Raw genomic sequence first — 57,671 nt, 5'->3', positions numbered from 1 at the left:
AGCGCCTTGTCGATCGCGCCGCCCTTCAAATAGTGGCTGATGAACTCCATCCCCTCGGGCAGGAGCACCACGAAAGCGGTGCCCATCAGCGTGCCCATGATCGAGCCGGTGCCGCCGATGATGATCATGGCGAGGAACAGGATCGAGCGCTCGATGCCGAAGCCCTCCTGCGACACCACAAGCTGGTAGTGCGCGTAAAGGGCGCCGGCGATGCCGGCGAAAAAGGCGGCGAGTCCGAACGACAGCGTGCGGTATTTCGTCAGGTTGATGCCCATGATCTCGGCGGAGAGATAATGGTCGCGGATCGCCACCAGCGCGCGGCCGTCGCGGGTGCGCATCAGATTGGTGACGAGGATGTAGCTCGCCAGCACATAGGCCAGCACGACGTAGAAATACTGTTTGTCGCCGCGCAGCGTGTAGCCGAAGATCGAGAACGGGTTTGCGCTCGCCGGCACCGAGCCGCCGGAGAACCATTCGGCACGGGAGAAAAAGTCGAGCAGGATGTATTGCGCGGCGAGCGTTGCGATGACGAGGTAAAGCCCCTTCAGCCGCGCCGCCGGGATGCCGAAGATCAGGCCGACCAGCGCGGTGACGATGCCCGCGAGCGGGATTGCGAAGAACACCGGGATCGGCGCGTTGTTGGAGATGTAGGCCGAGGTGAAGGCGCCGAGCAGGAAGAAGGCCGCGTGCCCGATCGAGATCTGACCGGTGAAGCCGACGAGGATATTCAGCCCGAGTGCCGCGATCGAGAAGATGCCGATCTGGATCAGGATGCTGAGCCAGTAGCCGCTGAAGAATTGTGGCGCGAGGCACAGCAGCAGCACGCCCGCGATGGCGAAGTTGCGGCTGGTGGTGGTCGGGAAGATCGTGGTGTCCGCCGCGTACGAGGTGCGGAAATCACCAGCAGGAATGAGGGCAGGGCCGGCCATGGGTCAGATCCGCTCGATGTCATGGGTGCCGAACAGCCCGTAGGGCTTGATCATCAGCACGATGATGAGGACGTAGAACGGCGCGATCTCGTAGAGATTGCCCCAGTGCAGGTATTCGCTGTCGATATATTGCGCGACGTTCTCGAGCAGGCCGATGATGATGCCGCCGAGCACGGCACCGCCGACTGAATCGAGCCCGCCGAGGATCGCCGCCGGAAACACCTTGATGCCGTAACCGGCAAGGCCCGAGGACACGCCGTTCACGACCGCGACGACGACGCCTGCAACCGCCGACACCGTCGCCGAGATCGCCCAGGCCATGGCGAACACGCTCTTCACGGAGATGCCGAGCGACTGCGCCACCTGCTGGTTGAACGCGGTGGCGCGCATCGCAAGACCATATTTGGATGCGCGGAAGAACCAGGCCATGCCGATCATCATCGCGACCGACACCACGAGGCTCATGACATAGACGGTCTGGATCTGGAGGCCGAACAGGCTGACCGACTGGCTCTCGAACACGCGCGGGAACGGCTGCGGATTGACGCCGAACATCCATTTCAGCGTCGCCTGGAGCACGGTGGAGAGGCCGATCGTCACCATGATCACCGAGATGATCGGCTCGCCGATCATCGGCCGCAGGATGAGGACCTGGACCGCAATGCCGAACACGAACATGAACACCAGCGTCATCGGCATGCCGATCCAGAACGGCACCTGGTATTTCGCCAGCAGGGCCCAGCACACCCAGGCGCCGACCAGCAGCAATTCACCTTGCGCGAAATTGACGACCTGCGTCGCCTTGTAGATCAGCACGAACGACATCGCGACCACGCCATAGAGCGTGCCGACCACGAGGCCGTTGACCAGGAGCTGGATGAGGAAGGCGGTGTTCATGTGATGCTCGCGGACAAATGCGGCGCGCTCTCCTCTCCCCATGTGGGAAAGGGTGGCTTCGCGAACCGAAGACGGGTGAGGGGTTGTTTCGGCAGTGAACGTGCGGAGAGACGACCCCTCACCCGAGTGAGGTTGTGGTTGATAGCGGAGAGGCCCTCTCCCACAAGGGGAGAGGGCACAGTAACGCGCATCACACTCGTTGCCGACGCAAACATCACTCCGCAGCCTCCGCCATATGGCCATGCACTCCCAGATCCACCACGCGCAGTGTCGTGCGCACCCGCTGCGTGGTGCCATCCTGGAAGCGGATTACGGTATCGACGGGGATGTCGGCATCGCCCCGGTAGATGGCGTCGATGATGCCGGCGTATTTCTCGTTGATGACGCTGCGGCGCACCTTTCTTGTGCGGGTGAGCTCGCCGTCGTCCGCGTCGAGCTCCTTGTGGAGCAGCAGGAAGCGCGAGATGCGCTGGGCCGGCGGCAGCGTGGCGTTGACGGTCTCGACCTCCTTCTGGAGCAGCGCATAGACTTCCGGCCGCGAGGCGAGATCGCTGTAGGTGGTGAAGGAGAGGCGGCTCTTCTCCGCCCATTTGGAGATAATGGAGTAGCGGATGCAGATCATCGCCGCGAGCGCATCGCGGCCTGCGCCGAGCACCACGGCTTCGGCGATATAGGGCGAAAATTTCAGCTTGTTCTCGATGAACTGCGGCGAGAAGCGCTCGCCGCGCGAGGTCTCGGCGAGATCCTTGATGCGGTCGATGACGACGAGCTGCTGGTTGGCGTTGAAATAGCCGGCATCGCCCGACAACATCCAGCCGTCCCTGATGTCGGCGACGCTGGCCTCGGGATTCTTGTAATAGCCGAGAAACATGTTGGGGTGCCGCACCACGATCTCACCGACGCCATGGACGTCGGCATTGTCGATCCGGATCTCGACGTCGTCTGACATCGGCACGCCGGTGGTGTCGGGATCGACCTTGCCCTCGGGATGCAGCGTGTAGGCCCCCAGCAGCTCGGTCTGGCCGTACAGGGTGCGCAGCGGCACGCCCATGGCCTGGAAAAACTTGAAGGTCTCAGGGCCGAGCGCCGCGCCGCCGGTTGCAGCCGAGCGCAGCCGGGTGAAACCGAGGCGGTCGCGTAGCGCGCGGAACAGGATCGCGTCGGCGAGGCCCGAGCGCTTGCCGTGTTCGAGCGCGGCAAGCCCCGACTTCATGCCGACGTCGAACAGGCGCTGCTTGAAGGGCGTCGCATCCATCACCTTGGCGCGGACGTCGGCGGCAATGGACTCCCAGACGCGGGGCGCGAACAGCACGAACGTCGGCGCGATCTCGCGCAGATCGTTCATCATGGTATCGGGCTCTTCGACGAAGTTGATCTTCATCCGGCACAACAGGCCTTTGCCGAGCACGTAGACCTGCTCCATGATCCACGGCAGCGGCAGCACCGAGACGTATTCGTCGTCCGGGCCCTTGGGGTCGAAGGCAAGATAGGTCGCGCAATGGCCGAGCACGCGGCCGGCGGCGAGCATGGCAAGCTTGGGATGAGAGGTGGTGCCCGACGTCGTGCAGAGGATCGCGACGTCCTCGCCCTTGGTGGCATCGACCAGTCTGTCGTAAAGCTCCGGCTCCCGCGCGGCACGTGCCCGGCCGAGCTCGGCAAACGCTTCCGCCGACATCAGCCGCGGGTCGTCGTATTTCCGCATTCCACGCGGATCGGAATAGATGATGTGCTTCAGCTTCGGCGCGCGTTCGGCGAGGGTGAGCAGCTTGTCGACCTGCTCCTCGTCCTCGGCGAAGACGAGCTGCGCCTCGCCATAGTTGAGGAGGTAGGAGGCCTCCTCGTCCAGCACGTCGCGGTAAAGTCCGAGGCTTAGGCCGCCGATGGCGTGCGTCGCCACTTCCGCCGCGACCCAGTCCGGCCGGTTGTCGCCGATGATGCCGATGACGTCGCCGCGGCCAAGGCCCACTTCGAGAAGACCGAGCGCAAAGTCGCGTACGCGGGTCTGATAGTCGTTCCAGGTGAACAGCCGCCAGAGCCCGAGATCCTTCTCGCGCAATGCGATTTCGTTGCCGTGCTCCTTGGCGTTGAGCCGGAGCATTTTCGGATAGGTGTCGGCCTGCGCGACTCGGCCTGCGTAATCCATCATGCCGCGCTCTCCTGCGCTGGCGAAGCATCGTCGGGATCGACCAGCACCTCGTCCTCCTCGCCGAGATAGGCGCGCCTGACGTGGGGATCGGCCAGCACGGTCGCCGGATCGCCTTCGGCGATCTTCTTGCCGAAATCGAGCACCATGACGCGATGGGAGATGTCCATCACCACGCCCATGTCGTGCTCGATCATCACCACCGTCATCCCGAACTCCTCGTTGAGGTCGACGATGTAGCGGGCCATGTCCTCCTTCTCCTCGAAGTTCATGCCGGCCATCGGCTCGTCGAGGAGGATGAGGCGCGGCTCCAGCGCCATGGCGCGGGCGAGCTCCACGCGCTTGCGCAGGCCGTAGGAGAGGGTGCCGGCGGTGGCTTTTCGCACCGACTGGAGATCGAGGAAGTCGATGATCTCCTCGACCTTGCGGCGGTGCTCGAGCTCCTCCTTGCGCGCGCCGGTGAGCCAGTACAGCGAGCCCGTGAGGAAATTGTTCTTCAGAAGGTGATGACGCCCGACCATGATGTTGTCGAGCACGCTCATGTGGTGGAACAGCGCCAGGTTCTGGAAGGTGCGGCCGATGCCGAGCGAGGCGCGGGCATTCGGGGTCAAACCGGTGATGTCGCGGCCCTGGTAGAACAGCTGGCCCTCGGTCGGCTTGTAGCGGCCGGAAATACAGTTCACGATCGAGGTCTTGCCGGCGCCGTTGGGGCCGATGATCGAGAACAGCTCGCCCTCCCTGATGGCGAAGCCGACGTCGGTTAGCGCTCGGACGCCGCCGAATCGCAGGGACACGCCGCGCACTTCAAGACTGGTAGCCACCAAACCAAACCCTCCCGGTGATGGCGCTTTTTAGCGGCGCTCTTCGTCCGTTCCTGCCCGGCGATCCTAGTACGGTGGTGCCGGTGAGGCCATGCAGCAGATGGTCTCGACCGGACCGCGCCACTCCCGTTCCCGTTTGGGATCAAAAGCCGCATCGCCCGATGTGGTCCTCAATAGGGGAAAGCGCTATTTTGAAATGTCTCGCGGCTGACAATTCTGCGACAAAGTTTGCCGGGCGGCAGTGGCCTTCATCTTTCGTCGGATGGCGGTCGAAATCATCATGCTGCATTGCAGCAGAAGGCGGAGCGACGAAACGGTGCGGCTGGCGGCGAGATCATGATTTCAGAAGATCATCTGAAGCGCGTCGCCGCCTGGTCGCGCGAGCTCACGCAAGCGGAGATTGACGTCGCGCGTGCCGGAATCACCGAGCGCTCCTACGGCACCGGCGAGACCGTGTTCATGCGCGGCGATATTTTTGCCTATTGGGCCGGCATGGTGGGCGGCCTTGCCCGCATGGGCGGGGTCTCGCGGGACGGCAAGGAGACCAGCCTTGCCGGGCTGACGGCAGGGGCCTGGTTCGGCGAGGGCAGCGTGCTCAAGAACGAGCCGCGCCGCTATGACGTGGTCGCGCTGCGCGACAGCCGCGTCGCCCTGATGGAACGCAGCGCCTTCATGTGGCTGTTCGAGAACAGCGTCGGGTTCAACCGCTTTCTGGTGCGCCAGCTCAACGAACGGCTCGGCCAGTTCATCGGCATGCTCGAGGTCAACCGCACTCTGGACGCCACCGCGCGCCTCGCCCGCAGCATTGCTTCGCTGTACAACCCGATCCTCTATCCGGAATCGACCGCGCACCTGGAGATCACCCAGGAGGAGATCGGCGCGCTCTCCGGCATGTCCCGCCAGAACGCCAATCGCGCGCTGAATCGGCTGGAGAAGGAGGGGCTGCTGCGGCTGGAATATGGCGGCGTCACCATCCTCGATATCGAGCGACTGCGCGGGTATGGGGACTAGCGCGCATTGGCGGGTGCGTGCACCGGCCAGAGATCAGCGCGCCAGCGGATCGCGATCGCCAGCATCGCGATGATCCCCGAGGCGGCATAAAGCGAGCCCGTTGCGGAATAGCCGATGATGTCGATCAGGCTGCCGGCGGCCAGCAGTCCGAGCGGCAGGCCATAGATCACCATCATGCGGACGCCCATCACGCGGCCGCGCAGATGCGCACTCGCCGTTCGCATCAGGATCACGGCCGCCGAGATCATCGACATACTCTGCGCGATGCCGGCGAGAACGAGGCAGGCCATTGCGACCGGCATGGTCCTGAGCTCCACGAATACCAGCAGCATGGCGTACCAGGCCAGCGTTGCGCCGATCAGGAGCCGGGCAATGCGCAGTCCGCTGACGAGGCTCAGCGTGATGGAGCCGATCAGTGAGCCGACGGCGAAGCTCGCGGAGAGATAGCCGAGGCCGGTCTGGTCGGTCTGAAAGATCTCCCGCGCGATGTAAGGGAGTAGTCCGCCGGTGAAAGGAAAAGCGGTGAGATTGGCCAGAAAGGCGACGCAGAGCGCCGCGCGCATTCCCGGGCCGTTCCAGGCGTAGACGATCCCCTCCTTGAGGTCGCCGAACAATCGCGAAATGGCGCGGCTGTCCGCGGGAAGATCGCTCGTGGTGACGATCCTTTTCGGCCGGGTCAGGCAGAGCATGAGAAGCGCGGCCGCGAAGTAGAGGCACGCGATCGCCACATAGACGAGGCCGATGCCGAGGAGCGCAAACAGCCCGGCGCCCGTCAACGCTCCAGCGATGCGGGCGCTGTCTTGGGTCGTGCGCGCAACGCTGATGGCGCCCACCAGCTGCTCGGCCGGCATGATCTCGGCGAGCAGCGCGCCCCGGACGCCGAGATCGGAGGGACGAATCAGGCCCATGATCGCGACGATGATCATGACGCTTAGCGGCGACAGATGACCGGTCAGCGCCAGAACCATGATGGTCGACGACAGCACCGTATAGGCAAGACGCATCACGACCAGGAGATCGCGATGGCCCATGCGGTCGCCGATCATGCCGAACACCGGGGCGACCAATGTCCCGACGAATTGGAGCGAGGCAAGCACGGTCAGCAGGAGCACCGAGCCGGTCTCGACCAGGATGTACCAGCCGAGCACCAGCGTCTCGACCTCGAACGCCCAGGAGGTGAGCAGGTCGGACGGCCACTGGAAGCGATAATTGCGAATGCGAAATGGCGCGAGTGCCGACGGCCGCGCGGCTGCGCTCAAGACGCGATGACGCGTGTCACGGCGATTCCTTTGCCTTGTTTTTTCTTCTGCGCGAGAACCTAGCGCCGGTGATGCCGGTGTCAATCGAAGCTGCCGCATGCCGCCATGCGCGACGACCCGCCCCCCGAGGGCTCCCGGTTGCCCCTTCCGCCGACGTATGACGCGGTCACATAGTTTTCATCTTGCTGTGGCCCTAAGAGCTGGCGGGCTCGGGGGAGCGGAGCGATCACAGCATGTGGGTACGTTGGCAGACGTTTGCCGCACGGCTTCTGGGTTCCCTGATTCTCATGAGCGTCCTCGTGTTGCCCTGCCGGGCTGGACCACAGGACATGCTGACGCTGATGCAGCGCATCACGTCGCTGGCCAAGGAAGGCCGTTATGGCGAGGCGGTCGGGCTGGCACGAAAGCTCGTCGCCGAGTCCGAGAAGAGCTCGGGCCGACAGTCGCCGCTGACGGCAACCACGCTGGTGGTGCTGGGCCAGTCGCTCCAGGCGCAAGGCGAGACGACCGAGGCCGAAGCCGTGCTGCGGCGGGCACTTGCGATTCGCGAGAAGAGCCTCGGACCCAATCATCCCGAGGTCGCCGCCGTGCTCGGCACGCTCGGCCAGATCGAGCTCGGCCTCAACCGGCTGAGCGAGGCCGAGCGGGATATGTCACGCGCCATCGCCATCGACGAGAGCGTGCTGGGCTCGGACCACCTCACGACGGCAATGGCGCGCATGCAGCTCGGCAATCTCCGTCACCGTCAGATGAAGGAGACCGAGGCGCTCGACATGTTCAGTCGCGCCCTTGCGGTGTTCAGGAAGTCGCCGGGACAGGCCGATATCATGATCCCGGTAACCCTGAACAACATCGCGGAGGTCAATCGTGCGCAAGGCCGGTTGCACGAGGCCGAAGCGAACTTTGCCGAAGCGCTCGCTCTCCAGGAAAAGCAGCATGGCCCTAACAGCATCTATCTGACGGCGGCGCTGAGCAATTTCGGCGAGCTCCGGCGCGCGCAGGGCCGGCTTCAGGACGCCGAGCAGCTGGCCCGGCGAGCCCTGGCCATCAGGGAGAAGGCGCTGGGACCCGATCATCCTGACGTCGCCGCGAGCTTGAACAATCTCGCCTTGGTGTTTTCACGCGAGGGCCGGGACGCGGAGGCCGAGGGGCTGCTGACACGGGCGCTCGCCATTCAGGAAAAGAGTTTTGGAGCGGCGCATCCGAACGTAGCGACGGCGCTGAACAATCTCGCGGAGGCCTGGACCCATCTCAATCGCAAGCAGGAGGCCGAGCAGCTCTTGCGCAAATCGCTCGTCATTCGCGAGAAAGCCCTCGGTCCTGGCCATCTCGACGTCGCCATCGCTCTCGACAACCTGGTGACGCTGATGGGCGACGGCGATCGGTACGCCGAGGCCGAACCGTTCGCGCGCCGCTCGCTTGCGCTGCGCGAAGCCGTCCTCGGCGCCTCCCATCCGCTTGTCGCCAACAGCCTGAACAATCTGGCCGTCATCCTGGACAGCACCGGCCGGGCGCAGGAGGCCGAGCCGCTCCTGAAACGCGCGCCGGATATTCGCCTGCGCGCTCTCGGCGAGATGCATCCTGATATCGCCAACAGTTTTGCCAATCTCGGCGCCCATCATATCGATTTGAAGGATTGGCAACAGGCCCGCGATGCGTTCGCGCACGCGGTGGCGATCCAGAACGGCCGCCGTGCCGCGGAGTTCGGGGAGGAGGGCCGCGGCGATCTCAGGGCCCATGAAGACACCAATCCATATCCGGGCCTGATCGTTGCCGCCTACAACCTCGCGCGCGGCGCCACTGACGAGCAGAAGGGCGCGTTGCGGTCGCAGGCGTTCGAGGCGGCACAGTGGATCGGTGACGAGCAGGCAGCGCGCGCGATCGCGGGGATGTCGGCCCGGGTCGCGGATGGCAGCGGGGATCTCGCGGCGCGCGTTCGAGAACGGCAGGATCTCGGCGCGCAAGCGGTCGCGACCGACAAGATGCTGGTGGCGGCGATCTCGCAAGCCAATGCCGCGCGCAATGCCGCCGCCGAACAAGCGCTCCGCGCCCGTGCCTCGGCCATCGCAAATCAAATCCGGGAATTGGATCGCACGATCGCCGCCCAGTTTCCGGACTATGCGGCGCTGGTGACCAAGACGCCGATCGCGATCGAGGATGTCCAGAAGCAGCTTCGTCCCAACGAGGCGATGGTGCTGTTCGCGACGACGTCGCGTACCACTTTTGTCTGGACGGTGACGCGCTCGGATGTGCGTTGGCATGCGGCCGATCTCGGTGAAAGGCAGGTCAACGAGGCCGTCGGCGCGCTGCGTTGCGGTCTCGACGCGGAGGCATGGCTGGACAAGGCATCGACGTGCCCTCAGAAGCTCGGCCGCAAGACTCCGCTGGGCGCAGACGAACCGCTGCCGTTCGATCAGGAGCGCGCCTTTGCGCTCTACCAGGCCCTGCTTGGTCCGGTCGCGCGCGAGATCGATGGCAAGGAGCTGATCCTGGTGCCGTCGGGCCCACTGGCGACGCTGCCTTTCCAGGTTTTGCTGACGGACAAGCCCACGGCAGGTGGAGACCTCACGAGGGCGCCCTGGCTGGTCAGGCGATTTGCGACCACCGTCTTGCCCTCCGTCTCCAGCCTCAAGGCGCTACGCCAGGTTGGGCGCAGGAGCGCGGCGTCGAAACCGTTTCTTGGCGTCGGCAATCCGACGCTCGACGGCGATGGCCGCAGCGATCTTTCGATCTCACGCGCCAAGCTGGCGCGCCAGATCCAGACCTGCGCGGCCATCCCGACGCAGGCGAGCCAGGTCGCGCAAAGAAGCTTGCGTGCCGTCGACGCGCTGTCGGGCGGCGCGGCGGACATTGCGCAACTCAGGCGCCAGATGCCGCTGCCGGAAACCGCGCTCGAATTGTGCGCGGTGGCTGGCACCTTCGCGCCCGTCAAAGGCGATGTCCTGCTCGCCAATGATGCGTCCGAGACGAAGATGAAGACGTTCAGCCAGAGCGGCGATCTCGCAAAATATCGCATCCTGCATTTCGCGACGCATGGCGCGCTTGCGGGGCAGGTGCGCGGCTCGATCGAACCCGGCTTGATCCTGAGTCCGCCAATGGCCGCGACGCAAGCCGATGACGGCTATCTCTCGTCGTCGGAGATTTCGGGCCTCAAGCTCGATGCCGAATGGGTGATCCTGTCGGCCTGCAACACCGCCGGTGGCCAGGCGGCCAATTCGGAGGCCTTCTCAGGTCTCGCGCGCGCCTTCTTCTATGCAGGTACGCGCGCGCTGCTCGTGTCGCACTGGGCGGTCAACTCCGATGCGGCGGTGATCATCACGACCGGCACGATCGATGCCCTCAACGCACATCCCGACATCGGCCGCGCCGAGGCGCTGCGTCGCTCGATCTCGGCCCTGATTGCGAAGGGTGGCGCGAATGCGCAGCCCGGCATCTGGGCGCCGTTCGTGCTGGTGGGGAACGGCGCCATGTAGCGCTATGCATATCAATGCGCCGCCGCGCACGAACCGGCTGGAGAAGGAGGGGGTGTTGCGGCCGGCGTATGGCGAGGTCACTGTCCCCGACATTGAAGACTGCGCAGTTGCGGCGAGGAGTGAAGCCGCGACCACGTCCGTTAACCAACCACCGCTTGCTCTTCCCATGCAACGAGCCCATGCTCGCCGGGTTCCTGGCTCCATCCGGTAGTCCAGTAGATCGTGCCGTCGCGGCTTTCGCGGGGTCTTGACCCATGAACTGCTCTTGCTGCGGTTCCGAGGTTCAGAGCGGCTTTGCCTTCTGCCCGAAGTGCGGCACGAAGCAGCCCAACGCGTGCCCCGGCTGCGGCTATGCATGCGCACCAGATTTCGCCTATTGCCCGAAATGCGGCGCCCTGGTCGGTGAGGCCCTCAAAGACGGGGGAGAGGCGCGGCCGAGCCGGCCGACAGCGCCGATCAGGGCCTCCTCGCCGCCGCTGGCACCGCTGGCCGACCCGCAACAAGCATGTCGCCCGCAGTCTGACAGGATCGACAGCGAAGCAAACCGCCGCACCATCACCGTGCTGTTTGCCGACCTCAGCGGCTTCACTGCGATGAGCGAGCGGCTCGACCCCGAGGTCATGCAGACGCTTCAGAACCAATTGTTCGAGGAACTGACGGCCGCGGTGCAGAGCTTTGGCGGCTTCGTGGACAAATTCATCGGCGATGCGCTGCTCGCGCTGTTTGGTGCGCCGGCCGCGCACGAGGACGATCCCGAGCGGGCGGTCCGCGCTGCCCTCGACATGATCAGCCGGACGGCGCGCCTCAGCGAGCGCGCAAAAGCCTATGCCGGTTCACCGCTGCTGCTCCATGTCGGCATCAACACCGGCCACGTCGTCGCGGGCGGGTTAGGTGTGGGCGTTGCCAAATCCTTTTCGGTGACCGGCGATACCGTGAATACCGCGCAGCGGTTGCAGTCGATGGCGGCGCCGGGCGAGGTGCTGGTCGGGCCGCTGACCCACCGTCTGACGCGGCATGCGTTCTCCTATGACTCGCTTGGCGAGGTCTCGCTCAAGGGCAAGATGGGCAGCGTTCTGGTCCATCGCCTGAAGGGACCGCTCGATACGCCCCGCGCGGCACGCGGCCTCGACACGCTGGGCCTTGATGCACCGCTGGTCGGGCGCGACGCCGAGCTTGCGCGCGTGATCGGCAGCCTTGATCGCGCGCGCGACGGCGCGGCTCAACTGGTGCGGCTGATTGGCGAAGCGGGCATTGGGAAAACGCGGCTGGTCGACGAATTCCTCGCCCGTATCCGTGATGAGGATCGCTTCGCAGACTTGGCGGTCCGGCGGGCGGTCTGCTCGCCGCTCGGCGAACAGTCTTACGGCGCACTCGCCGCCGTGCTGCGTAGCGCTTATGGCATCGCACAGAAGGCCTGCGCTGCAGAGGCGGAGGCGAAGGTCGCGGAAGCGCTGTCGGAGCTTGGCCTCGCGACTGACGAAGCCGCCCGCCTGATGCCCCTCTATCTGCACGTACTCGGCATCGGCGACCCCAACGCCCTGCTCAGGCATGTCGAGCCCGAACAGCTACGCCGGCAGATATTCTTCGCGATTCGAACCATCTTCGAACGCCGCCTGGCACTGTCGCCGCTGCTGATCATCGTCGAGGATCTGCACTGGGCCGATGCGGTCTCACTTGAAGCGTTGCGGTTCCTGATGGACCGACTTGAGCGGACGCGGCTGATGCTGCTGTTTACGCATCGGCCGACGCTGGAACTGGAGCAGCTCGGTTCGAGCAGGATCAGTCACACGACCCTTCGGCTGCCTCCGCTTGGCGATGCTGACGGACAGAGGCTGCTCGCGGCCTACTTCAGGCACGGTTGGCGTGAACCGCCGGGACGTCTGTTCAGTCGGATCCTCGATCGCGCCGGCGGCAATCCGCTTTTCCTCGAGGAGATCATACGCGGCCTCATCGAGGCCGGCACCCTGGAACGCGACGGCGCGCAGTGGCGGGTGAAGTCGGATGAAGCCGCGGCCGATATTCCGGCAAGCATTCAGGCTTTGTTGCTGGCGCGCCTCGACCGGTTGCCGCACCAGGTCCGCCTCCTGGCGCAGGAGGCCGCGGTGATCGGCCCGCGTCTTGATGCGGGTGTGCTTGGTGCGGCGGCAACCGAGCCAGCGAGGGTTGAAGTAGGGCTCGAACTTCTATGCGACGCGGAGATCATCGAGGAGATCGCGGGTTCGAACTCGATTTCGCTGCGCACCTACCGTTTTACGCAAACCATGCTTCAGGACGTGATCTATCAAAACCTGCTTCTGCAGCGCCGGATCGAGCTTCACGGACGGATTGGTGCCGCGCTGGAGCGGCTCTATGGCAATGAGCCCGAGCGCCTCGAGGATCTCATACTGCTCGGACATCACTTCAGTCTGAGCGCGAGCAAGCCGAAGGGCGCGCGCTATCTGCGCGCGGCCGGCGACCGCGCACGCGCGAGCTATGCCAATGACGATGCCATCCGTCTCTACCGACAGGCCCTCGCCGTGCTATTGGCCAGCGGCGAACGGGAGCCGGACCGTCTGGTCCTGTACGAGCGGATTGCGGACCTTTGTGGTGCGGCTGGCCGGCGGAATACGGCCGAGGAGCACTATCAAAGCGCGTTGGAGGGGTACCGCGCCGCGGAGGACCGGATCGGCGAAGCGCGGATTCTCCGCAAGCTTGGCCGATTGCTGTGGGACGCCGGCAAGCGGATCAAGGCGGAGACGCATTACGCCGAGGCTGCCAAACTGCTTGGAGGGATCGACGCGCCCATCGAGTGGGCGCATCTCTTGCAGGAGCGCGGCCGTCTCGCGTTTCGCACCGGCGATCACGTGGCCGCCGCGAGCTGGGCAGAGGAGGCGCTCGGCTATGCGCGATCCGTGCCTGCCGACGCCGACAAGCACGCCGTGCTCGAGGCGGCGCGCGCCATTGCGGAGGCTCTCAATACCAAGGGAGTTGCACTGGCGCGGGTTGGACGACACCAGGAGGCGGTGCGCGAGGTAGAGCAAAGTGTCGCAGCCGCCGAAGCCGCCGGCCTTCTTAACGTCGCCTGCCGCGGCTACACCAATCTCGGTGTGCTCTACACGATTGTCGACCCGGCGAAAGCCGTGGAGGTCTGCCGGCGTGGACTGGATGTCGCGTGTCGGATCGGGGATCTCGGCTTCCAGGCGCGTCTTCTCGCCAATTTTGCCGTTGCTTGTTGCACCTTCACGGACAGATGTACCGAGGAGGGGGTGCCGGCTGCGGAGAAGGCGATCGAAATCGACCGTGCGCTCGATCAGCGGGAACATCTCTCCGTGCCCTTGATCGTGCTCGGGCAAATTCATCAATGCCATTTCCGCCCCGATCTGGCCGCCCTCTGCTACAATGAGGCAATCGAGGTGGCGAACGAAACCGGCGAACCGCAGCAGCTCTTTCCGTGCTATGATGGTCTCGCGACACTGAGCCTTGATCGAGGCGACATGCCCGAGGCCGACCGATATTTCGCGCTGGCCCACGATGTCTGCGCCCGCCACGGGCTTGATCCCGCCGGGCTGATCGTGCTGCCATTTCTTGACTAGGTCATATGAAGGAGTTCAACCATGCCGGAACTTCATGTCAACGGACCGCTTCAACCGGGCGATCCTGCACCGAACGTCGAGCTGGATGCCATCACACGCGATGGAAAGATCGCGCTCCAGGATTTTCGCGGGCATAGTCCGATATTGATCGGCTTGTTTCGAGGTCTGCACTGCCCGTTCTGCCGGCGCCATATCGCGGCACAGGCGCAACTAGACGCAGCTCTGCGCGACAAGGGGGTCGAAAGTCTCACCATCGTGAATACGCCCATCGAGCGCGCGCGGCTCTACTTCCGCTATCATCCATTGCCCAATCTGCTCGCCGCGTCCGACCCCGAGCGGGTCTCGCACCGCGCGTTCGGCCTGCCCAATCTCGAGTTCACGGAGAAGGAAACCGAGTGGCCGCGCAAGGTGGGCATGGATGTGGTCATGAGCATGCAAGTGGACATTCCCGGAGAATTGCCGGGGCCGATGAATCGTTTGGCGGCCGCCGAGCAGCTCAACAAGAAGGATGGCTACGAGATGCTGGAGGCCGATCAACGCATGGCAGCGACCGGCCAGGGCCAGCTGTTCGGCCAGTTCCTGCTCGATCGGGAGGGGGTCGTGCGCTGGACTTTTACCGAGGTTCCTGAAGGCGGCCAGCGCATGTTCGGGATGCCGAGCCCTCAGGAATTGATGTCGGCCGCCTCGCAAGTGGCAAGCTAAGCATCGTCGCTTGGTCGGCGGTTCGAATACTTCGCTCAACGCGCTGCGAAATCTGCCTCTCGGAAGCGCTTTATTCGGCGCCGGGCGTCAGCGGTCTCTTCGCGGATCACGCCATCTTTGAGTTTGATGCACCTCTCCGCGGCATCGAAGGCATTGCGTGCGTGTATCGTGTCGTGCGTGGATAGGATCCTGCTCCGGCAAGTCCTTGCTGTACATTTCACTTCACCGGCGCTTTCGGCTTCTTCGCCGCCAGCCCGATGGCCATCGCCGAGATCAGCGGACGCATGAAATAGGCGTCTTCCGCCGGCGAGATGTCCGTGCGCAGGCCGTGCGCGGCGAGCTCGCCCGAGACCGCCGGGCCGACCGACGCAATCAGCGTCTGTTCGAGGCCGGCGCGCAGCTTGGCCTCACTGCCATGTGCCTTCGCGGCCTCGATCAGGCGGCGGACCTGGCCGAGATTGGTCAGCGCGAGGGCATCGATCCGCCCCGCGGCCAGGTCGTCGATCGCCGTGACGATGCTGGCGTCCGCTGCCCTGGAATCGTAGACATAGGGGAGCACGGTATCGACCGCGGCGCCTTGCGCGGCCAGCGCACCGGTCAGCTCGCTGTGGTCCTTGTCCGGATAAAGCTGGAGGCCGAGGCGCCGGCCCCTGAGGTCGAGCTTGCCCAGCATCTCGATCACGCCCTCGGTGGTCGGTTTCTCCGTGGTGTGCTGCGCGTCCAGGCCGACCTCGCGCAACGCCTTGCCGGGCTTCGGGCCGCGGGTGAATTTCCGCGCTTTGGCAAGCGCCGCGACAAGGGACTGGTCGAGTCCGCGGGCGTGCGCGAGCTTCAGGATTCGCCGCAGGCCTTCGCCGGTCATTAGCACGAGGTCATCAAGGGGCTTCTCAATGGCGCGGCGGATCCAGGCCTCAACCGGGGCCGGGTCCGGCGCATCGTGAATGGTGAACATCGGGCACTGCACGACCTCGGCGCCTTGCTCGGCCAGAAGTTTTGAGAACTGAGCCTCCTCGCGGGTTTCCAGGATCAGGATGCGGGTGCCGTTCAAGCGGTCGGCCATGGGCGAACTCCGGTCATTAAATCGCAATCGTCCGTTCATCCTGACTCTTCGTCCGGGATTGGCGCAAGGCTGGGGTCGGTGCTAGAGCAGGGCGCAAATCGCGGGTTGTTCCGCACCCGTTGCACAAACCTTCATCAAGAGCCATGCCCGACCATCAATATGTCCTGACCCTGTCCTGTCCGGATCGTCCCGGCATCGTCTCGGCGGTGTCGACGTTCCTCGCGCATAACGGACAGAACATCCTCGACGCCCAGCAGTTCGACGACGTCGAGACCAAGAAGTTCTTCATGCGGGTGGTGTTCACCGCGGCCGATCTTGCCGTGGAACTGTCGGCGCTGCAGACCGGCTTTGCCGCGATCGCCGAGCGTTTCGGCATGGAATGGCAGATGCGCGACCGGGCCGCGCATCGCAAGGTGATGCTGCTGGTGTCGAAGTCGGATCATTGTCTGGTCGACATCCTTTATCGCTGGCGCACCGGCGAGCTGCCGATGACGCTTGCCGCCATCGTCTCCAACCATCCGCGCGAGGTCTATTCCGGGCTCGATTTCGGCGGCATCCCGTTCCACCATTTGCCCGTGACCAAGGAAACCAAGCGCGAGCAGGAGGGCCAGATCATGGACCTCGTCGGCAACACCAAGACCGATCTCGTCGTGCTTGCCCGCTACATGCAGATCCTGTCGGATGATCTGTCGGCGAAGCTGTCGGGGCGCTGCATCAACATCCACCACTCGTTTCTGCCGGGCTTCAAGGGCGCAAAACCCTATCACCAGGCCCATGAGCGCGGCGTCAAGCTGATCGGCGCGACCGCGCATTACGTCACGCGCGACCTCGACGAGGGCCCGATCATCGACCAGGACGTCGAGCGCATCAGCCATCGCGATACGCCGGAAGATCTCGTCCGCAAGGGCCGCGACATCGAGCGCCGCGTGCTCGCCCGCGCGATCCGCTACCATCTCGACGACCGCGTCATTCTCAACGGCCGCAAGACCGTGGTGTTCGTGGATTAGCGAATAGCGAGTGGCGAGTAGCGCATGGAATGGGGGCGGCCTTCTACTCGCTACTCCCTATTCGCCATTCGCCCCTTACCGCACCGCGTTGCCCGACGTCGTCCCCGTCGCGCCCTTCTGCGCCTGCTCTTCCTTCTCGCGATCCGCCGCGGGCAGCAACCGCTTGCGTTCGCGTTCCCGCATGTAGGCGTCGTATTGCGGCGTGCCCGCGCGCGGCGGGGCATCGGCCGGCAGGCCGCCGGCCCATTGCGGGACGTAATCGCCCATGCCGGCGGAGAGTTTTTCGTTGACCGTTCCGCAGCCTGCAAGGTTGGAAGCGAGCAGGGCGACTGCGGCGATCGAAAGCGAACGGGGGCGCATGGACATCTTCTAGGTCGTGCCCGATCGGGCGTGGATGAGGGGCGCCGGATGGGCGTCAGCGGTGAACCATAGCTCTCAACATGTAAAATTGGCCTATTCGACGGTCGGAAGGATTGTATACATAAAAGGTATTATAGTAGGAATAATTCGCGCTTGTGGCGCCAATTTTAGCTGATACGGTATACATTGCGTATTCTCGGTCATGCTCGTTCGGTGCGCATGACGAGTGGGCTTCACGGCGGAGCAGGGAGATGTCCAGATTCTGCAAGTGAGAGGCGGAATCCTCCATCCACGGCCTCGTGCGGCCTTCCTACACTGCGCAATCAATGAGCCCTCGCCCAACCCGTCCGTGCCACGAGAGGCTTTTTTGTTGACAGGACCATTTTATTTGTACAATCGTACAAATCTCTCTCTCCGACGGATCACGCGGCTTGCGCCGAATGGTCGCCCAACGTCCGATTGACAACGGGGTTGCAGAGGACGCCATGTGGCCGCACGGCATGGCTTGTCCGAGAGTGAAGCGCGGCAAGGACCGGGCACTCGGTCCGGCTCACAAGAAGTCAGGAATCAAGGGGAGGGACATCTGATGTTCGAACGCAAAATTCTTTTACGCGCCGCAGTAGCGGCTGCCATCGCAAGCCTCGCTGCCGTCGCTCCTGCCAAGGCCGAGGACAGCGTCAAAGTCGGCCTGATCCTGCCGATGACCGGCGGCCAGGCCTCGACCGGCAAGCAGATCGAGAACGCGATCAAGCTGTACATGCAGCAGAAGGGCGACACCGTCGCCGGCAAGAAGATCGAGATCATCCTAAAGGACGACGCCGCGATCCCGGACAAGACCAAGACCGCCGCGCAGGAACTGATCGTCAACGACAAGGTCAACTTCATCGCAGGCTTCGGTGTGACGCCGGCCGCGCTCGCAGCCGCGCCGCTAGCGACGCAAGCCAAGATCCCGGAAGTCGTGATGGCGGCCGGCACCTCCATCATCACCGAGCGCTCGCCCTATATCGTGCGCACCAGCTTCACGCTGGCGCAATCCTCGACCATCATCGGCGACTGGGCGGTCAAGAACGGCATCAAGAAGGTGGCGACGTTGACATCCGACTATGCGCCGGGCAATGACGCGCTGAACTTCTTCAAGCAGAACTTCACCGCGGGCGGCGGCGAGGTGGTCGAGGAAGTCAAGACGCCGCTCGCCAATCCCGATTTCGCGCCGTTCCTGCAGCGCATGAAGGACGCCAAGCCCGACGCGATCTTCGTGTTCGTGCCGGCCGGCCAGGGCGGCAACTTCATGAAGCAATATGCCGAGCGCGGCCTCGACAAGGCCGGCATCAAGGTGATCGGGCCGGGCGACGTGACCGACGACGACCTGCTCAACAACATGGGCGACGCCGTGCTCGGTACTGTCACCGCGCATCTCTACTCCGCGGCGCACCCCTCGCAAATGAACAAGGATTTCGTCGCGGCCTACAAGAAGGCGTTCGGCAACCGTCCGGGCTTCATGGCAGTGAGCGGGTATGACGGCATCCACCTCATCTACGAGGCGCTGAAGAAGACCAATGGCGACACCGACGGCACCAAGCTGGTCGAAGCCATGAAGGGCCAGAAGTGGGAGAGCCCGCGCGGCCCGATCTCGATCGACCCCGAGACCCGCGACATCGTGCAGAACATCTACATCCGCAAGGTCGAGAAGGTCGACGGCGAACTCTACAACGTCGAGTTCGCGACCTTCGAGGCCGTCAAGGATCTCGGCAAGACCAAGAAGTGACGCGCGAAAGCGCGTCATCCCTGGGCTCGCATGAGCGCGAACCCGGGATCTCGCGTACCGCTCCAGCGTCATGCCCGGGTTTGACCCGGGCATCCACGCGAGGGGCCGGACAAGAACGTGGATGGCCGGGACAAGCCCGGCCATGACGCCCCAACCAAGCTGAGACGATGACCTCAATCCTCACCAACCTGTTCGATGGCGTTGCCTACGGCATGCTGCTGTTCGTGCTCGCTTGCGGGCTCGCGGTCACGCTCGGATTGATGAACTTCGTCAATCTCGCCCATGGCGCCTTCGCCATGGCCGGCGGCTATGTCTGCATGGTGCTGGTCAACCGGTTGGGCTGGCCGTTCTTCGCAGCGCTGCCGCTCGCTTTCGTCTCCTCCGCCGCGATCGGCATCGTGCTCGAACGCACCCTCTACCGCCACCTCTATACGCGCAGCCATCTCGATCAGGTGCTGTTCACCATCGGCCTGACCTTTATGTCGGTCGCAGCGGTCGACTACATCCAGGGCTCCTCGCGCGTCTTCATCAACTTGCCGGCTGCGCTACAGGGCCAGTTCGACGTGTTCGGCGTCGGCATCGGCCGCTACCGGCTGATGATCATCGTGATCTGCGGCCTGCTCACCATCGGCCTCCAGATGGTGCTGGCCAAGACGCGTTTCGGCAGCCGGCTGCGCGCCGCGGTCGATGATCCGCGCGCGGCGAGCGGCCTCGGCATCAACGTGCCGCAGGTGTTCGCCTTCACCTTTGCCTTTGGTTGCGGACTCGCAGGTCTCGGCGGCGCGCTGAGCGCCGAGATCCTCGGCCTCGATCCGTATTTTCCGCTGAAGTTCATGATCTACTTCCTGATCGTGGTCACCGTCGGCGGTTCCTCCTCGATAACGGGCCCGTTCCTGGCTTCGCTCCTGCTCGGCATCGGTGACGTCGCCGGCAAATACTACGTGCCGAAGATGGGACCCTTCGTGATCTACACCATGATGATCGTGATCCTGATCTGGCGTCCGAACGGCCTGTTCGGCCGCACGGCCGCGCGTTGAGTTCGCCGATGAGCGCCGCTTCCGACGTCGGTCATCACGCCCAGCGCCAAGCGCGCTGGCACTACGGCGAAATCGCCTTCTGGCTGATCGTGCTGGCCTGCGGCTTTGCCTTTCCCACGCGCTATCTGATCATGACCGACATCCTGCGGCTGGCGCTGTTTACGATGTCGCTGGATCTCATCCTCGGCTATGCCGGCATCGTCTCGCTCGGTCATGCCGCTTTCTTCGGCGTCGGCGCCTATGCCGCGGGGCTTCTCGCGCTGCACGGGATCGTCAAGGAGCCGGTGCTGGCGCTGATCGTCGCCGGCCTTGCCGCGATGGTGCTCGGCTTTGCCACCAGCTTCCTGGTGATCCGCGGCGTCGACCTGACGCGCTTGATGGTGACGCTCGGCATCGCCCTGCTGCTGGAAGCGCTCGCCGAACGCTTCTCCAACATCACCGGCGGTACCGACGGCTTGCAGGGCATCGAGATGCAGCCGATCTTCGGCGAGATCCCGTTCGACATGTTCGGCAAGGCCGGCTTCTTCTATTCGCTGGCCGTGCTGTTCCTCCTCTTCCTGTTCGCCCGTCGCGTGGTGCACTCGCCGTTCGGCCTGTCGCTGCGCGCGATCAAGAACAATCCGCTGCGCGCCGCCGCGATCGGCATCCCCGTTAACCGCCGCCTGATCGCGATCTACACGCTCGCGGCGTTTTACGCCGGAGTCGCAGGCGCGCTGTTCACCCAGACCACGGCAATCGCCTCGCTCGACGTGTTCGCCTTCGAACGCTCCGCGGATCTGATGCTGGTGCTCGTCATCGGTGGCACCGGTTACCTGTATGGCGGACTGGTTGGCGCGGTGATCTTCCGCATGCTCCAGGAAGTGTTCTCCACCATCACCCCGCAGTACTGGCAGTTCTGGATCGGCCTCGTGCTGGTCGTGATCGTGCTGGTCGGCCGCCAGCGTCTGCACCGCTGGGTGCTCTACGTGCCCAACCTGGTCATCAAACAAATCGCCGGGCGCAAGGCCGTCGTCGCCGTTCCGGAAAGCGACGCATGACCATCGTGCTCGAAACCCAAAATCTCGAGAAACAGTTTGGCGGCCTGCGCGTCACCCGCGATCTGTCCTTGAAGATCGAGCAGGGCGCCCGCCACGCGCTGATCGGCCCGAACGGCGCCGGCAAGACCACGGTCATCAACCAGCTCACCGGCGTGCTGAAGCCGAATTCGGGCCGCATCCTGCTCGAAGGACAGGACATCACCGATCTGCCCGTGCACAAGCGGGTCCTGCGCGGCCTGTCGCGCACCTTCCAGATCAACCAGCTCTACCCCGATCTCACACCGCTCGAGACCATCGGCCTTGCGGTGTCCGAGCGCCTCGGCCATGGCGGCGATTGGTGGCGGCGGATGGGCACGCGCAGCGACGTCAATGGCGAGATCGCCGATCTGCTCTCGCGCTTCCATCTGCTCGACGTCATGAACGAGCAGACCGTGACGCTGCCCTACGGCAAGCAGCGCCTGCTCGAGATCGCGGTCGCGATCGCCGCCAAGCCGCGCGTGCTCCTGCTGGATGAGCCCGCCGCCGGCGTACCCGAGAGCGAGCGCCACGACATCCTCGCCGTCGTAGGCAGCCTGCCGCGCGACGTCACGGTGCTCCTGATCGAGCACGACATGGATCTCGTGTTCTCCTTCGCCGACCGCATTTCGGTGCTGGTCTCCGGCGCGCTGCTCACCGAGGGGCCGCCGGAGCAGGTCGCACGCGATCCGCAGGTCAAGGCGGTCTATCTCGGCGAGGAGGCGGTCAATGTCTGACCTGCTCGCCATCGATTCACTTCGTGCCGGCTATGGCGAGGCGGTGGTCCTGCCCAACATGTCCTTGCGCCTGGCCGAGGGGCAGGTGCTGGCGCTGCTGGGCCGCAACGGCACCGGCAAGACCACGCTGATCAATTCCATCGTCGGCGTCACCCGCCGCTTCGCAGGTATCGTCACGCTCGCCGGCACGGATGTCACCTCGCTCCGGCCCGATCAGCGGGCGCGCGCCGGCATTGGCTGGGTGCCGCAGGAGCGCAACATCTTCCGCTCGCTTACGGTCGAGGAGAACATGACCGCGGTGGCGCAGCCCGGTCCCTGGACGGTGGAGAAGGTCTACGAGATGTTCCCGCGACTGAAGGAGCGGCGGAGCAATTTCGGCAACCAGCTCTCCGGCGGCGAGCAGCAGATGCTGGCGATCGGCCGCGCGCTCACCCTCAACCCGAAAGTGCTGCTGCTGGACGAGCCGACCGAGGGCCTCGCCCCCATCATCGTCGAGGAGCTGCTCAAGGCGATCGGCACCATCACCCGGGCGGGCGGCATCTGCTCGATCATCGTCGAGCAGAATGCCCAAAAGATTCTGGGGCTCGCTGACCGCGTTGTGATATTGGAGCGCGGAACGATCGTCCACGATGCCCCGAGCGCCGCGCTGAAAGCTGACCCCTCGGTCCTGGAACGCCATCTCGGCGTCGCCGGGGCGGCGGCCCACTAATTAAAATGTCCAGGGAGTAAGACATGCAGCGAACCAAAGCCCCCTTCCGTGCCGACGAGGTCGGCAGCCTCCTGCGTCCGGCCAAGATCAAGGAAGCCCGCAGCCGTTTGGAGAAGGGCGAGATCTCGGCCGACGATCTGCGCAAGGTCGAGGACATGGAGATCGAGAAGGTCGTGCACAAGCAGGCCTCGGTCGGCCTGAAGCTTGCGACCGACGGCGAATTCCGCCGCTCCTGGTGGCATTTCGACTTCCTAGCCAAGCTCACCGGCTGCGAGCTGTTTCATCCGGACGCCGGTATCCAGTTCGCAGGCGTGCAGACCCGGCACGACGCGGTGCGGGTGATCGACAAGCTCGACTTTCCCGACGATCACCCGATGCTGGACCATTTCCGTTTCCTGAAGAAGGTCGCCGACCAGGCCCATGTCACCGCCAAGATGACGATTCCGTCGCCCGCGGTGCTGCACTTCCGCGGCGGCCGCAAGTCGATCTCCAAGGACATCTATCCCGATCTCGAGGCCTTCTACGAAGACCTCGGCAAGACCTATCGGAAAGCCGTGAAGGCCTTCTACGACGCCGGCTGCCGCTATCTCCAGTTCGACGACACCGTGTGGGCCTATCTCTGTTCGCAGGAAGAATTGCAGAAGGCGCGCGAGCGCGGCGACAATCCGGACGGCCTCCAGCAGATCTATGCGCGCATCATCAACTACGCGCTGGCCGAAAAGCCCGCCGACATGGTGGTGACGACGCATGTCTGCCGCGGCAATTTTCGCTCGACCTGGATTTCGTCGGGCGGCTATGAGCCCGTTGCCGAAACCATGCTCGCCGGCACCAATTACGACGGCTACTTCCTCGAATACGACAGCGACCGTGCCGGCGGCTTCGAGCCGCTGCGTTTCCTGCCCAAGGGCAACAAGGTCGTCGTGGTCGGCGTCATCACCTCGAAGTTCGGTGAGCTCGAGAAGAAGGACGACATCAAGCGTCGCCTGGAAGAGGCCGCCAAGTTCGCGCCGCTGGAGCAGCTCGCACTCTCCCCGCAATGCGGATTTGCTTCGACGGAAGAAGGCAACATCCTTTCCGAGGAAGAGCAGTGGGCGAAGCTGAGCCTCGCGGTCGAGATCGCAAAGGAAGTGTGGGGGATTGAGCCTCGCACTGTGTGAGCGACGGCGAGGCCTCACCACATGCACGGTGTCATTCCCCGCGAAAGCGGGGAATCCATTACGCCGCGGCTTCTCGGTGAATCACTGACATCTCTGGAATACTGGGTCGCCCGGTCAAGCCGGGCGACGACAGCGAGCATGGGGCACGCTGTGCTCATAAGCAGCGCGCAAATCCCGTCTCACTTCTCCGCCAGGTAAACCTCGCCCAGCAGCGACGAGTTCGACCACGGCACTTGCTCATTCTTCGTGGCCGACACCACCTCAGCCCGCACCCGCGTCATCATCTGCTGAACCTCCCGACCTCGCGCGCCGCATGGCGCGGGAGAGTGGCGGAGCTCGCGCCTCCGTCGTCGAGCGCAACTTGGTCGAGCGCTACCTGGCCGGCGCGGTCCCGTCGGCAAAGCGGATAGGGACCACGGCGCGACGGGCCCCGATCCGCTATTCCCAGAGTGGGCAGAATTTGCTAGGGGAGCGTGTCCCAATCTTCCTGCCCACCGCGTCCCACTCCATGAAGAACGACGAAATCCTGAGCCAGATCACGGAGTTCTGCCGCCAGGCGGACATGGCGGAATCGACGTTCGGCCGGCGCGCGGTGAACGATGGGAAGCTGGTGCAGCGTCTGCGCGAGGGAAAGCGCATCACCATCGATACGCTGGAACGGATCCAGGCCTATATGGCGGCATCGATGGCTGGCGGGGTGCCGCCGCCGCGGGGTCTTCAGGTGCCGCCCGAAAAGCGCGACCCGCGCGGTAATTTCCGCTTCTTCGAGAACCGACAGAAATACCTGCTGTTCGTCCACACCTGCAGCGAGAAGCGGGTGGTCGCCGACAGGGTCGCGCTGGAGCTTGCCTCGATCCATCCGCGTCCGCCGGCCCTGCGCATGTTCGACGCCGGCGTTGGCGACGGTACGGTGCTGGCGCGGGTGCTGCGTGCGACGCACCAGCGCTTTCCCCACATGCCGTTCTACGTCGCCGGCAAGGAGCTCAGCCTCGAGGACCTGCGCCTGACACTGGAGAAGGTGCCGGATCGCATTTTCGAGCATCCGGCGTCGGTGTTCGTCTTCACCAACATGTTTTACTCGGAGGCGCCCTGGCTCACGCCGGCATCGCCCGCGGCGGCGGCTGCAACGGTCTGGCACGAGGTCCCGCTGCGGGGCGCCTCATCCGGCGAGTTCGAGCAGCAGATCGCAGAGCTGAGGCCGTTCCTGGAGCAGAACTGGCGCGCCGCGATCAGCCCGCGCACCGCCATGCCGCTGTATGAACGGCCCGTCGTCCTGGTGCTGTATCGCGAGGACCACAGGTTTTTGCTTGATTCGACCATTCCGCGGCCGGGCCAGACCGAAGCCAATTTCGACCTCGTCATCGCCTCCCAGCCCTACCGGGCCCTGTCCTCGGTCAATTTCCGGGCCAAGCGGATCATCGCACCCCTGGCGCGGGCGCTTCGGCCGGGCGGGCGGCTGATCGGTATCCACTCCCATGGCCAGGATCCGGGCATGGAAATGATCCAGGCGATCTGGCCGGGAGAAAATCCTTTCTCGGTCAGCCGTCATGAGCTACTGCGTGCGGTTAAGTATGAACTTGGATCGGTGGGCCGCGACTTAAATTTTAATGCTTACGCGGATAACCGTTCGATCTTCAGGTATGATATGGAAGCGCTGCCCAACGAGGTAACCGGTACGATCGGAACCTCGACGGCCTTTGCAGCCTGGAATGCGGCGGTGTATGTCGCTCAGATTGAGGACGACCGGTTGACAGAAATGACTCAAAACGGCCGCACTCTGGATGCCGCCAGGGACGTGCTGCGAAAGTACAATGGGCTCTGGTTTCTCGACGAATCCTACGTCATCTCGCGCCGGCGTGATTGACACCATCCACAGGTAAACATCGCAAACGCCCGCCGTTTAGCGGCGGAACAAGGGGTTACTGATGCGCGCGTCCTATCTCTTCACCAGCGAGTCCGTGTCCGAGGGTCATCCGGACAAGGTCTGCGACCGCATTTCCGACGAGATCGTCGATCTGTTCTACCGCGAAGGGCCCAAGGCCGGCATCGACCCCTGGCAGATCCGCGCCGCCTGCGAGACGCTCGCGACCACCAACAAGGTGGTGATCGCCGGCGAGACCCGCGGTCCGAAGTCGGTGACCAACGAGCAGATCGAGGGCGTCGTCCGCGGCGCCATCAAGGACATCGGCTACGAGCAGGAAGGCTTCCACTGGAAGACCTGCGACATCGAGATCCTGCTGCATCCGCAGTCGGCAGACATCGCCCAGGGCGTCGATGCGCTGCAGCCGGGTGAGGTGAAGGAAGAGGGCGCGGGCGACCAGGGCATCATGTTCGGCTACGCCACGAACGAGACGCCCGACCTGATGCCGGCGCCGATCTTCTACGCCCACAAGATTCTGCGCCTGATCTCCGAAGCCCGTCACTCCGGCAAGGAGAAGGTGCTCGGTCCGGACTCCAAGAGCCAGGTTACCGTGCAGTACGAGAACGGCAAGCCGGTCGGCGTGCGCGAGATCGTGGTCTCGCATCAGCACCTGGTCGAGGACCTCACGTCCAAGCAGATTCGCGACATCGTCGAGCCCTATGTGCGCGAGGCGCTGCCGAAGGATTGGATCACGCCGAAGACGATCTGGCACATCAACCCGACCGGCAAGTTCTTCATCGGCGGTCCCGACGGCGACTCCGGCCTGACCGGCCGCAAGATCATCGTCGACACCTATGGCGGCGCGGCCCCGCATGGCGGCGGCGCGTTCTCCGGCAAGGATCCGACCAAGGTCGACCGCTCGGCGGCTTATGCTGCGCGCTACGTCGCCAAGAACATCGTCGCCGCCGGTCTCGCCGACCGCTGCACGCTCCAGCTTGCCTACGCCATCGGCGTGGCGCGTCCGCTGTCGATCTACATCGACACCCACGGCACCGGCAAGGTGTCGGAGGACCAGCTCGAGAAGGCAGCCGCCAAGGCGATGGATCTGACGCCCCGCGGCATCCGCAGCCATCTCGACCTCAACCGCCCGATCTACGCGCGCACCTCGGCCTACGGCCATTTCGGCCGCACGCCCGACAACGAGGGCGGCTTCTCCTGGGAGAAGACCGACCTCGTCGAGCAGCTCAAGCGGGCGCTCTAATTCACTTGCGTCATTCCGGGGCGCTGCAACAGCGGCGAACCCGGAATCTCGAACTGCTGGATTCCGGGTTCGCTCGTTTCATGAGCGCCCCGGAATGACCAGCCAAACAAACAGGAACCCCCTATGAACGCGAAGCCCGGCTTCACAGATTACATCGTCAAGGACATTTCGCTCGCCGATTTCGGCCGCAAGGAACTCTCGCTGGCCGAGACCGAGATGCCCGGCCTGATGGCCACCCGCGAAGAGTACGGCCCGAAGCAGCCGCTGAAAGGCGCGCGTATCGCCGGCTCGCTGCACATGACGATCCAGACCGGCGTGCTGATCGAGACGCTGGCAGCACTCGGCGCCGACATTCGCTGGGTCTCCTGCAACATCTATTCGACGCAGGATCACGCTGCCGCCGCGATCGCGGCTGCCGGCATTCCCGTCTTCGCCGTCAAGGGCGAGACGCTCGCTGAGTACTGGGACTACACCGCCAAGCTGTTCGACTGGCACGGCGGCGGTCACCCGAACATGATCCTCGATGACGGCGGCGACGCCACCATGTACGTCCATCTGGGTCTGCGCGCTGAGAATGGCGACACCGCCTTCCTCGACAAGCCCGGCTCCGAGGAAGAGGAAGTCTTCTTCGCGCTTCTGAAAAAGCAGCTTAAGGAAAAGCCGAAGGGCTACTTCGCCGAGATCGCCAAGAGCATCAAGGGCGTTTCCGAAGAGACCACCACGGGCGTGCATCGTCTCTATGACATGCAGAAGGCCGGCACGCTGCTGTGGCCCGCGATCAACGTCAACGACAGCGTCACCAAGTCGAAGTTCGACAACCTCTATGGCTGCCGTGAATCGCTGGTCGACGGCATCCGCCGCGGTACCGACGTGATGATGTCGGGCAAGGTCGCGATGGTCGCGGGCTTTGGCGACGTCGGCAAGGGTTCGGCAGCCTCGCTGCGCCAGGCCGGCTGCCGCGTCATGGTGTCGGAAGTCGATCCGATCTGCGCGCTCCAGGCCGCGATGGAAGGCTACGAAGTCGTGACCATGGAAGACGCAGCTCCTCGCGCCGACATCTTCGTCACCGCCACCGGCAACAAGGACATCATCACCATCGAGCACATGCGCGCGATGAAGGATCGCGCCATCGTCTGCAACATCGGTCACTTCGACAACGAGATCCAGATCGCAGGTCTGCGTAACCTGAAGTGGACCAACATCAAGCCGCAGGTCGACGAGATCGAATTCCCCGATAAGCACCGCATCATCATGCTGTCGGAAGGGCGCCTCGTGAACCTCGGCAATGCGATGGGCCATCCGTCCTTCGTGATGTCGGCGTCCTTCACCAACCAGACGCTGGCGCAGATCGAGCTTTTCGCCAACAACAAGGACGGCAAGTACAAGAAGGAAGTCTACGTGCTGCCGAAGTCCCTCGACGAGAAGGTCGCGCGCCTGCACCTCGCCAAGATCGGCGTCAAGCTCACCGAGCTGCGCAAGGACCAGGCCGACTATATCGGCGTGAAGCAGGAAGGCCCGTACAAGTCGGACCACTACCGCTACTGATCCTCGCGATTTCGACATAAGGGCCTCGGAGCGATCCGGGGCCTTTTTTTGTTGGCCGTTCCTGTGATACGCTCACAGGTAGAGCCAAAATAAGCCCGCCACTTCTGAAGCGGGCGGCCGCTTTTTTCTCATGTTCATTGTCAGAATGCATAGGGAGGGAATGCGATGTCCAGCGAAGCCAATGTTCAGCTGTTGAAAGAAGCCTATCGCCGGTGGAACGACAGCAAGGGCGCGAGCGTCGACTATTGGTTCGACAGCGTCATCGGCCCGCAGATAAGTTTCGGCTCGGTCCCGCGCGGCGCCCAGCCTCTTGCGTTCGCGACGGATTACAATGACCGTGCAAAGCTTCGTGGCTACTTCGATGGACTGCTAGCCGAATGGACGATGCAGCACTACACGATGGAGGAATACATCGCACAAGGAGACGTCGTGGTCGCGCGTGGCTCCACGGCCTGGACCTGCAAGAAGACGGGCAAGACCGCTGAAACGCCCAAGATCAACTTCTGGCGCTTCAAAGACGGCAAGGCCGTTGAATATTACGAGTACTTCGACACCAATTGCGTGGTCGAGGCGAGCAGGTGAATTGAGTTGCAATTCGGTTTCGCTCTGCCTGATACTTCACCAGGGAGAACGCCATGGCCGAAGTCCAAGAACATTTCGACGTGCTGATCGTCGGTGCCGGCCTGTCCGGCATCGGCGCGGGTTACCATCTTCAGACTAAATGCCCGACCAAGACTTACGTCATCCTGGAGGGCCGCGACAGCATCGGCGGCACCTGGGATCTGTTCCGCTATCCCGGCATCCGCTCCGACAGCGACATGTTCACACTCGGCTATTCGTTCAAGCCGTGGACCGATCCGAAGGCGATCGCCGACGGGCCGCAGATCCTGAACTATGTGCGTGAGACCGCTAGCGAGAACGGCATCGACAGGCACATCCGCTATCACCATCGCGTCAAGCGCGCTTCGTGGTCGACAAGTGAGGCGCGCTGGACGGTGGAAGCGGAGCGCATCACGGGCGAGGGTGCGACCGAGCTCGTGCGTTTCACCTGCAATTTTCTGTTCATGTGCTCGGGCTACTACAAATACGAGGCGGGCTACACGCCGGAGTTCAAGGGCGGCGCTGATTTCGCTGGCCGCATCGTCCATCCGCAGAAATGGACCGAGGACATCGACTATTCGGGCAAGCGCGTGGTCGTGATCGGCTCGGGCGCAACCGCGGTGACGCTGGTGCCGGAGCTCGCCAAGAAGGCGGCGCAGGTCACGATGCTGCAGCGCTCGCCGACCTATGTGGTATCGCGTCCGGCGCAGGATCCCGTCGCCAATAGACTGCGCCGCAATCTGCCGACGCGGCTGGCCTATCATGTCATCCGCTGGCGCAACGTGATGTGGGGGATGTTCTTCTTCCAGCTCAGCCGGCGCCGGCCGGACAAGGTGAAGAACCTGATCCTCGGTGGCGTCCGCATGGCGCTCGGCCCCGACTACGACGTCGCGACCCATTTCACCCCGCGCTACAATCCTTGGGACCAGCGGCTGTGTCTCGTGCCCGACGGCGATCTCTTCAAGGCGATCCGCGAGCAGCGCGCCTCGGTCGTCACCAGCGAGATCGACACGTTTACGCGCGATGGCATCCGCCTGAAGGACGGAAGCGAGCTTGCCGCCGACATCATCGTCACCGCGACCGGGCTGGTGCTTCAGGTCGTCGGCGGTCTCGATGTCAGTGTCGACGGCCGCGCCGTGGATTTCGCCAATACGCTGACCTACAAGGGCATGATGTATGCCGACGTACCCAACATGGCTTCGGCCTTCGGCTACACCAACGCGTCCTGGACGCTGAAATGCGATCTCACCTGCGAATATGTCTGCCGGCTGATCAACTACATGGACCGGCATAATTTCCGCCAGTGCATGCCCCACAATGACGACCCCGAGATCACCGCGCAGCCGTCGCTCGATTTCACCTCGGGCTATGTGCAGCGCTCGGTCGCCAGGATGCCGAAGCAGGGCTCGAAGCAGCCGTGGCGGCTGTACCAGAACTACGCGCTCGACATCGTCACCTTGCGCTTCGGCCGGATCGACGATGGCGTGATGCGATATTCCTGATCACCCCGTCGGCAATGCGTTGTTTTGCGTATACGGCGGCCGGTCTGAATCGGCCAAGCTGGCGGACGGTTAACGCCGGATTTACGGATGAGTCCTAGCCTGTCTCGGCCGGGGTGACTCGCAAGGCCGAGGTAAGCCCAATGGAAGCCCAGAGAATCGCAGTCGACGCCGTCGTCGCCCTGACCGATTGCGACCGCGACGCCGTCATCGCCTTCATCCGCCGTCTCTATCTCGCCGGCGTCACCGACCCCAAGCGCCTGACTTTCAAGGGCCTCCAGGCGTTGTCCCGGGCCTGATTTGGCTCGGTCCCGATCCGGGTTCGGCCCCACGACTCCGTCCCCGCGCTCTCGCCAGTGTGAACCTCAACCTGGCGGTGAATATCTTGCCGCTCAGGCCGGTGCGGAGTAGATGACGTCCCCGGCTGGGTTCACTGGGGAACGGGGAAATGTTGAAACAGCTTTTTGCGCCGCAACCCGTCATTCTTTATGTGCTGGCGGCCTCGACGATTTACGTTCACTTCCGCGGCAAGCAGCGGCTGCGCTTCGCGCGCCAGCTCGGCGATCACTCGACCTATCTCGCACCCTATAACGTGCTGATGTATGCGGGCTCGGCCGTGCCCAACAAGCCGGTGATCTCGGTCGAGCAGTTTCCCGAGCTGAAGCCGCTCAGCGAGAACTGGGAGACCATCCGAGACGAGGCTGTGCGTCTGTTCGACGAAGGATTCATTCGCGCAGCCGCCAAGAACAACGACTGGGGCTTCTATTCCTTCTTCAAGAGCGGCTGGAAGCGGTTTTACCTGAAGTGGTATGACGACTTCCTGCCGTCGGCGAACACGCTGTGCCCGAAGACGGTGGAGCTGCTCAAGTCGATCCCGATCGTACACGGCGCGATGTTCGCGATGCTGCCGCCGGGCGGCAAGCTGGGCGCGCACCGCGATCCCTTCGCGGGCTCACTGCGCTACCATCTCGGCCTGGTCACGCCGAATTCGAACAAGTGCCGGATCCTGGTCGACGGCGTCGAATGCGTCTGGCGCGACGGCGAGGCCTTCATGTTCGACGAGACCTTCATCCACAGCGCGGAGAATGCGACCGACGTCAACCGCATCATCCTGTTCTGCGATGTCGAGCGCCCGATGAAGTTCGGCTTCATGACCGCGATCAACCGCTGGGTCAGCCACCACATCGTCAAGGCGTCGGCGACCCAGAACGTCGAGGGCGAGAATGTCGGCGTGCTCAATAAGGTGTTCGGCAAGCTCTACGAGATCCATCTCGCCAGCCGCAAGGTCAAGGAGTGGAATCGCAACGTCTACTACACGCTAAAATACTCGCTGACGGCGCTGATCCTCGGCCTCATCGTGATGTCGGCGTTGCGGTGATGGTCGTAGCTTCTTTGCCGACCGCGAACACGGAGATTGCCGAGTTCTTCCGCGCGTGGCTGGAAACTTTCGCGGGTTATGTCCGCGAGGTCGACTACGCCTCGGCGCGGCCGCTCTTTCATCCGGACGTGCTTGCCTTCGGCACGCACAACGACGTCATCCCCGGCCTGGACCAATGGGTCACGACGCAATGGGACAATGTCTGGCCGAAGACGGCCGACTTCCGCTTCGTCCTCGATCAGACTTCCGTTCTGGCGTCCGCCGATGGCACGATGGCGACAGTGATCGCGCCGTGGACGAGCACAGGCTATCATCCCGATGGCAGCACGTTTGCACGCCCCGGCCGAGCGACGATGATCTTTTCGAAGAATATCGAGGGCTGGCTGTGCGTGCATTCGCACATGTCGCTCAATCGCGGTGTGCCGCAGACAAGCCACGCCAATCGGCCGGTGAAGGCCTGGTAGTGCGTAGGGTGGGTTAGCGTAGCGTAATCCACCATCTCGCCACAGCCAGGATGTTGGTGGATTACGCTTTCGCTAATCCACCCTACGATTCCAGCTTACTCCGGCTGGCCGATGCTCACCTTCAGCGTGCCGACGCCGTCGACGCCGCATTCGAGCTTGTCGCCGGGCTGGAGCTGCGACACGCCGGCCGGGGTGCCGGTCATGATGATGTCGCCGGCGGCGAGCTTCACCTGCTGCGACAGCTGCCAGATGATCTCGGGCACGTTCCAGATCAGCTCGGTGAGATCGCCCTTCTGGGCTTCCTTGCCGTTGACTGTCAGCCAGATCTTGCCCTTGGCGGGGTGGCCGATCTTCGAAGCCGGCTGCACCGCGGAGCACGGCGCGGAGCCGTCGAACGACTTGCCGACCTCCCACGGACGCTCCTTCTTGCGCGAGGCGATCTGGAGGTCGCGGCGGGTGAGGTCGATGCCGACGGCGTAGCCATAAACGTGGTCGAGCGCCTTGTCGGCGGGGATGTTGAGGCCGCCGCTCTTCATCGCGACGATCAGCTCGACCTCGTGATGCAGATCCTTGGTCAGCGGCGGATAGGGAATGGTGGCGCCGTCGGGCACCAGCATGTCGGCATGCTTGGCGAAGAAGAACGGCGGGGCGCGCTCGTCATTGCCCATCTCGCGGATGTGCTCGAGATAATTGCGGCCGACGCACCAGATGCGGCGGACCGGGTAAAGGCCGCTTTCTCCGACGACGGGAAGCGAAGCCTGCGGCGGAAGCGGGATGACGTAGGAGGCGGCGTTCATGTGGGTCTCGCGGCTCTTGAGGTTGACAGGGAATTCTAGGCGGTTGCGCTGATCGGCGCCAGTGCGCCGGAATCGTGATGCTGCAGGCGGAAGAACGAGGCGTAGCGGCCGCCGCGGCGGAGCAGCTCGTCATGCCGGCCCTGCTCGACGATCTCGCCGCCCTCGACCACCAGGATGGCGTCGGCGTGCATGATGGTGTGCAGGCGATGCGCGATCACGATGGTGGTGCGGTTCCGGCACAGGTGCTCGATCGCCTCCTGCACCTGACGCTCGGATTCCGAATCGAGCGCCGCGGTGGCTTCGTCGAGCAGGATGACCGGCGCGTTCTTGATCAGTGCGCGCGCCACCGCGATGCGCTGGCGCTGGCCGCCGGACAGCTGCGTGCCATGCTCGCCGACCGGCGTGTCGTAGCCAAGCGGGAAACCCATGATGAAATCATGCGCGCAGGCCGCCTTCGCGGCTTCGATGATCTCGTCCTCGCTTGCGCCCGGTTTGCCGAAGGCGATGTTGCTGCGGATGGTGTCGCGGAACAGATAGACGTCCTGACCGACATAGGCGGTCTGCGCGCGCAGCGACTTGCGCGAGACCGCGCCGATCGACTGGCCGTCGATCACGATGTCCCCCTGCGTTACCTCATGGAACCGCAGCAGCAGCGCCAGCACAGTCGACTTGCCGCCGCCGGAGGGGCCGACCAGCGCGGTGACCTTGCCGGGCTCGGCAACGAAGCTCATGCGGTTGAGCACGGTCTCGCCGCTGCGGTAGGAGAAGCTGACGTCACGCAGTTCGATGCGCGCGTCGGATAGCTTCAGCGCCGGCTTGTCGTCGTCGGAACGCTCGCTGGCCGGGCTGTCGACCACCTCGAGCAGCATGCGGGCGCCGACCAACTGGCTGTTGAGGTCGATGTTGAGCCGCGCCAACCGCTTGGCCGGCTCGGTCGCCATCAGGAAAGCCGTCATGAAGGAGAAGAACGCGCCGGGCGTGGCGTTGAGCGCGACCACGCTGTAGCCGCCGTACATCAGGCAGCCCGCGACCGCGAAACCGCCGAGCATTTCCATCAGCGGGTTGGAGCGGTTGGCGACGCGCGCCATCTTGTTGGCGTTGCGCTCGACGATCGCGATGTTCTCGTCGATGCGCTTCTGCATCGTGTCTTCGAGCGTGAACGCCTTCACGGTGCGGATGCCCTGAAGCGATTCCTGCATCGTCTCCATGATGTCGGCAGTGCCGGTGAACTGGTTGAAGGCGAGGCCCTTGATGCGCTTGACCAGCTTGCGCAGCACCAGCATCGCCGGCGGCACCACGACGAGGCCGATGAACGACATCACGGGGTCCTGCCACACCATCACGCCGATCATGGCGAGCAGCATCAACAGATCGCGCCCGATGGCGTTGACCAGCATGTTGAGCACGTCGGTGATCGACTTGGCACCGGCCGTCAGCCGCGCCAGGAATTCGGAGGAATGCCGCTCGGAGAAGAAGCCGACGCTCTCGCGCATCAGCTTGGCGAACAGCTGGCGCTGGTTGGTGGCGAGGATGGCGTTCGAGATCTTGGTCAGGATCACCATGTGGCCGTAGGTCGCCACGCCCTTGATGAACAGCAGGAGCACCGTGATCCCAGAGAACATCGCGATGCCCGGGATGTTCTTGTCGACATAGGCCTGGTTGATGACCTGGCCGAGCACATAGGTCGCGCAGGCGGTCGCGCCCGCGGCGACAGCCATCAGCGCGAAGGCGACGAGGTAGCGCCGCCAGTAGACGACGCCCTGTTCCGTGACGAGGCGGCGAATCAGGGTCGCTGCCGCATAGGGATCGTCGGTGATTTTCTTTGGAAACTGGGCCATCCGGTGTCCATTGACGGCGCAGGACAAAGCCTGCCCGCGCGTCAGGGATCGATGGGCCTCTGTGCCCGCTCAAGCGGGGTTTTTCAAGCCCAATTAAGGGCTTGCGTCGGAAGGGAATCTAGGCCGAGGCGGCCTGGCGGAGCTCGCCATGGCGCTCATGGAACAGCTTGTCCTCCCACGCCAGCGCATGGGCCGCGATCGTCTCGAGGTCCTCGTATTGCGGCCTCCAGTCGAGCAGGCTGCGGATGCGGCTGGTGTCGGCGACCATGGTCATGATGTCGCCCGGCCGGCGCGGGGCGTATTGCACGGCGAAGCTGCGGCCCGAAACCCGGCGCACGGCGTCGATGGTCTCCAGCACCGAATAGCCGCGGCCATAGCCGCAATTGAGCGTTGTCGAGGCGCCGCCATTGCGCAAGTACGCGAGGGCCGAGCGGTGCGCCTGCGAGAGGTCCGTGACATGGATGAAGTCGCGGATGCAGCTTCCGTCCGGAGTCGGATAGTCGGTGCCGAACACGTCGATCTTGGCGCGCTGGCCGGTTGCGGCTTCCACCGCGATCTTGAGCAGATGCGTGGCGCCCACGGTGGCGAGCCCAATGCGGGCCTGCGGATCGGCGCCGGCGACGTTGAAATAGCGCAAGGTGACATACTGCATGCCGTAGGCGGCGGCGACGTCGTGCAGCATGATCTCGGTCATCAGCTTCGACGAGCCATAGGGCGAGAGCGGCCGCGTCGGCGCGTGCTCGGGCACCGGGACCTGGTCCGGATTGCCGTAGACGGCGGCGGTCGAGGAGAAGATGAAGCGATTGATGCCGCGCTTGACTGCGACGTTGAGCAGGTTGCGCGCGGTCATGAAGTTGTTGCGGTAGTATCCGAGCGGATCGCGCATCGAATCCGGCACGACGACGGAGCCTGCGAAATGGATGATGCTCTCGATGTTGTGCTGGGCGATCACGCCCTCGAGCAGGTTCTCGTCGCCGGCATCGCCAATGAACAGCGGCACGCCCTCAGGCAGATAGGCGGAGAAACCGGTCGAGAGATCATCGATCACGACGACGTCCTCGCCGGCTTCCGCCAGCGCCAGGACCGTGTGACTTCCGATATAGCCGGCGCCGCCGGTGACTAGCACAGTCATGATCTCACCCGTCTTCGATCAACGCGCAAAGCTAGCGCTTGCGTGGTGAAGAGGGGGTATCGGCGCGGCTGAACTGGTCACTATGCTTAATGTTGCGTATAGGGGACCTTCGAAACGGAGCGTGACGTGGCGAATTTCCCCGGCGATCTCGAAGTGATCGTGCCAAATCTGCACAGGCGCTATTCCGGGGTCACTGCGACCAACCGGATGGTGGCGCCGCGACTGGCGAAACTGTACCGCGCCGCGTGGTTCGGATCCGATGCGCCGGCGGGGATTGCGCGCCTGACCGTCGCCGATTTCCTGAAGCTGTGGCGCCGCAAGGCGCCCTTGATCTGGCACGCACGGCGCAACAACGAGATGATCGCAGGCGTTGCGCTGCGCGCGCTCGGCTGGCCGTTGAAACTCGTGTTCACCTCTGCGGCGCAGCGGCACCACAGCTGGATCACGCGCTGGCTGATCCGGCGCATGGACGCGATCATCGCGACGTCGGACATCTCGGCATCGTTCCTGAAGGTGAAGGCGACTGTCATCCCGCATGGCGTCGACACCGACGTCTATGCGCCGCCGCAGGACCGCGCTGCGGCGTTCGCGGAAGCCGCGCTGCCGGGCCGCTACGCCATCGGGTGCTTCGGTCGCGTGCGGGCGCAGAAGGGCACCGATGTGTTTGTCGATGCAATGTGCCGGTTGCTGCCGCGCTATCCGGATTTCACCGCTGTCATCGTCGGTCAGGTCACGGCCGAGCAGACTGTTTTCGCCAATGACCTGAAGAAGCGGATTGAGGCCGCCCGCCTGCAATCTCGCATCGTCATCACCGGCGAGCTGCCGATCGAAGCGGTGCAGCGCTGGTACCAACGGCTGACGATCTACGCCTTCACTTCACGCAATGAAGGCTTTGGCCTGACGCTGATCGAGGCGATGGCGGCGGGCAGCGCGCTCGTCGCCGCGCGTGCCGGCGCGGCCGAGCTCGTGGTGGAGGATGGCGTGAGCGGCCTGCTGATCCCGACGGGTGATGCCGACGCGCTGGCAGCGGCGCTCGAGCCATTGATGCGCGACGTGACTGCTGCGACCGCCATGGGCGAGCAGGGGCGGGCGCGGGTACTCGAACGGTTCAGCCTCAATGCCGAAGCGGCGCGCATCGGCGAGGTCTATCGGCCGCTGCTGTGAGCCGTTGCGTTCGTGGTCGCGAACAAAACCGCGAAAACAACCCCATGCACAGTAGACGGGGCTAGCGAAATCAACGGCTTGGTTGCTAGTGCGATGTGTTGTGGATTTGACGACACCGGCGTGATGTCATCATTGGCGCAGGCCTCCCCACGCTCAATTCGTCGCCCGCGCCGCCTCCCTCAGCACCCGCTGCGCAATCCCAACCACCTCGCTCGCCGCGATATCGCGCATGCAGCGGTGGTCGTTCATCTTGCAGACCGTGCTCTGGCAGGGCTGGCAGGACAACACGCTCTTGTCCTGGACCACGGTTGCGGCAAGGCCGTTGAGTGGCGCCCAGAGATAGGGGCTGGTCGGGCCGAAGATGCCCATGGTGGGTGTGCCCAAGGCGGCTGCGATGTGCATCAGGCCTGAGTCGTTGGAGATGGCGACGCCGGCCGCGGCCATGGCCAGCACGCCGTTGCGTAAGTCGTTGCCGGTGAGGTCACGCACGCCCCGGCCGCCTGCCGCGACGATCTCCTGGGCGAGGCCCTTTTCCGCGGGGCCGCCGACCACCCAGACCTCAAGCCCGCGCTCGACCAGGAGCCGGGCCGCCTCCGGATAGTACGTCCAGCGCTTTGAGACCCCCACCGAGCCTGGGGCGAGCGCCACTGCGGCACCGGCGCTGAGGCCATTGGCCTGCCGCCAGCGGACGATGTCCTCGGCCGGGACCCGCAATTGCGGCACTGGCCATTCCGGAGGTAGGGAGGCACCGTCGGGCTGGGCCAAGGCGGCGTTCTTGTCGATGAAACGGGGCAGCTTCTTCTCACCCCAGCGCCAGCGGTTGAGCAGGCCGAACCGGAACTCACCGACAAAGCCGACCCGTTCAGGGATACCGGCGAGGGCGGGCGCGATGGCCGCCTTCCAGGTCCGCGGCAGCACCAGGGCCGTGCCATAGTTCCGCTCACGCAGAAGCTTCCCCAGGGCGAGCTGGCGGCCTACGGCGAGGCGGCCGCGCGGCAGATCCCAGACGATCCCAGCGCGCACTCCGGGCATGTAATCGACCAGCGGGGCGCAGAGGGAGGTGGTCAGCAGATCGACCGGGCGATTGGGCCAGCGCTCCTTCAAAACGCGAACGACGGTGTGATTTCGGACGAAATCGCCGATCCACATGTAGGGAATGATCAGGATCGGGCGAGTATCGTCCCGATCTGCATCTCCGCTAAATTGCGAATCTTGGTTCATTCGTTAATGGAGCCGGGCAATCTGATGTGGCGCTTCGGTTAGCCGCTCCGGACCGGCAGGTAAAGCCGGCAGACCGCTCAATCCCAAAACCGCTTACACTTTGGCGGCTCATGCGCTACGGCAGGACCGGGCCGCAAAAATCGGGCAGGGATTTCGGAATGTTGCTGGTGACCGGCGGGGCCGGTTTTATCGGATCGAACGTCGTGGCCGCGCTCAATGATGCGGGCCGCAGCGACGTCGTGGTTTGCGATTTTCTCGGCAACGAGGGCAAGTGGCGGAATCTCGCCAAGCGCCAGCTTGTGGATATCGTTCCGCCGGCCGAGCTGATGGACTGGCTGAAGGGCCGCAAGCTCGATGCAGCGATTCATCTCGGGGCGATTTCCGCGACCACCGCGACCGACGGCGACCTCGTGATCGAGACCAACTTCCGTCTGTCGATGCGCCTTTTGGACTGGTGCACGATGAACGCAGTGCCGTTCATCTACGCCTCCTCGGCGGCGACCTATGGCGACGGCACGGTAGGTTTTGACGACGATGCCTCGCTGCCGGCGCTGAAGAAACTGCGGCCGATGAATCTCTACGGCTGGAGCAAGCACCTGTTCGATCTCACTGTTGCCGAGCGAGTGGCGAACGGCGATCGGCTCCCGCCGCAATGGGCCGGGCTAAAATTCTTCAACGTCTTCGGCCCCAACGAGTATCACAAGGGCTCGATGATGAGCGTGCTGGCGCGTCGCTTCGACGACGTCAAGGCCGGCCGTGTCGTGCAACTGTTCAAGTCGCATCGTGAAGGCATCGAAGACGGCGATCAGCGCCGCGATTTCATCTATGTCGACGACGTCGTGCGGGTCGTCATGTGGCTGCTCGCGACGCCGTCGGTATCCGGACTCTTCAACGTCGGAACCGGCAAGGCGCGCAGCTTCAGGGATCTGATGTTGGCGGCCTATGCGGCGCTCGGCACCAGGCCCAACATCGAATATATCGATATGCCCGAGCAGATCCGCGACAGCTACCAGTATTTCACCCAGAGCGAGGTCGATCGCCTCCACCGCGCCGGCTATAACGGCGGTTTCACGACGCTCGAGGATGCGGTGAAGGCCTATGTCGGGGATTATCTCGACCGGCCCGACCGCTTCCGCTGAGGCCCCAAGGACCTGAGGCCCAAAGACCATGCCGACGCCTATTCTCGATTTCGACGCCCTCGCGCAGGCCATCTCGGGCCGCACGGTGCTCTGCATCGGCGACATCATGCTGGACGAGTTCGTCTATGGCGAGGTGTCGCGGATCTCGCCGGAAGCGCCGACGCCTGTCATCGCTGCACAGCGCAGCGAGATCCATATCGGCGGCGCCGGCAATGTCGCGCGCAATGTCGCGTCTCTCGGCGCGCGCTGCATCTTCGTCGGCCTCGTCGGCGAGGACGATGCCGGTGCACGGCTCCAGGCGGCGCTGGATGAGCTCGCCGGCATCGAGAACGTGCTGGTGCGCGACCCGTCGCGGCCGACCACGCGAAAAGTCCGCTTTGTCTCCGAACATTTCTCCACGCACATGCTGCGTGCGGATTGGGAGCAGGCGCTGCCTGCCTCCGATGAGATCGAGACCAGGCTGATCGAGGCGATCCTGCCGCAGATCGCGCGCGCCGATATCGTGCTGCTTTCGGACTACGCCAAGGGCGTGCTGACGGCGCGGGTCATCCGCCACACCATCGATGCCGCGCGAAAACTCGGCAAGCCCGTGATCGTCGATCCCAAGAGCCTGAACTGGGCGATCTATCGCGGCGCCACGCTGCTCACGCCCAACCGCAAGGAGTTTTCGGAAGCGACGCGCAGCCGCGCCGACACGCTGCAGAGCATTGTCGATGCCAGCGAGGATGTGATGCGGCTCGCCGATTGCAAGGCGATCCTGGTCACCCAAGGCGAGCACGGCATGACGCTGGTGCCGCGGGGCGGCGAGGCCGTTCACGTTCCGGCTTTTCCGGTGAAAGTGCGCGATGTCTCCGGCGCCGGTGACACCGTCGCCGCCGCGCTCGCGGTGTCGCTTGCGACCGGCGCGGACTGGGATACGGCGCTGCGCATGGCCAACGCGGCGGCCGCCGTCGCCGTCGGCCAGCAAGGCACCGCCAGCGTGAGCGCGGCCGAGTTGCGCCGCAAGATCCTTCCGCATGCCAGTCTCGCGGCCGAGGAGAAGATCGTGCTCGAGCCTGATACGCTCGACGCGCAGCTCGCCGAATGGAAGCGGCAGGGCCAGCGCGTCGGCTTCACCAATGGCTGTTTCGACATCCTGCATCCCGGCCACGTCAAGGTGCTGACCGCGGCGCGCGCCGCCTGCGACCGCCTGATCGTAGGGCTCAACAGCGACGCCTCGGTGCGGCGGCTCAAGGGCGCCGAGCGGCCGGTCCAGGACGAGCGCGCGCGTGCCGAGGTCCTCGCCGCGCTCGAGGCCGTCGATCTCGTCGTCATCTTCGATGAGGACACGCCGATCGACCTGATCAGGCGGATCAAGCCCGGCGTGCTGGTGAAGGGCGGCGACTACACCCGCGAGCAGGTGGTCGGCCATGAGGTCGTCGAGGAAGCCGGCGGAATGGTCGTGCTGGTCGACATCCTCCAGGGCTTCAGCACGACGGCGCTGGTGCATCGCGCCCGGGGAGGCGACAAGTGACCGCGCTCGCACGCGAGACGACCGGCGAAATGTTGCTTCGCCGCCTGCGCAGCCCGGCCGCCTGGCGCGAGACCGTCGATATATTCGCGGTCCTGACCGCGGCCTCGCTGCCCTGGTCGACCTCGCTCACGGGGATCTTCAATGCGCTGATGCTGCTCTGCATGGTGCCGTTCCTCGACGTCCGCGCGTTCCTGCAATCGCTGAAGCGTCCGATTTGCATTGCGCCGATCGCGCTGGTCCTGCTCGCGCTGGTGGGGACACTCTGGTCGGACGCGACCTGGGGCGCGCGCTTCTACGCGGTCAATCCCACCATGAAGCTGCTCGTGCTGCCGGTCCTGCTCTATCATTTCGAGCGATCGCAGCGCGGCCACTGGATATTCATCGCCTTCCTGGTGTCCTGCGCCTTGATGTCGGTGATGTCCTGGCTGGTCGCCTTCTACCCGAACCTCGCCCTCAAGACCGATCCGCCCGAACGCGGCATCTTCGTCAAGAACTACATCAACCAGAGCCAGGAATTCGCGCTTTGCGCCGTTGCGCTCGCCTATCCGATCGTGACGCTGCTGCGCGCGAAGCGATATTGGTTCGCCGGGCTGCTCACGGCGCTGGCGCTGAGCTTCTTCGTCAATATGACCTTCGTGGTGGTGTCACGCACCGCGCTCGTCACCGTTCCGATCATGTTCGGTGTGTTCGCGCTGCTTCACCTCAAATGGCGCAGCATTGCGCTCATCTCTGCCGCTTTGCTCGTCGGCGCCGCTCTCGCCTGGCAGGCCTCGCCGCAATTGCGCCATACCGCCGAGAGGTTTTCCGACGACTACACGCGCTATGTCGAGAGGGGCGAGCCGACCTCGCTCGGCCTGCGGCTCGAGTTCTGGCGGAAGTCGCTCGGCTTCTTCGCAGAGGCGCCGATCATAGGGCACGGCACCGGCTCGACGCGCGGATTGTTCGAACGCGTCGCGACGCCCAGCGGTCTGTACCAGGCCTCTGCCGAGGTGATCGGCAACCCGCATAACCAGACCCTCAACGTTGCCGTGCAGTGGGGCGTGATCGGCATCGCGGTTCTCTACGCGATCTGGATCCTGCATCTGCAGCTGTTCCGCGGCGACGGGCTTGTCAACTGGATCGGGCTTCTGGTGGTCGTGCAGAACGTCTTCACCTCGCTGTTCAACTCCCATCTGTTCGACTTCCACGAGGGCTGGATGTACGTCATCGGCGTCGGCGTCGCCGGCGGCATGGTGATCCGGGCACAACAGCGCGAGGCTAAGATGGGGGAAGCCGGTTCCTGAGCGGCCGCGCGGCTGGCAAGTCTGGTCCAGATGGGCTATCAGCGCGGTCAGGTTGCATCTAACTGGGTTTTCATCGGTCGGCGGATGACGCGTCTTTCGCATCTCACCTTGCGCAATTTCCTGATCGCGCTCCACGACCTGCTGGCGACCGCGGCAGCGCTTTTTGCCGCCTTTTATCTGCGATTCGAGGGTGGTGACGGCTTCTTCGACCGCTTGCCGTTGCTGTTCCAGATCCTGCCCTACTTCCTCGCCTTCAGCGTCGTCGTGTTCTTTATCTTCAACCTGACCACGACGAAATGGCGCTTCATCTCGCTGCCTGACGCGCTGAACATCATCCGCGTCGCGACCGTGCTGACGGTCGCGCTGCTCGTGCTCGACTACATCTTCGTCGCCCCCAACGTCCGTGGCGCCTTCTTCCTCGGCAAGGTGACGATCGTCCTCTACTGGTTCCTCGAGATCTCCTTCCTCAGCGCGCTGCGCATGGCCTACCGCTACTTCCGCTATACGCGGGTGCGGCGTCACGCCAGAGGCGAGGAGGCCGCGCCGACGCTGCTGATCGGCCGCGCCGCGGATGCCGAGGTGCTCCTGCGCGGCATCGAGAGCGGGGCGATCAAGCGCATCTGGCCGGTCGGTGTGCTGTCGCCCTCGACCTCCGACCGCGGCCAGTTCATCCGCAACGTGCCGGTGCTGGGCGGCATCGACGACGTCGAGGACATCATCGCCGACTTCGCCAAGCGCAACAAACCGATCGCGCGCCTCGTCATGACGCCGTCGGCATTCGAGCCGGAGGCGCATCCGGAATCGATCCTGATGCGGGCGCGCAAGTTAGGGGTGATCGTCAACCGGATGCCCTCGCTCGAGAGTGGCGATACGCCGCGGCTCACCGCCGTTGCGGTCGAGGACCTCCTGCTGCGGCCGAGCGAGACGATCGATTATGCCCGCCTGGAAGCCCTGATCAACGGCAAGGCGGTGATCGTCACCGGCGGCGGCGGCTCGATCGGTTCCGAAATCTGCGAGCGCGTCGTTGCCTTTGGCGCGGCGCGGCTCCTGATCGTGGAAAACTCGGAGCCGGCGCTCTACGCCATCACGGAAGCGCTCGCCGCGCGAGGCGCGGTCGCCGAGATCGAAGGACGGATCGCCGACATTCGCGACCGCGAGCGCATCATGCGCCTGATGGCCGGGTTCAAGCCGGACATCGTGTTCCACGCCGCGGCGCTCAAGCACGTGCCGATCCTCGAGCGCGACTGGAGCGAGGGCGTCAAGACCAACATCTTCGGCTCCATGAACGTTGCGGATGCCGCCGTTGCCGCCGGCGCCGAAGCCATGGTGATGATTTCGACCGACAAGGCGATCGAGCCGGTGTCGATGCTCGGCCTGACCAAGCGTTTTGCCGAGATGTACTGCCAGGCGCTGGATCACGACCTCGCAGCCGCGGCGCACGGCGCCAAGCCGCCGATGCGGCTGATCTCGGTCCGGTTCGGCAACGTGCTGGCCTCGAACGGCTCGGTGGTGCCGAAATTCAAGGCGCAGATCGAGGCCGGCGGCCCGGTGACGGTGACGCATCCCGACATGGTCCGCTACTTCATGACCATCCGCGAGGCCTGCGATCTCGTCATCACCGCGGCCACGCATGCGCTCGGAACGCAGCGTCCCGACGTCTCGGTCTACGTGCTCAACATGGGCCAGCCGGTGAAGATCGTCGATCTCGCCGAGCGCATGATCCGCCTCTCCGGATTGCAGCCCGGCTACGACATCGAGATCGTGTTCACGGGCATGCGGCCGGGCGAACGTCTCCACGAGATCCTGTTCGCTTCCGAGGAGCCGACCCGCGAGATCGGAGTTGCCGGCATCATGGCCGCGCAGCCGAACGAGCCGCCGATGCAGACGCTGCGCAAGTGGACCGCGGCGCTCGAGCAGGCGATCGCGCGCGACGATCGCGCCACCATCAGGACTATCCTCAAGGATGCGGTGCCCGAATTCGGGTCGACCGCGGCCTGACCATGCAGCCCTCCGGCAAGATCGTCGTCGCGAGCCAGCATTATCCGCCGGATACCAGCACGACGGCGGCGATCATGGCCGAGATCGCCTGCCGTCTCGCCGCCGGGCACGAGGTCGTCGTGCTCTCGGGCTGGCCGGGCGCATTGCCGGCCTCGCAGACCGGCCCGGGCAAGCCGCGCGTCGTCGCAATCAAGAACAGCCTGGCAGGCAAGGCGGCGCTGGTGCGGCGCGGAGTGTCCGAGCTCCTGTTCGCGGCGCGCACGTTCTTCGCATTGACGCGGCAGCTGAGGCGAGGGGACGTCGTGCTCACGGTCACCGCGCCGTTCATGCTGCCTTACGCGGTGGTGGCGGCAGCCAGGTTCAAGGGGGCGCGCTCGGCACTGATCCTGCACGACCTCTTTCCCGACGTGCTGGTGATGGCGGGCCTCTTGAAGCCCGGCTCGCTGGTGACGCGGACGATGCGGGCCGCCAACGGCCTGATGTTCCGCGCGCTCAATGCCGTCGTCACCATCGGCCGCGACGCGGAGCGTCCGCTGCTGAGCTATTCCGGAATGAGGCGGAACAAGATCCGCTTCATCCCGAACTGGGCGACGCTGGTGCCCACGCCGCGGCCGGTCAGTTCGGACAATCCGTTCCGCGAGGCGATTGCCGCGCGCTTCATCGTCGGCCTGTCGGGCAATCTGGGCTTCACCCATGATCCGGACATCGTGTTCGAGGCGGCGCGGCTTCTCAAGGACGAGGCGGACATTCACTTCCTGCTGTCCGGCTGGGGCATCGGCTTCGAACGACTGAAGCAGTTGCAGGCGGCGGCGAGCCTTCCCAATGTCTCCTTTGTCGGGCGCGTCGAGGATTCCGAGCTCGAGGCGTTTCTGGCGTCCGCCGATCTCTGGATCATTCCGTACCGGAAGGACGTTGCGGGGGTGTCGGTGCCGAGCCGGTTCTACAATCTGCTGGCGGTCGGCCGCCCCGTGGTGCTGGTGTCCGAGCCGGAGGCCGAGGCCGCCTTGACGGTGGTGGAGAACGGGCTCGGCTGGGTCGTGACGCCAGGCCGCGCCGATCAGCTTGCAGACGCGATCCGCGCGGCGTCCCGGTCCGACGACGGCACCATCGCAGCGCGCGCGGTGAAGGCGGCATCCCGGTTTGACAGGACGACCGCAATGAATGCCTATGCGGCGCTGATCGACGAATTGTTGCGCAACCCGGACCTGTCGGAGCAACGATGAACGAGAAGAAGCCGGTCGTATTGGTGACGGGAGCGAGCGGCTTCGTTGGCCGTCATATCGTGCCGGCGCTCGCTCGCGAGGGATGGTCGGTCCGCCGCGCGGTTCGCAGTTCGGAAGGCGTCGAGGGCGAAGTCGTGATCGAAACAATCGGTCCGGAGACCGATTGGCAGGCCGCGCTGGAAGGCGTCGACGCCGTCGTCCATCTCGCTGCGCGTGTGCACCACAAGCACGAGGAGCACGCGGTCCAGCTCTACCGCAACGTCAACATCGCCGGCACGCTGCATTTGGCACGCTGCGCGGCGACGGCCGGCGTGCGCCAGTTCGTCTTCGTCAGCACCGTGCTCGTGCACGGCCGCAGCAACGAGGGCCGCGCCCCATTCAGCGAGAACGACATCCTGACGCCGCGCGGCCTCTACGGCATGTCCAAGGCCGCGGCCGAGGCGGGCTTGAGAACGCTGGCGCGCGATAACGATATGAAAATCTCGGTGATCCGGCCGCCGCTGGTCTATGGCGCCGGCGCCAAGGGCAATTTCGCGCTGCTGACGCGTGCGGTCGATCTCGGGCTGCCGCTGCCCTTTGCCGCGATCCGCAACCAGCGCGCTTTTCTTGCCGTGCAGAACCTGTCGTCGTTCATCTTGCGCCGGCTCGGTCATCATGATCCCGCCAGCAATTTCGAAATCTTCCTCGTGGCCGACAGGGAGCAGGTCTCGACACCCGAATTTATCACGCGTCTGGCCGATGCGTCCGGCAAGAGCCTGCGGCTGTTCGGCATGCCGCCGGGCCTGCTCAGCACGCTGCTGAGCGTCATGGGCCGGCAGGATACGCATGACAGCCTGATCGGCTCGCTCGAGCTCAACATCTCCAAGGCGCTCGCGACCGGCTGGCAGCCGGAGGTCTCCCTGGACGAAGGGTTGCGGCTGGCGTTGTCGGCTCAGGACGTCTGAGTGCGCGAGAAGCGCTGCAGCACGAAAGCGACCGGGACTGCGCCTGCGAACAAGGACACGATCGTGACCGTCAGCGAGCCGGCGCGAACGGTGACGACGGCAAGCAACGCCAGCACGAGATTGAGCGCGAACACCTCGCCGGTCACCCGCTTGACGGTGAATCCGTTGTCAGTGGCGCGCTGATAGAAATGCGTGCGGTGCGCCGACCAGAACGGCTCGCGCCTGATGATGCGCCGAAACAGCGTGATGGTGGAATCCGCAAGGTAATAGGCTGGCAGCAGCAGCGCCGCAGCGGGGTGCCCCTGCCAGGCAAGCTCCAGCAGGCACCAGCCGAGCAAGAGGCCGATCGGCAGGCTGCCGACATCGCCCAAGAACACCTTTGCGACCGGCCTGTTGAAGGGCGCAAAGCCAAGCATGGCGCCGCACAGGGCCATCGCGAGCCACGCTACGGACGGAGAGAGGTCGCCATACCAGCCGAGCAATCCGAGCGCGGCCGTGACAGGCACCACCTCCGCCACGGTCATGAGGTCGAGCCCGTCCATGAAATTGACGAGGTTCACGAACCAGACGCCGCCGACCAGAAGGAGGGTGCGTTCAGCGGCAAGCGGCAGGGCTGGAACGATCCGCATCGCCTCCGGTGTCGTGAGCACGACGGCGGCCACAGCTCCCGCCTGCAACAGGAGCCGGAGCACGACCGGCAGCGGCCTGATGTCGTCGACAAGCCCGACCAGAGCGATCAGCACGGCGGAGCCGATCAGGGGCAGGGGAATCCAAGCATAAATCCAGCCGACAAGCAGGGTGGCGGCGACGACCGCGACGCCCGCACCTTGCGGTGTTGGGAGCTTGTGTGATGAGCGTGCGTTCGGACGCGCCAACGCATAGCGCTGCAGCAGCGGCATGCTGCACCAAGTGATGCCGGCGGAGATCAGTGCGGCCAGCCCAGCTGGCGCAAGCGCGAGCAGCACCAGTCCGGCCGCAGGGTCCGGACCCGAGACGAGGGTCGTCACTCCGGCACTCCGATCGGAGCCGAGCCTTGCGCCGCCTTCTCCGCGCTGAGGATCCAGACGAGGCCCCCGAACGCACCGACGATGAAGGATACGGCGCCGAACAGCAGCGAGATGTTGACGCCCTCGTTGGCGGCAAGTCCGGCGAAACCGAACGCCAGGCCCATCGTGGCTTCACGCACGCCCCAGCCGGCGATCGAGATCGGCATCATCGTGATCAGCATCACGGGCGGCACCAGCAGAAAGACGTCGCTGAAGCGGACCGGGGCCGCAATCGACTGCACCACGCACCAGGCGATGACGACAGCGAGCACGTGAACGAGCACCGACAGGATTGCGATGATCGGCCCGCGGGTGCGGCTGAAGATCACGCGGTTGGCGATCACCGCACAGGCGTGAAGGTGATGCGTGGCCCACCAGGTCTTCAGCCAGCGCCATTTCAGCGCGCCGAAGATCAGGAAGCCGAGGCCGCCGGCGAGCGCCAGGAGATCGACGAGCAGCAGCGCCGAACGTCCGTGCGGGTCGGTGATCAGGGTGTAGCTCCAGGGCAGGCTCGCGACGATCACGATCGCGAGCGCGATCAAGCCGATCGCGCGGTCGACGAAGATCGAGTAGGTCGCCGCACGCCAGCCCGCGCCGGCGCGCGCGACGAGCCACAGCCGGACCGCATCGCCGCCGATCGCCGACGGCAGGGTCTGGTTGAAGAAAGAGCCGATCACGTTGTAGCGCATGGCGCGGCCGAGCTCGAGCGGCGCGCCGCAGACGGCGCTGATCTCGCGCCAGCGCAGCACGCCGACGAAGATCTGCAGGAACGTGATCGCGATCGCCACGCCGATCCAGAACAGGCTGGTCACGGTGAAGCGCGAAAACAGTTCGGATAGATCGACCTTGCGCAGCGCCAGATAGAGCAGCGCAGCGGAAATCAGGATTTTGGCCGTCGACAGCAGGATTCGGCGCATCTCGTCCGCATGAACAGGGTTTGCGAGGATTTGAGGCAACCCGACGCGAGCGCCGAATTCGGCCGCTTTGGTATGGTTTTGGCGCCGATCTTGCAATAGCCGTTATGAAAGGGCGGCCTGGCTATTGCGACCCCCGCAATACCGCGGCAAAACAGGCATCGCGGGTTGGCTATCCCCAGGGAACAGGATGATGGATCAGGCGATTTTGGTCACGGGGGCGGCTGGCTTCATCGGCTTTCACGTTGCCCGGCAACTCCTGGGCGAAGGCCGGTCCGTCGTCGGGCTCGACAATCTCAACGCCTATTACGATCCGGCATTGAAACGGGCGCGTCTGGCGCTGTTGGAGAGCGACTCCCGCTTTTCCTTCGTCGAGGCCGATCTTGCCGACCGCGAGGCGATGGCGGCGCTGTTTGCGCAGCATCGCTTTACAGAGGTTGTGCATCTCGCGGCGCAGGCTGGCGTGCGCTACTCGATCGAGCAACCGCACGCTTACGCGGATTCCAATCTGCAGGGCTTTCTCAACGTGCTCGAGGGCTGCCGCAACTACGGCTGTCGTCATCTCGTCTACGCCTCGTCATCCTCCGTTTATGGCGCCAACACAAAACTGCCATTTGCGGTTGCGGACCGCACCGATCATCCCGTGAGCTTCTACGCCGCAACCAAGAAGGCGAACGAGGTGATGGCGCAGTCCTACAGCCATCTCTATCGCCTGCCGGTCACGGGTCTGCGCTTCTTTACCATTTACGGCCCGTGGGGTCGGCCCGACATGGCCATGTTTCTGTTCGTGAACGCCATCATGGCGGGCAAGCCGATCCGGCTCTTTAACCATGGGCAGATGCGCCGCGACTTCACCTATATTGATGATGTGACGCGTGTAGTATCCAGGCTGATCGATCTTGTGCCCGCCGACGATCCGGCTGCCGCAAATGCGCCGTTTAAGGTCTACAATGTCGGCAATCACCATCCGGAGGAACTGATGCACGTCGTCGGTCTTCTGGAGCGGGAGCTGGGCCGGACGGCGATCAAAGAATTGCTGCCGATGCAGCCGGGAGATGTGCTGGAAACGTTCGCGGATGTCGAGGATTTGATGCGCGACACCGGCTTTGCACCGTCAACGCCGATCGAGCATGGGGTCCACAATTTTGTCACCTGGTATCGGGACTACTTCAAGGTTTGAGATGACGATGGACAAACGCATAATCCCCCTGATCATGTGCGGCGGCGCCGGCACGCGGCTTTGGCCGGCTTCGCGCGAGGTGCGGCCCAAGCAGTTCCTGCCGCTGTTCGGCACGCGCTCGACCTTCCAGGACACGCTGCTGCGCGTCTCGGATCCACAGCTGTTCGACCGGCCGATCGTCATCACCAACGCGTCCTATCGTTTCATGGTGCTGGAGCAGCTCGCCGAGATCGGCATCGAGGCCGACGTGATCCTCGAGCCGATGCGGCGTGATTCAGGACCTGCGATCGCCGCGGGCGCGGCGTTCGCACAGAACCGCGCCAGTGAAGCCGTCGTGCTCGCCCTCGCCGCCGATCACGTGGTGCAGGACACTGCCGCTTTCGTCGCCGCCTGCCGCGAAGGTCTTGCGGCCGCGAGCACCGGGCGCATCGTCACCTTCGGCGTCAAGCCGGAGCGGCCGGCGACCGAATATGGCTACATCAATCCGGGTGAGGTGATCTCCGGGGAAGTGCATGCGGTCGCGCGCTTCGTCGAGAAGCCGGACGCGGTGAAGGCCTCCGACTACGTCAATTCGGGCTATCTCTGGAACAGCGGCAACTTCATGTTCCCGGCCAGCGTGCTGCTCGACGAATACCGCAAGGTCGATGCGGCAAGCGTCGATGCCGTCACCAATGCGGTCAACAATGCCGGCCGCGATCTCGGCTTCGTCACGCTGGAGCCCGAGGCGTTCGGCGCGGCGAAGGCGATCTCGATCGACTATGCCGTGATGGAGAAAACTTCGCGCGCAGCGGTCGTGCCGGTGTCGTGCGGCTGGTCCGACGTCGGCTCCTGGCACGCAGTGTGGGAGCTCTCGGACAAGGACGCGCAAGGCAATGCGGCGCATGGGGCCGCGGTGTTCGAGGATTCCCGCAACTGCAACGTCACCACCGACCAGGCGCTGGTCGCGCTCGAAGGCGTCGACGATCTCGTCGTGGTCGCAACCGCGGACGCGGTTCTGGTCTCGCGCCAGAAGGATGCCAACGGCCTGAAGCGTCTGGTCACGAAGCTGAAGGCGGTCGCGCCCAAGGTCACCGAGGAGCATCTCAAAGTGCATCGGCCCTGGGGCAGCTATCAGTCCGTCGACAATGGTGAGCGCCACCAGGTCAAGCGCATCGTGGTGAAGCCGGGCGGGCGGCTGTCGCTGCAGAAGCACCATCATCGTGCCGAGCACTGGATCGTGGTTCGCGGCGCAGCCCGTGTCACCGTCAACGAGACCGTGAAGACCGTGCACGAGAACGAGTCGATCTACATTCCCATGGGTGCGGTCCACCGCATGGAGAACCCCGGTAAAATCATGCTGGAACTGATCGAGGTCCAGACCGGAAGCTATCTCGGGGAAGACGACATCATCCGGATTGAAGACGACTATCAAAGGTCGTAACCAGCAAACTCCGAATCACGCGACCCGGGCCGAAGAGGCGGTATTTTTCGGCTTAAGGCCCGGGGAACGTGTAACTTTTTGAATCAAATCGTGTCCGGGCCGCCAAGGCGGCATTCGCCACAAATGTGGCGTCCGTGCTAGAAGCGCGCCGGGGATTTGTGTTGAATCGGGGTTTGCTCAAATGAGTTCCAAAGGGTCTGCACCGGCAAAGGCCGGCTTGCGCGTCGGCGTCATTGGCGCCGGCGTGATGGGCAGCAACCATGCGCGGGTGCTTAGCGGTCTTCCCGGCGTCAGCCTCGTCGGCGTCGTCGATCCTTCGCCTGCGCATCGCACGCGCGCGACCGAACTTGCCAGTTGCGCGAGCTTCGAGACGCTCGACCAGCTCTTCGCCGAAGGCGTCGATGCCGTCACCATCGCAGCTCCCACCCATCTGCATCACGAGGTCGCGCTCGCCTGCATCGCCAAGAGCATTCATGTCCTGGTCGAGAAGCCGATTGCGTCCACGGTCGAAGAGGGCCGCGAGATCGTTGCCGCCGCGCAAAAGGCCGGCGTGACGCTGATGATCGGCCATGTCGAGCGCTTCAATCCGGCGGTCGCCGCCGTCAAGCAGGCGATCGCGGGCGAGGACATTCTCTCCATCGCGATCACGCGCGTCGGCCCGTTCCCGCCGCGCATGTCCAATGTCGGCGTCGTCATCGACCTCGCCGTGCACGACATTGATCTGATCCGCTGGTTCACCGAATCCGACATCGTCGAGGTGCAGCCGCAGCTATCGAGCGCGGTTGCCGAGCGCGAGGACATCGCGCTGTTGCAGTTCCGCACCGAGAGCGGCGTGCTCGCGCACATCAACACCAACTGGCTGACGCCGTTCAAAGCGCGCAGTGTCACGGTCGCGACCCGCGGCAAATACGTAATGGGCGATCTCCTGACGCGCCAGGTCACCGAGTGCTTCGGCTTCAAACCAGACGGCAGCTACTCGATGCGGCATCTGCCGGTCGGTCATGACGAGCCGCTGCGCGCCGAGCTGATCGCATTCCTCAAGGCCGTGCGCAACGGCGAAACGCCGGCGGTCACCGGCGACGAAGGCGTCGCCAGCCTCGAAATCGCCACGCAGTGCCTCGAGACGCCGTCACGGCCCGCGGCCAAATCGCCCGCGCTCAAGGGCCCGCGCCGCGTCGCCGGCTGAACCCTTTATCCATGTCGACCATTCAAGAAGGCGCCAAGAACCAGACCATGAACCAGCATCTGCGTTCCGAACCCATTCCCTTCATCGACGTCGGCTCGCAGCGCCGCCGGCTCGGCGCTTCGCTGGATGCCGCGGTCAAGCGCGTGATGGACCACTGCCAGTTCGTCAACGGTCCTGAAGTCGCCGAGTTCGAGAAGCAGCTCGCGGCCTACAGCGGCGCCAAGCATGTGATCGGCTGCGCCAGCGGCACCGACGCCATCCTGATGGTGATGATGGCCAAAAATGTCGGACCCGGCGATGCCGTGCTGTGTCCGTCCTTCACCTTCATCGCAACCGCTTCGCCGGTGGCGCGGACCGGCGCGACGCCGGTTTATGTCGACGTCGATGAAGCCACCTTCAACATGAGCCCGGAGTCGCTGAAGCGCGGCATCGCGGCTGCACGGAAGGCCGGCCTCAAGCCCGTCGCGGTCATTCCGGTCGATCTGTTCGGCCAACCCGCCGATCACGACGCCATCGCCGAGATCGCCAAGGCCGAGGGCCTGTTCGTGCTCGATGACGCCGCGCAAGGGTTCGGTGCGAGCTACAAGGGCCGCAAGCTCGGTACTTTCGGGCTCGCCACTGCGACCAGCTTTTTCCCTGCAAAGCCGCTCGGCTGCTTCGGCGACGGCGGCGCCATCTTCACCGATGACGACGAGCTCGCGGCGACACTGCGCAGCATCCGCGTGCACGGGCAGGGCGTCGACAAGTACGACAACGTCCGCCTCGGTCTGACCGGCCGGCTCGACACCATGCAGGCAGCGGTCCTGATCGAGAAGCTGAAGATCTTTGACGACGAAATCGCCGCCCGCAACAAGGTTGCGGAACGTTACGCGCGTGGCTTGTCCAACGTCGTCACCGTGCCGCGTCTGGCGCCCGGCAACACCTCGGTCTGGGCGCAGTACACGATCCGCCTGCCTGATGGCACCGACCGCGACGGTTTCGCTGCCGCGCTAAAAGCGCAGGGCGTGCCGACCGCGATTTATTACGGCAAGTCGATGCATCAGCAGACCGCCTACAAGCAATATCCGGTTGCTGACGGCGGCCTGCCTGGCTGCGAGAGCCTGTCGCAGGACGTCATCAGCCTGCCGATGCACGCCTACCTGACCGAAGCCGATCAGGAGCGCGTGATCGCCGCCGTGCGCGGCGCGCTGGCGGGCTGATTTCTTCCCCTCTCCCCTTGTGGGAGAGGGTGGCTTCGCGAAGCGAAGTCGGGTGAGGGGTCTCTCTCCGCGCGGAAAGTGCTGAGGGAGACCCCTCACCCGATTGAGCTTGCGTCTACCCTCGGCGCTGCCCTCTCCCACAAGGGGAGAGGGCACAGCAACACGCATCGCAAGCCGAGCGGCCGTCTTTTTTAATCACGTCAAACTTCAAAGCCTTATCCTTAGGCTGATAAGTCTCTAAAACAGACGCATGCTCGGACGGATCTTCACGGTTGGTGGTTATACGCTGCTCTCGCGGCTGACGGGATTTGCGCGCGACATCATGCTCGCGGCGATCCTCGGCGCCGGCCCGGTGGCCGACGCCTTTTTCGTGGCGCTGCGGCTGCCCAATCATTTCCGCGCGATCTTCGCCGAGGGCGCATTCAACGCCGCCTGGGTGCCGGCCTATGCCCATGTGCATGGCGAGAAGGGGGAGGCGGCGGCAAAACTGTTCGCCGACCGCATCTTCACGTTGTTGCTGGCCTCGCAAGTCCTGCTGCTGATCGTCGCCTGGCTGTTCATGCCGCAGGCGATGAGCCTCCTTGCACCGGGCTTCAGTGAGGATGCCGAGCAGCGCAAGCTGGCGATCGAGCTGACGCGGATCACCTTTCCCTATCTGCTGCTGATCACGCTGGTGACGCTTTATGGCGGCATGCTCAACGTGATGCAGCGCTTTGCCAGCGCCGCGGCTGCCTCGATCTTCCTCAATGTCGCGATGATGATGACGCTGGCGGTTGCCGTCTGGTTTCCGACCGCGGGCCATGCCGCGGCCTGGGGCGTCCTGATCTCTGGCTTCCTGCAATATTTCCTGCTCGCCGGTGATCTCGCCCGCCATGGCGGCCTGCCGCGCTTTGCGCCGCTGAAGCTCGACGAAGACGTCCGTGGCTTCTTCAAAGCACTGGGACCTGCGACCCTGGGCTCGATGGGAACGCAGGTCGCGCTGTTCGCCGATACCATCATCGCGACCTTCCTGCCGGCGGGCGCGCTGTCGGCGCTCTATTATGCCGACCGGCTCAACCAGCTGCCAATCGGCGTCATCGGCATCGCCATCGGCACCGTGCTGCTGCCGGAGATGTCGCGGCGGATCACCGCCAACGACCATGACGGTGCGATGAAGGCGCAGCGGCGCGCTTTCGATTTCACGCTGCTGTTCTCGATCCCGTTCGTGGCGGCTTTCATCACCGTGCCCGACGCGATCATGCGCGCGCTGTTCGCCCGCGGCGCGTTCTCGAAGGCCGATGCCGCCGCCGCCGGCGCCACGCTCGCGGCCTACGCCATCGGCCTCATTCCTTTCGTGTTGATCCGCAGCGCGGTCGCGACCTTCTATGCGCGCAAGGATACCGCGACCCCGGTGCGGGCGTCGCTGACCGGCATCGCGGTCAACGTCGCGCTGAAGGTCGCCCTGATGGGATCGCTCGCCCAGATCGGCCTTGCGCTGGCAACCGCGGTCGGCGTCTGGACCAATCTCCTGCTGGTGCTCTTCTTCGCCGTGCGGCGGGGCTTTCTCGTGCTTGATCGCGCCTGGCTGATGTCGCTCGGCAAATTCCTGCTGACCGGACTGCTCCTCGCCGCAGCGTTCTGGCTGATCGCGCGCTTCAGCGGTCCCGCGCTGGGAGCGATGCGCTTCCACGATGAGTTGACGCTGGCCCTGCTCGCGGTCGGCGGCACGATCGTCTACGCGCTCGCGATCCTCATCTTGTTCGGCCGCAAGTGGCTGATTTCGCTGGTGCGCGGCTAGGCGAGCAGCGCGCTCACCTCCAGGCTGCAAGAGGCATCCGTACATCTCTTGATTTCGTGCGATTGCCGTGGTATCAGCGCTGCATGATCAAATGCTCGCGCATCGTCAACCGCAACCACGTGACCCGCTTCGGCTGGGCCGTGGGAGGAGTCGTGCGCTAGCAATTCGACGACATCTTTTCCACCAGGCCCCGCCGGCATCGGACGGGGCCTTTTTTGTGGCCACGCTCCCTGCCGGCACAACAGCAGGAGCATCCCATGCCACCCCAACAGACGAACATTGCGGCTGCGCCAGAGGGCGATGCCGCGAGACTTCGCCCCGACCTCTCCATCGTCTTGAGCCTGCCCAGACGATCCTGGCGTGCGTTTCAGGAGCGGTGGCCGCGTGCACAGGTCACCTTGCAGGACCTGAACGACAGGGATCTGATGGACATGGGCTTGTCGCGTGGCGAGATTGACAGCATCGCGCCTGAACGCGCCCTCAATAGGTTGAGAGACAATGCGCGGACTCTGTGGGGCCGTGGTGGGATGTGACGACCGCGATCCCATCCGACCACGCTGCGACAAGGAGAGGAGGCGATCATGACATCGCATGAGGCCCGCGCCCAGGCGGACGTGGACATCCGACGATTGACTGTCGACGATCTCGATCTCTTCCGCGACATTCGCGCGGAGGCGCTTCAGACACACCCTCAAACCTTTGGTTCTCGTGAGGAGGATGAGGGCGGCGAGGCGATGCTGGCGGCTTATCGCGATTGGCTGAGCGGAGCGATCCTTGGCGCCTTTGCGCGCGGACATCTGATCGGAGTCGCCGGCTTCTACTTGTCGCCAGATCGGCGATCGCGGCACAGGGGTCATATCTTCACGGTTTACGTGAGGGAAGATGGCCGAGGTCAGGGTATCGGAGATCGGCTCATCAAGGAGCTTCTTGCCCACGCCGAGGCATGCGTCGAGCAGGTGCATCTTGCCGTCCTGCTCGAAGCGACCGCTGCAATCAGGACCTATGAGCGCAACGGATTCAAGGTCTACGGGACGGATCCCGCTGCCGTCCGCATAGGTGACGTCACGTATGACAAGTATCTGATGGTCAGGAAATTCAGCCACTGACGCGGGTCTGGCGCGGCTGCCCAGAACCGGCGAGGGCGGCTCGAATCATCATCTCCATGGGAACGGCCCGCCTAAACCCGTTTGCCTTGCCACTTTTTCCACGGCAATATGCCGGCAACAACCATGAGAACGGGAAGATAAAATGGCGGCTCCCATCAAGTTCGGCGTTGGCCAAAGCGTGCTGCGCAAGGAGGATGATGCGCTCATTCGCGGCAAGGGCCGCTATACCGACGATTACGCGCCGCAGGCTGCGTTGCGCTGCCTGATGCTCCGTTCCCCGCACGCGCATGCCAAATACACCATCGATGTGAGCCGTGCCCGCGGGCTTCCCGGCGTCGCGCTGATCCTGACCGCCGACGACGTGAGGGATCTCGGCAATCTGCCGTGCCTGTTCAATCTCGAGACCGATCCGTTCACCGGCCCGCCATACCCGATCCTGGCCAAGGACGAGGTGCGCCATGTCGGCGATTCCATCGCCTTCGTCGTCGCCGAGACCATCGATCAGGCCCGTGACGCGATCGAGGCGATCGACGTCAAATGGAGCCCGCTGCCATCGGTGACCGGTGTCGTCAACGCCGTGAAGAAGGGCGCACCGCAGGTGTGGCCCGACAAGGCCGGCAACGTGCTGTTCGATGTCTCGATCGGCGACAAGGCGGCGACCGAAGCCGCCTTCACCAAGGCGCATGCGGTGGCCGAAATCTCCATCGTCAATCCGCGCGTGGTCGCGAGCTTCATGGAGACGCGCGCCGCGGTCTGTGAATACGATGCCAAGCGTGATCATCTGACGCTGACGGTCGGCAGCCAGGGCAGCCACCGCCTGCGCGACATCCTCTGCCAGAACGTACTCAACATCCCCACCGACAAGATGCGGGTGATCTGCCCCGATGTCGGCGGTGGGTTCGGCACAAAGCTGTTTCCCTATCGGGAATACGCCCTGTTGGCGGTCGCAGCGCGCAAGCTGAAGAAGGCGGTGAAGTGGGCGGCCGACCGTTCCGAGCATTTCCTGGGCGATGCGCAGGGCCGCGACAACGTCACCACCGCGAAGATGGCGCTGACTGAAGACGGCAAATTCCTCGCGATGGATTGCGACCTGATGGGCGACATGGGTGCGTATCTGTCGACCTTCGGGCCCTACATCCCGCATGGCGGCGCCGGCATGCTGCCGGGCCTCTATGACATCCAGGCCTTCCATTGCCGGGTGCGCACGATCTTCACGCACAGCGTGCCGGTGGACGCCTATCGCGGTGCGGGCCGCCCCGAGGCCGCCTATGTCATCGAGCGCCTTGTCGACG

Annotated in this window: 46 protein-coding genes and 1 pseudogene (2 of these 47 running past the window's edge); 33 read left to right on the top strand and 14 right to left on the bottom strand. The window is 64.4% G+C overall.

Annotated elements, in window-relative coordinates:
• The 4 genes from IVB26_RS27680 to IVB26_RS27665 all read right to left on the bottom strand — a co-directional run.
• Positions 1-929 carry the 5' portion of a branched-chain amino acid ABC transporter permease gene (locus IVB26_RS27680; protein WP_247968272.1) on the bottom strand. It extends 145 nt beyond the left edge of the window, so only the first 929 of its 1,074 coding nucleotides appear in the window; its start codon is at positions 927-929; its stop codon lies off the left edge, out of view.
• A gap of 3 nt (positions 930-932) precedes the next feature.
• The gene (locus IVB26_RS27675; RefSeq protein WP_246930254.1) at positions 933-1,826 is read right to left on the bottom strand and encodes a branched-chain amino acid ABC transporter permease; all 894 of its coding nucleotides are present in this window, start codon (positions 1,824-1,826) and stop codon (positions 933-935) included.
• Between the two features lie 214 nt (positions 1,827-2,040).
• Complete coding sequence (locus IVB26_RS27670; RefSeq protein WP_247968271.1) at positions 2,041-3,972, bottom strand: long-chain fatty acid--CoA ligase; 1,932 nt, start codon at positions 3,970-3,972, stop codon at positions 2,041-2,043.
• Positions 3,969-4,790: an ABC transporter ATP-binding protein gene (locus IVB26_RS27665; protein WP_247968270.1), complete on the bottom strand. Its 822-nt coding sequence runs from the start codon at positions 4,788-4,790 to the stop codon at positions 3,969-3,971. The genes IVB26_RS27670 and IVB26_RS27665 overlap by 4 nt, the downstream gene beginning before the upstream one ends.
• A gap of 336 nt (positions 4,791-5,126) precedes the next feature.
• Between IVB26_RS27665 and IVB26_RS27660 the strand changes: the two genes are divergently transcribed.
• Entirely contained in the window at positions 5,127-5,801 is a 675-nt protein-coding gene (locus tag IVB26_RS27660) for a Crp/Fnr family transcriptional regulator (RefSeq protein WP_247968269.1), read from the top strand.
• On the opposite strand, the gene IVB26_RS27655 is transcribed toward IVB26_RS27660, so the two are convergent.
• Entirely contained in the window at positions 5,798-7,060 is a 1,263-nt protein-coding gene (locus IVB26_RS27655; RefSeq protein ID WP_247968268.1) for an MFS transporter, read from the bottom strand. The genes IVB26_RS27660 and IVB26_RS27655 overlap by 4 nt on opposite strands.
• Before the next feature lie 329 nt (positions 7,061-7,389).
• On the opposite strand from IVB26_RS27655, the gene IVB26_RS27650 reads away from it, so the two are divergent.
• From IVB26_RS27650 to IVB26_RS27640, 3 genes are all read left to right on the top strand, one after another.
• On the top strand, positions 7,390-10,533 hold the full coding sequence (locus IVB26_RS27650) for a CHAT domain-containing protein (protein WP_247968267.1): 3,144 nt from the start codon (positions 7,390-7,392) through the stop codon (positions 10,531-10,533).
• Positions 10,534-10,787: 254 nt separating this feature from the next.
• On the top strand, positions 10,788-14,105 hold the full coding sequence (locus tag IVB26_RS27645) for an adenylate/guanylate cyclase domain-containing protein (RefSeq protein ID WP_247968266.1): 3,318 nt from the start codon (positions 10,788-10,790) through the stop codon (positions 14,103-14,105).
• A 21-nt stretch (positions 14,106-14,126) separates the two neighbouring features.
• Positions 14,127-14,807, top strand: a complete 681-nt coding sequence (locus IVB26_RS27640; RefSeq protein ID WP_247968265.1) for a redoxin domain-containing protein — start codon at positions 14,127-14,129, stop codon at positions 14,805-14,807.
• 217 nt (positions 14,808-15,024) lie between these two features.
• Here IVB26_RS27640 and IVB26_RS27635 read toward each other — a convergent pair whose 3' ends face one another.
• Positions 15,025-15,867 carry a uroporphyrinogen-III synthase gene (locus IVB26_RS27635; RefSeq protein WP_247968264.1) on the bottom strand — a complete coding sequence of 281 codons (843 nt, stop codon included), beginning with the start codon at positions 15,865-15,867 and terminating at the stop codon, positions 15,025-15,027.
• Positions 15,868-16,010: 143 nt separating this feature from the next.
• On the opposite strand from IVB26_RS27635, the gene purU reads away from it, so the two are divergent.
• Positions 16,011-16,874: a formyltetrahydrofolate deformylase gene (gene purU / locus IVB26_RS27630; RefSeq protein ID WP_246918977.1), complete on the top strand. Its 864-nt coding sequence runs from the start codon at positions 16,011-16,013 to the stop codon at positions 16,872-16,874.
• 75 nt (positions 16,875-16,949) lie between these two features.
• On the opposite strand, the gene IVB26_RS27625 is transcribed toward purU, so the two are convergent.
• Positions 16,950-17,240, bottom strand: a complete 291-nt coding sequence (locus tag IVB26_RS27625) for a hypothetical protein (protein WP_247968263.1) — start codon at positions 17,238-17,240, stop codon at positions 16,950-16,952.
• A gap of 580 nt (positions 17,241-17,820) precedes the next feature.
• Here IVB26_RS27625 and IVB26_RS27620 point away from each other — a divergent pair.
• The 6 genes from IVB26_RS27620 (at position 17,821) to IVB26_RS27595 (ending at position 23,691) form a co-directional block, all read left to right on the top strand.
• The gene (locus IVB26_RS27620) at positions 17,821-18,999 is read left to right on the top strand and encodes an ABC transporter substrate-binding protein (protein WP_247968262.1); all 1,179 of its coding nucleotides are present in this window, start codon (positions 17,821-17,823) and stop codon (positions 18,997-18,999) included.
• A gap of 167 nt (positions 19,000-19,166) precedes the next feature.
• Complete coding sequence (locus IVB26_RS27615) at positions 19,167-20,036, top strand: branched-chain amino acid ABC transporter permease (RefSeq protein ID WP_247968261.1); 870 nt, start codon at positions 19,167-19,169, stop codon at positions 20,034-20,036.
• 8 nt (positions 20,037-20,044) lie between these two features.
• The gene (locus IVB26_RS27610; RefSeq protein WP_247968260.1) at positions 20,045-21,073 is read left to right on the top strand and encodes a branched-chain amino acid ABC transporter permease; all 1,029 of its coding nucleotides are present in this window, start codon (positions 20,045-20,047) and stop codon (positions 21,071-21,073) included.
• Positions 21,070-21,825 carry an ABC transporter ATP-binding protein gene (locus IVB26_RS27605; protein WP_246918972.1) on the top strand — a complete coding sequence of 252 codons (756 nt, stop codon included), beginning with the start codon at positions 21,070-21,072 and terminating at the stop codon, positions 21,823-21,825. The genes IVB26_RS27610 and IVB26_RS27605 overlap by 4 nt, the downstream gene beginning before the upstream one ends.
• Positions 21,818-22,534, top strand: coding sequence for an ABC transporter ATP-binding protein (locus IVB26_RS27600; RefSeq protein WP_247968259.1), 717 nt, complete (start codon positions 21,818-21,820; stop codon positions 22,532-22,534). The genes IVB26_RS27605 and IVB26_RS27600 overlap by 8 nt, the downstream gene beginning before the upstream one ends.
• 23 nt (positions 22,535-22,557) lie before the next feature.
• Positions 22,558-23,691, top strand: coding sequence for a cobalamin-independent methionine synthase II family protein (locus tag IVB26_RS27595; RefSeq protein WP_247968258.1), 1,134 nt, complete (start codon positions 22,558-22,560; stop codon positions 23,689-23,691).
• Between the two features lie 179 nt (positions 23,692-23,870).
• Here the strand turns inward: IVB26_RS27595 and IVB26_RS27590 are convergent.
• A pseudogene (locus IVB26_RS27590) lies at positions 23,871-24,055 on the bottom strand (caspase family protein); the annotation flags it as partial.
• 144 nt (positions 24,056-24,199) lie between these two features.
• On the opposite strand from IVB26_RS27590, the gene IVB26_RS27585 reads away from it, so the two are divergent.
• From IVB26_RS27585 to IVB26_RS27550, 8 genes are all read left to right on the top strand, one after another.
• On the top strand, positions 24,200-25,555 hold the full coding sequence (locus tag IVB26_RS27585) for a hypothetical protein (protein ID WP_247973284.1): 1,356 nt from the start codon (positions 24,200-24,202) through the stop codon (positions 25,553-25,555).
• Positions 25,556-25,616: 61 nt separating this feature from the next.
• Positions 25,617-26,813 carry a methionine adenosyltransferase gene (gene metK, locus IVB26_RS27580; RefSeq protein WP_246918968.1) on the top strand — a complete coding sequence of 399 codons (1,197 nt, stop codon included), beginning with the start codon at positions 25,617-25,619 and terminating at the stop codon, positions 26,811-26,813.
• A 123-nt stretch (positions 26,814-26,936) separates the two neighbouring features.
• Positions 26,937-28,358 (top strand): adenosylhomocysteinase, encoded by a 1,422-nt coding sequence (gene ahcY / locus IVB26_RS27575; RefSeq protein ID WP_247968257.1) that lies wholly within the window; start codon positions 26,937-26,939, stop codon positions 28,356-28,358.
• A gap of 165 nt (positions 28,359-28,523) precedes the next feature.
• A complete protein-coding gene (locus IVB26_RS27570; RefSeq protein ID WP_247968256.1) occupies positions 28,524-28,940 on the top strand; it encodes a nuclear transport factor 2 family protein in 417 nt (138 codons plus the stop codon).
• A gap of 53 nt (positions 28,941-28,993) precedes the next feature.
• Positions 28,994-30,460, top strand: a complete 1,467-nt coding sequence (locus tag IVB26_RS27565; protein ID WP_247968255.1) for a flavin-containing monooxygenase — start codon at positions 28,994-28,996, stop codon at positions 30,458-30,460.
• 140 nt (positions 30,461-30,600) lie between these two features.
• A complete protein-coding gene (locus IVB26_RS27560) occupies positions 30,601-30,756 on the top strand; it encodes a hypothetical protein (protein ID WP_007612486.1) in 156 nt (51 codons plus the stop codon).
• Positions 30,757-30,905: 149 nt separating this feature from the next.
• Positions 30,906-31,835, top strand: a complete 930-nt coding sequence (locus IVB26_RS27555; protein WP_247968254.1) for an aspartyl/asparaginyl beta-hydroxylase domain-containing protein — start codon at positions 30,906-30,908, stop codon at positions 31,833-31,835.
• Positions 31,835-32,299, top strand: coding sequence for a YybH family protein (locus IVB26_RS27550; protein ID WP_247968253.1), 465 nt, complete (start codon positions 31,835-31,837; stop codon positions 32,297-32,299). Before IVB26_RS27555 ends, IVB26_RS27550 begins: the two co-directional genes overlap by 1 nt.
• 95 nt (positions 32,300-32,394) lie before the next feature.
• Here IVB26_RS27550 and IVB26_RS27545 read toward each other — a convergent pair whose 3' ends face one another.
• The 3 genes from IVB26_RS27545 to galE form a co-directional block, all read right to left on the bottom strand.
• Positions 32,395-33,096 (bottom strand): fumarylacetoacetate hydrolase family protein, encoded by a 702-nt coding sequence (locus IVB26_RS27545; RefSeq protein ID WP_247968252.1) that lies wholly within the window; start codon positions 33,094-33,096, stop codon positions 32,395-32,397.
• 35 nt (positions 33,097-33,131) lie between these two features.
• A complete protein-coding gene (locus IVB26_RS27540; protein WP_247968251.1) occupies positions 33,132-34,934 on the bottom strand; it encodes an ABC transporter ATP-binding protein in 1,803 nt (600 codons plus the stop codon).
• 118 nt (positions 34,935-35,052) lie between these two features.
• Positions 35,053-36,066 carry a UDP-glucose 4-epimerase GalE gene (gene galE / locus IVB26_RS27535; RefSeq protein WP_247968250.1) on the bottom strand — a complete coding sequence of 338 codons (1,014 nt, stop codon included), beginning with the start codon at positions 36,064-36,066 and terminating at the stop codon, positions 35,053-35,055.
• Between the two features lie 126 nt (positions 36,067-36,192).
• On the opposite strand from galE, the gene IVB26_RS27530 reads away from it, so the two are divergent.
• On the top strand, positions 36,193-37,230 hold the full coding sequence (locus IVB26_RS27530; RefSeq protein ID WP_247968249.1) for a glycosyltransferase family 4 protein: 1,038 nt from the start codon (positions 36,193-36,195) through the stop codon (positions 37,228-37,230).
• A 153-nt stretch (positions 37,231-37,383) separates the two neighbouring features.
• Here IVB26_RS27530 and waaF read toward each other — a convergent pair whose 3' ends face one another.
• Positions 37,384-38,451 carry a lipopolysaccharide heptosyltransferase II gene (gene waaF, locus IVB26_RS27525; RefSeq protein WP_247968248.1) on the bottom strand — a complete coding sequence of 356 codons (1,068 nt, stop codon included), beginning with the start codon at positions 38,449-38,451 and terminating at the stop codon, positions 37,384-37,386.
• Positions 38,452-38,609: 158 nt separating this feature from the next.
• Between waaF and rfaD the strand changes: the two genes are divergently transcribed.
• The 6 genes from rfaD (at position 38,610) to IVB26_RS27495 (ending at position 46,551) form a co-directional block, all read left to right on the top strand.
• Positions 38,610-39,590 (top strand): ADP-glyceromanno-heptose 6-epimerase, encoded by a 981-nt coding sequence (rfaD, locus tag IVB26_RS27520; RefSeq protein WP_247968247.1) that lies wholly within the window; start codon positions 38,610-38,612, stop codon positions 39,588-39,590.
• Between the two features lie 28 nt (positions 39,591-39,618).
• Entirely contained in the window at positions 39,619-41,103 is a 1,485-nt protein-coding gene (rfaE1, locus tag IVB26_RS27515; protein WP_247968246.1) for a D-glycero-beta-D-manno-heptose-7-phosphate kinase, read from the top strand.
• The gene (locus IVB26_RS27510; RefSeq protein WP_247968245.1) at positions 41,100-42,386 is read left to right on the top strand and encodes an O-antigen ligase family protein; all 1,287 of its coding nucleotides are present in this window, start codon (positions 41,100-41,102) and stop codon (positions 42,384-42,386) included. The genes rfaE1 and IVB26_RS27510 overlap by 4 nt, the downstream gene beginning before the upstream one ends.
• A gap of 84 nt (positions 42,387-42,470) precedes the next feature.
• A complete protein-coding gene (locus IVB26_RS27505; protein WP_247968244.1) occupies positions 42,471-44,384 on the top strand; it encodes an SDR family NAD(P)-dependent oxidoreductase in 1,914 nt (637 codons plus the stop codon).
• Positions 44,385-44,386: 2 nt separating this feature from the next.
• On the top strand, positions 44,387-45,607 hold the full coding sequence (locus IVB26_RS27500) for a glycosyltransferase family 4 protein (RefSeq protein ID WP_247968243.1): 1,221 nt from the start codon (positions 44,387-44,389) through the stop codon (positions 45,605-45,607).
• Complete coding sequence (locus IVB26_RS27495; RefSeq protein ID WP_247968242.1) at positions 45,604-46,551, top strand: NAD-dependent epimerase/dehydratase family protein; 948 nt, start codon at positions 45,604-45,606, stop codon at positions 46,549-46,551. The genes IVB26_RS27500 and IVB26_RS27495 overlap by 4 nt, the downstream gene beginning before the upstream one ends.
• Here IVB26_RS27495 and IVB26_RS27490 read toward each other — a convergent pair.
• Positions 46,539-47,558: an MraY family glycosyltransferase gene (locus tag IVB26_RS27490; RefSeq protein ID WP_458309289.1), complete on the bottom strand. Its 1,020-nt coding sequence runs from the start codon at positions 47,556-47,558 to the stop codon at positions 46,539-46,541. The two genes, IVB26_RS27495 and IVB26_RS27490, sit on opposite strands and share 13 nt — an antisense overlap.
• Entirely contained in the window at positions 47,555-48,514 is a 960-nt protein-coding gene (locus IVB26_RS27485) for a lysylphosphatidylglycerol synthase transmembrane domain-containing protein (RefSeq protein WP_247968241.1), read from the bottom strand. Before IVB26_RS27485 ends, IVB26_RS27490 begins: the two co-directional genes overlap by 4 nt.
• A 187-nt stretch (positions 48,515-48,701) precedes the next feature.
• Between IVB26_RS27485 and IVB26_RS27480 the strand changes: the two genes are divergently transcribed.
• The 7 genes from IVB26_RS27480 to IVB26_RS27445 all read left to right on the top strand — a co-directional run.
• Complete coding sequence (locus tag IVB26_RS27480) at positions 48,702-49,691, top strand: NAD-dependent epimerase (protein ID WP_247973282.1); 990 nt, start codon at positions 48,702-48,704, stop codon at positions 49,689-49,691.
• 7 nt (positions 49,692-49,698) lie between these two features.
• The gene (locus IVB26_RS27475) at positions 49,699-51,111 is read left to right on the top strand and encodes a mannose-1-phosphate guanylyltransferase/mannose-6-phosphate isomerase (RefSeq protein ID WP_247968240.1); all 1,413 of its coding nucleotides are present in this window, start codon (positions 49,699-49,701) and stop codon (positions 51,109-51,111) included.
• A 181-nt stretch (positions 51,112-51,292) separates the two neighbouring features.
• Positions 51,293-52,297, top strand: coding sequence for a Gfo/Idh/MocA family protein (locus IVB26_RS27470; RefSeq protein WP_247968239.1), 1,005 nt, complete (start codon positions 51,293-51,295; stop codon positions 52,295-52,297).
• 11 nt (positions 52,298-52,308) lie between these two features.
• Positions 52,309-53,496 (top strand): DegT/DnrJ/EryC1/StrS family aminotransferase, encoded by a 1,188-nt coding sequence (locus IVB26_RS27465; RefSeq protein WP_276578698.1) that lies wholly within the window; start codon positions 52,309-52,311, stop codon positions 53,494-53,496.
• 250 nt (positions 53,497-53,746) lie between these two features.
• Entirely contained in the window at positions 53,747-55,273 is a 1,527-nt protein-coding gene (gene murJ / locus IVB26_RS27460; protein ID WP_247968238.1) for a murein biosynthesis integral membrane protein MurJ, read from the top strand.
• 629 nt (positions 55,274-55,902) lie between these two features.
• Positions 55,903-56,379, top strand: coding sequence for a GNAT family N-acetyltransferase (locus IVB26_RS27450; protein ID WP_247968236.1), 477 nt, complete (start codon positions 55,903-55,905; stop codon positions 56,377-56,379).
• A gap of 142 nt (positions 56,380-56,521) precedes the next feature.
• A protein-coding gene (locus IVB26_RS27445) for a xanthine dehydrogenase family protein molybdopterin-binding subunit (protein ID WP_247968235.1) crosses the window boundary here: on the top strand, positions 56,522-57,671 show its 5' portion. The gene runs 1,160 nt beyond the window's last position; 1,150 of the gene's 2,310 nt are visible here — the first part of the coding sequence; it begins with the start codon at positions 56,522-56,524; its stop codon lies beyond the right edge, outside the window.

This window comes from Bradyrhizobium sp. 195, from assembly GCF_023101665.1.
Lineage (GTDB): Bacteria > Pseudomonadota > Alphaproteobacteria > Rhizobiales > Xanthobacteraceae > Bradyrhizobium.
Note: the sequence above shows the minus strand (reverse complement) of the source record. Positions and strands in the feature narration are given on the sequence as shown.

Excerpts from the sequence above, each read along its gene's own strand:
- IVB26_RS27675 (WP_246930254.1), bottom strand. The coding sequence starts at position 1,826 with ATGAACACCGCCTTCCTCATCCAGCTCCTGGTCAACGGCCTCGTGGTC.
- IVB26_RS27540 (WP_247968251.1), bottom strand. The coding sequence starts at position 34,934 with ATGGCCCAGTTTCCAAAGAAAATCACCGACGATCCCTATGCGGCAGCG.
- rfaD (WP_247968247.1), top strand. The coding sequence starts at position 38,610 with ATGTTGCTGGTGACCGGCGGGGCCGGTTTTATCGGATCGAACGTCGTG.
- ahcY (WP_247968257.1), top strand. The coding sequence starts at position 26,937 with ATGAACGCGAAGCCCGGCTTCACAGATTACATCGTCAAGGACATTTCG.
- IVB26_RS27605 (WP_246918972.1), top strand. The coding sequence starts at position 21,070 with ATGACCATCGTGCTCGAAACCCAAAATCTCGAGAAACAGTTTGGCGGC.
- IVB26_RS27545 (WP_247968252.1), bottom strand. The coding sequence starts at position 33,096 with ATGAACGCCGCCTCCTACGTCATCCCGCTTCCGCCGCAGGCTTCGCTT.
- IVB26_RS27660 (WP_247968269.1), top strand. The coding sequence starts at position 5,127 with ATGATTTCAGAAGATCATCTGAAGCGCGTCGCCGCCTGGTCGCGCGAG.
- galE (WP_247968250.1), bottom strand. The coding sequence starts at position 36,066 with ATGACTGTGCTAGTCACCGGCGGCGCCGGCTATATCGGAAGTCACACG.
- IVB26_RS27620 (WP_247968262.1), top strand. The coding sequence starts at position 17,821 with ATGTTCGAACGCAAAATTCTTTTACGCGCCGCAGTAGCGGCTGCCATC.
- IVB26_RS27485 (WP_247968241.1), bottom strand. The coding sequence starts at position 48,514 with ATGCGCCGAATCCTGCTGTCGACGGCCAAAATCCTGATTTCCGCTGCG.
- IVB26_RS27560 (WP_007612486.1), top strand. The coding sequence starts at position 30,601 with ATGGAAGCCCAGAGAATCGCAGTCGACGCCGTCGTCGCCCTGACCGAT.
- IVB26_RS27480 (WP_247973282.1), top strand. The coding sequence starts at position 48,702 with ATGATGGATCAGGCGATTTTGGTCACGGGGGCGGCTGGCTTCATCGGC.
- waaF (WP_247968248.1), bottom strand. The coding sequence starts at position 38,451 with ATGAACCAAGATTCGCAATTTAGCGGAGATGCAGATCGGGACGATACT.
- IVB26_RS27595 (WP_247968258.1), top strand. The coding sequence starts at position 22,558 with ATGCAGCGAACCAAAGCCCCCTTCCGTGCCGACGAGGTCGGCAGCCTC.
- IVB26_RS27470 (WP_247968239.1), top strand. The coding sequence starts at position 51,293 with ATGAGTTCCAAAGGGTCTGCACCGGCAAAGGCCGGCTTGCGCGTCGGC.
- IVB26_RS27555 (WP_247968254.1), top strand. The coding sequence starts at position 30,906 with ATGTTGAAACAGCTTTTTGCGCCGCAACCCGTCATTCTTTATGTGCTG.
- IVB26_RS27635 (WP_247968264.1), bottom strand. The coding sequence starts at position 15,867 with ATGGCCGACCGCTTGAACGGCACCCGCATCCTGATCCTGGAAACCCGC.
- IVB26_RS27640 (WP_247968265.1), top strand. The coding sequence starts at position 14,127 with ATGCCGGAACTTCATGTCAACGGACCGCTTCAACCGGGCGATCCTGCA.
- IVB26_RS27585 (WP_247973284.1), top strand. The coding sequence starts at position 24,200 with ATGAAGAACGACGAAATCCTGAGCCAGATCACGGAGTTCTGCCGCCAG.
- IVB26_RS27465 (WP_276578698.1), top strand. The coding sequence starts at position 52,309 with ATGTCGACCATTCAAGAAGGCGCCAAGAACCAGACCATGAACCAGCAT.
- purU (WP_246918977.1), top strand. The coding sequence starts at position 16,011 with ATGCCCGACCATCAATATGTCCTGACCCTGTCCTGTCCGGATCGTCCC.
- IVB26_RS27615 (WP_247968261.1), top strand. The coding sequence starts at position 19,167 with ATGACCTCAATCCTCACCAACCTGTTCGATGGCGTTGCCTACGGCATG.
- IVB26_RS27625 (WP_247968263.1), bottom strand. The coding sequence starts at position 17,240 with ATGTCCATGCGCCCCCGTTCGCTTTCGATCGCCGCAGTCGCCCTGCTC.
- IVB26_RS27645 (WP_247968266.1), top strand. The coding sequence starts at position 10,788 with ATGAACTGCTCTTGCTGCGGTTCCGAGGTTCAGAGCGGCTTTGCCTTC.
- IVB26_RS27650 (WP_247968267.1), top strand. The coding sequence starts at position 7,390 with ATGCTGACGCTGATGCAGCGCATCACGTCGCTGGCCAAGGAAGGCCGT.
- IVB26_RS27475 (WP_247968240.1), top strand. The coding sequence starts at position 49,699 with ATGGACAAACGCATAATCCCCCTGATCATGTGCGGCGGCGCCGGCACG.
- IVB26_RS27600 (WP_247968259.1), top strand. The coding sequence starts at position 21,818 with ATGTCTGACCTGCTCGCCATCGATTCACTTCGTGCCGGCTATGGCGAG.
- IVB26_RS27505 (WP_247968244.1), top strand. The coding sequence starts at position 42,471 with ATGACGCGTCTTTCGCATCTCACCTTGCGCAATTTCCTGATCGCGCTC.
- IVB26_RS27500 (WP_247968243.1), top strand. The coding sequence starts at position 44,387 with ATGCAGCCCTCCGGCAAGATCGTCGTCGCGAGCCAGCATTATCCGCCG.
- IVB26_RS27565 (WP_247968255.1), top strand. The coding sequence starts at position 28,994 with ATGGCCGAAGTCCAAGAACATTTCGACGTGCTGATCGTCGGTGCCGGC.
- rfaE1 (WP_247968246.1), top strand. The coding sequence starts at position 39,619 with ATGCCGACGCCTATTCTCGATTTCGACGCCCTCGCGCAGGCCATCTCG.
- IVB26_RS27550 (WP_247968253.1), top strand. The coding sequence starts at position 31,835 with ATGGTCGTAGCTTCTTTGCCGACCGCGAACACGGAGATTGCCGAGTTC.
- IVB26_RS27570 (WP_247968256.1), top strand. The coding sequence starts at position 28,524 with ATGTCCAGCGAAGCCAATGTTCAGCTGTTGAAAGAAGCCTATCGCCGG.
- IVB26_RS27670 (WP_247968271.1), bottom strand. The coding sequence starts at position 3,972 with ATGATGGATTACGCAGGCCGAGTCGCGCAGGCCGACACCTATCCGAAA.
- IVB26_RS27495 (WP_247968242.1), top strand. The coding sequence starts at position 45,604 with ATGAACGAGAAGAAGCCGGTCGTATTGGTGACGGGAGCGAGCGGCTTC.
- murJ (WP_247968238.1), top strand. The coding sequence starts at position 53,747 with ATGCTCGGACGGATCTTCACGGTTGGTGGTTATACGCTGCTCTCGCGG.
- metK (WP_246918968.1), top strand. The coding sequence starts at position 25,617 with ATGCGCGCGTCCTATCTCTTCACCAGCGAGTCCGTGTCCGAGGGTCAT.
- IVB26_RS27610 (WP_247968260.1), top strand. The coding sequence starts at position 20,045 with ATGAGCGCCGCTTCCGACGTCGGTCATCACGCCCAGCGCCAAGCGCGC.